Genomic DNA, 55,238 nt, shown 5'->3' with positions numbered 1-55,238 from the left:
CCCGAAAGTGAGCACTGAAATAGTTACCGGCCGGTAAATGCGGCAACCGGTCTCTTGATCCGCGCCGAACGGGATTTTCGCACCGTCGCAATACCACTGGAATACCGACGCGATACCGACGTCCGGTTTTGGCCTGTCCGGCGCCGTTAATCATGCGGCGGCGACTCAGCCGAACATCGCCTCCAGATCGACCGTATCGCGCATTCCGACAGCCTCGAAATCCGTCTCCAGGAACCGCTCTGCCGCCGCCCGTCCGGCCCGTTTCAGCCGGTCCAGCACCAGCGGGCTCGGCACCAGTTTTGTGGCCACCGACAGCTCTCGCATCAGGTCGTCATCGGCGATCATGTGCACCCTGACCCGCTTCATCGCACCCTCCGCGATGGTGCCGGCATCGATCAGGCCCTGCACGAAATGAACCGCCCGCAACTCCCGCAGAAGCGCGGCGTTAAAGCTGATCTCGTTGATCCGGTTCTGGATCTCCTGCGGCGATTTCGGCACCTCGTCGCGCACCAGCGGGTTGATGTTGACGACCACGATGTCGTCCGGCAACTCCTTGCGGTATAACGGAAATAGTGCAGGATTCCCGCTGTACCCCCCATCCCAGTAATGCGCGCCGTCAATCTCGACCGCCTGGAACAGCGTCGGCAGACAGGCCGAGGCCAGCAGGCTGTCTGACGTGATCGCATCGCCCTCGAACACCCGAATCTTGCCGGTATGCACGTTGGTGGCGCCGACAAAGAATTGCGGCTCGCAGATCTTGCAGACCCTGTCATAGGCGAACCTGTCCACCACCCGCCGCAAAGGGTTCACGTAGAACGGACCATAGGCATAGGGCGAGATGGCCCGGCTGGCCGCGTCGGCCAGCGTATAGGCCGGCGACAGTTCCAGCACGTCGCTGAACGTGCCGATCCCGGGCAACCGGCCCGCCATCCACGCGGGCAGGCGAAAATCCTCCACCGCGCCCATCTGCGCCCAAAGCCAATCAAGGTTCTCGCGCGCCCCCTCCCGGCCTCCGGCCAACAGGCCGGCCTTCAGGGCCGCCCCGTTCAGCGCTCCGGCTGACGTGCCGGAAATGCCTGCGATCTCAATCGCTTCCTCCTCCAGAAGTCGGTCCAGAACACCCCAGGTAAACGCCCCGTGGGCGCCCCCGCCCTGCAATGCCAGATTGATCCGTTTACCACCCAAGTCACACGCTCTTCTTCTGGCCATAAATATCCCGGGAAGCCCGAGGGGCTGGCCCCTCGGCCCGTCCTGTCACAGCGCCGTCCAGCCACCATCGACACTGATCGTCGTGCCGGTGATCTGCTCTGCGGAAGAGGAACACAGGAAGACCGTCGTCCCGCCCATCTGCTCCACCGTCGCCATCTGCTTGGACGGCTGGCGTTCCAGGATCACCTCGCGGATCACCTCGTCGCGGCCCATGCCGTATTTTTCCATCGTGTCCGGGATCTGCTTTTCCACCAGCGGCGTCATCACGTAGCCGGGGCAGATCGCGTTGCAGGTGATCGGCTCTTCCGCCGTCTCCAGCGCCGTCACTTTGGTCAGCCCCACGATCCCGTGCTTGGCCGCCACATAGGCCGATTTGAACGGGCTCGCGGTTAGGCCATGGGCGCTGGCGATGTTGATTATTCGGCCCCAACCCCGTTCGCGCATCACCGGCAGCGCGGCGGCGGTGGTGTGAAAGGCCGAGCTCAGGTTCACCGCGATGATCTGGTCCCATTTCTCGACCGGGAAGTCCGGGATGCCCGCCACGTGCTGCACGCCCGCATTGTTCACCAAGATGTCACAACCTCCGGCCTCCTCGATCAGCCTGCGGCAGGCCTCGGGGTCGCTCATGTCCGCGGCGATGAATTCCACCTCCGCCCCGGTGTCTTTACGAATTCTTTCCGCGATTTCGTAATTCTCGTCCCGCGCGGCCCGCCCGTTCAGCACGACACGCGCTCCTGCCTCGGCCAGAGAAGTGGCGATTCCAAGACCGATTCCCGAGGTCGATCCGGTGACGATTGCGGTTTTTCCGGCGAGAGACATGAGACAGCACCCTTTTGTTAACTTGCTCGTCAGACCTAGCGCGTTTCGCGGGCCGTTGAAAACCTGCCATACACGGGTTTTGGCGCATATGGGCGCATGTTGGTCATGTTGAGAAAAAACTGCCGATCGCATAAAAAAAACGCCGGCACAAGGCCGGCGTTAAGTTATTGAGGCAGGTTTCATACAGGCAAGAAACCTATCGAGCAGTGACACCTTTATACGCAATTCACCGTGATGATCCAAGCTAAAAGTTTGAAAAGACGTAAATCCGCCTTTAACCTCGTTGGTCAGACAAACAAGGCCCGAGCAGGATTGTTGCCCAAATGGGATTAGATTTTTTCCACCGCGCGCTGCACGCAGTCGCGATTCTTGGCGCCGGTTTAGCGGCCGCGCCCGGCATGGCCGAGCCGTCGCATGGCATAGCTATGTACGGCGACCCCGCCCTGCCACCAGATTTCGTGTCCCTACCCTACGCCAACCCCGATGCGCCCAAGGGCGGTCGGCTGGTCAGCGGCAATGTCGGCAGCTTCGACAGCCTCAATCCATTCGTCCAGAAAGGCGAACCGCCCTGGCAGTTGCGCCACCTCACGCACGAGTCGCTGATGGGCCGCTCCTATGACGAGCCGTTCTCGCTTTACGGCCTTCTGGCCGAATCGGTCGAAACGGGTCCCGACCGTGAATGGGTCGAATTCACCCTGCGCGAAGAGGTCGAATTTTCCGACGGCACCCCCGTCACGGTCGACGACGTGATCTGGTCCTACCAGACCATTGGCACCGAAGGTCACGGTCGCTATCGCGGCTTCTGGCAGAAGGTCGAAAAGATCGAGGCCACAGGCCCGCGCAGCGTCCGTCTGACCTTCAACACAGAGGACCGCGAATTGGCCCTCATTGCCGGTCTGCGGCCGATCCTTAAAAAGGCCCAGTGGGAAGGCAAGGATTTCTCCGAAGCCGCGCTGGCCGACGTGCCCATCGGCTCGGCGCCTTACGTGGTCGCGGACTATGAAGTCGGCCGGCATGTGACGCTGAAGCGCAACCCGGAGTACTGGGGCAATGACCTGCCTTTCCGGCGTGGCACCAACAATTTCGACGAGATCCGCATCGAGTTCTACGGCGACGATGCCGTTCTGAAAGAAGCGTTCAAGGCGCAAGCGATCTCTTACGTTCGCGAACTGAACGCCGAGAAATGGGCGACGCAATACGACTTTCCGGCCGTGCAGTCCGGGGATGTCACCTTGTCGGAAATCCCGCACGGCAAGCCCTCGGGCATGACCGGCTTCGTGTTCAACACCCGCCGCGCGCCGCTCGACGATTGGCGCGTGCGCGAGGCGCTGATCCTCGCCTTCAATTTCGAATATATCAACGACACGCTGACCCGCGGACGGCAGCCGCGCATCACTTCCTACTTTTCGGGCTCCGAACTGGGTATGCGCGACGGCCCCGCAACGGGCCGCGTGCGCGCGTTGCTGGAACCTTACGCCGATACGCTTCTGCCCGGGGCTTTGGAGGGCTACACGGTGCCCCACGGCGACGGCACCAAGCGCAACCGCGGCAATATCCGCAAGGCGATGAACCTGCTGAACGAAGCCGGGTGGACCGTCGAAGAGGGCGAATTGCGCAATGCCGAGGGCGCGCAATTGGAGCTGACCGTACTTTTGCGTCAGGACGGGCTGCTGCAGCAGGCCGTGACCTACATGGAGATCTACGCCCAGGCGCTGGAGCGTCTCGGCATCGACCTGACCGTTGAGACCACCGATCCCGCGCAGTACAACGAGCGCGAGCAGAATTTCGATTTCGACCTCACCTTCTTTCGCCGCGCGTTCTCGCTCAGCCCCGGCAACGAGCAGATATATTACTGGGGCGCCGAGTACGCCGACATCCCCGGCAGCCGCAACGTGATGGGCATGAAGTCCCCCGCCGCCGAGGCGATGATCGACACTATGCTGAACGCCACCAGCCGCGAAGACTTTGTCGCCGCTGTGCGCGCGCTGGACAGGGTGTTGATTTCAGGTCGCTATGTCATCCCGATCCACGAGTATGCCGTCGGCAGGATTGCGCATCTCAGCCACTTGAAATACCCTTCCGACCGACTGCCGGTCTACGGGGACGGGATCTGGTTCCTGCCCGAGGTCTGGTGGTCCGAGGCAAGTGAACAATAAAAAACGACAGTAACAATCGAGCAGGTATCATGAGGAAAATCGCTGTTTTCGCGCTGATCGCCGCAGCCCTGTCTGGCTGCGCCACGATCGAAGGTGTCGGCCGGGATATTTCCGGCGCGTCGCGCGGCGTTCAAAGCTGGTTCTGAGGCCGCGCTAAAGCTGCCAGGCAGAACCTTTTCACGTCTTCGGTCACGAAGGCGAATGCGTTTTTGCGCGCGCGTTCACGGTGCTCCGCGAAAAAAGGCCGACGCGAATGCGCCGGCCTTTTCCTTTTCTTTTCAATCGCTTCAGCTGACTTTCTGAGCCGCCCGGCTTTCGCGCAGGTCCGACAGTTCCTGCGCCACGAGGAAGGCCAGCTCAAGCGCCTGAGAGGCGTTCAGCCGCGGATCGCAGGCCGTGTGGTAACGGTCCGACAGGTCCTCTTCGGTCACCGCCCGCACGCCGCCGGTGCACTCGGTCACGTCCTGACCCGTCATCTCGAAATGCACGCCACCGGGGATGGTGCCCTCGGCCCGGTGCACGCCGAAAAATTCCTGCACTTCGCGCAGCACGCTGTCGAAGGGGCGCGTCTTGTAGCCCGAGGCCGACTTGATAGTATTGCCATGCATCGGGTCGCAGACCCAGGTCACGTTGGCCCCCTCTTCGCGAACAGTCTTGATAAGACGTGGCAGGTGTTCGCCCGCCTTGCCCGCACCGAAGCGTGCGATCAGCGTCAGACGCCCGGCCTCGTTTTCCGGGTTCAGCGTCGCCATCAGCTTTTTCAGGTCATCCGTTTCCATCGTCGGGCCGCATTTCAGGCCGATCGGGTTCAGCACGCCGCGCAGGAATTCAACATGTGCGCCGTCCGGCTGCCGCGTGCGGTCGCCGATCCAAAGCATGTGCCCCGACCCCGCCAGCCAGTTGCCCGAGGTCGAGTCCACGCGCGCCAGCGCCTCTTCGTATTCCAGCAGCAGGCTTTCGTGCGAGGTATAGAAATCGACCGAGTGCAGCGTCGGAGCGCTGGCGCTGTCGACGCCCGCCGCACGCATGAAGTCCAGCGTGTCGGAAATGCGCGACGCCATCTCGCGGTAGCGTTCCGCCTTTTCGCCGTCGGTAAAGCCCAGCGTCCAAGCATGCACCTGGTTCACGTCGGCATAACCCCCGGTTGAAAAAGCCCGCAGGAGGTTCAGCGTGGCGGCCGCCTGCGTGTAGGCCTGCAGCATCTTGTTCGGATCGGGGATCCGTGCCTCCGGCGTGAAGGCCAGCTCGTTGATGATGTCGCCGCGGTAGCTGGGCAATTCCATGCCATCGACCACCTCGGTCGGTGCCGAGCGCGGCTTGGCGAACTGACCGGCCATGCGCCCGACCTTGATCACCGGCACCTTGGCACCGTAAGTCAGCACCATTGCCATCTGCAGCATCACCTTGAACGTGTCGCGGATCGCGTCGGCCGAGAATTGGTCGAACGCTTCTGCACAATCACCGCCCTGCAACAGGAACGCTTCGCCCCGCGATGCTGCGCCGAGCTCTTTCTTCAGGCGTCGTGCTTCGCCGGCAAACACCAGAGGCGGATACTTGGACAGCTTCGACTCCACCGCTTGCAGCGCCGCTGCATCGGTGTAATCGGGCATTTGGATCCGCGGCTTGCTGCGCCAGTCCGATTTCTGCCAATCGCTCATCGTTCTTCTCCGCTCATCGAATTACGAGACCCGTCTATACTAAAGCAGGCCGGACGACACCATACGAGTTCGACAGAATATGTCGGAAATTGACCGCCGGTGCTCTTGCCAACCTCGCGGTTTTCGTGGAACAGCTATCCGATAGGCCATTGCGCAGGGAGTAGAGAACATGCGCACGGAAGCGACCAAAACAAGCGCTGGCCCCACGTCCGGGCCAAAACGTTTCGTTTTCGTATTGCTGGAGAATTTCTCGCTGCTGAGCTTTGCCTCGGCGCTTGATTGTTTGCGTATCGCCAATCGCATGGCCGGCGAGACCCTGTACGAATGGGTTATGGCGGGTGACTCCGACGACGAGGAGACCGTATCCTGCTCGGCAGGAACGCGGTTCAAGGTCGATATCGGGCTTGAGGAGTTGCGCCGCGAGGACGTCGTCCTTTTGTGTGGCGGTGCCAACATCCAGACAGCGGCTACCAAGAAAATGCTGAACTGGCTGCGCCGCGAAGCGCGCCGGGGCCCGCGGATCGGCGGGCTTTGCACGGCGTCCTATATCATGGCCAAGGCCGGGCTGCTGGATGGCAAGCGCGCGACGATCCACTGGGAAAACCACGACAGCTTTACCGAGGAATTCGACGAGGTGGAACTGACGAAGTCCGTCTTCGTGGTCGACGGAAACCGCATGTCGACGGCCGGTGGCACCTCGTCCATCGACCTGATGCTGAAACTCATCGCCGACGACCATGGCGAGCAGTTGGCCAACGCAGTGGCCGACCAGATGATCTATTCCTCGATCCGCACCGACCAGGACACGCAGCGGCTGTCCGTGCCCACGCGCATCGGGGTCCGGCATCCCAAGCTCAGCCAGGTCATCCAGATGATGGAGAGCAATATCGAGGAGCCGATCAGCCCCGCGATATTGGCCAAGCAGGTGGCCATGTCCACGCGGCAGCTGGAGCGGCTGTTCCGGCGTTACCTGAACCGTTCGCCGAAGCGCTACTACATGGAACTGCGCCTGCAAAAGGCCCGCAACCTGCTGATGCAGACCGACATGACGGTGATCAACGTGGCCCTTGCCTGTGGCTTTGCCTCGCCGTCGCATTTCTCGAAATGCTACCGTTCGCATTACAACACCACGCCCTACCGCGAGCGTGGCAGCCAGGCGGCAAGACTGTCTGTCTAGTTCCCGCGCCTCGGGTGTAACCGCCCTGCCCCGGTGGCTCAGAATTCGCCCAACAGAACAACGGGATCGGTGTTGAACTTGAAGTTGACGGCGACCACGGCGTCTGGCCGCGTGTGAAACAGCACCAAGGCGTAGATGTAATTGATTCCGCTGTAGTAGACGTACATCTCGCGCGTCCAATGATCGCCCAGCTTTTCGGATTTCATGACTTCGACCGTATCCAGCGGCTTGGGAAAGAGCGCTTTCACCTGTGCCTCGAGGCTTTGCAATTCGTCGGCCGTCATCTCGTCGGACGCACCGAACGCGCGCATCAGCATGACGATGTTCTGGTTCATCATGCCGTCATCCATGATGCTGCGCATGTGGTCATAATCCCGAAAGACAGACTCGGGGTTCTCTTGTGCAGCAGAGGGAGCCGCCAAGTTGATCGTCACGATGGCAAGCAGGGCGGCGAAATATCTGGACATGCTTCTAATCCCAATATTCCCAAAACGATATCGCAGTCAGGTTGCCATGAACGGTCCTGATTGCCTAGAGGTCGCGGTCCTACACGGCTGACGCCCTGCGCTAACGTCTTCTGTGCAGGCTCCCCGTCGAAACTGGGTCAAAATGAGGCGCGTGGGTTCAGATTTCTGCTCACTTTGGGCGCTTGCGTCGCGGTTCTTGTATCGTAGCTCGGCGCACCGGCCTTTTTTTCAAAGGCGCTACGCTTGATCAGGCAGACTGAGCATATCCGCTGACAACGCAAAATTTGCTAAAATTGATTCGTGCAATGTGACAATCAGATGGCATTTGCGTTGTCCGACCCGGTTTAACTGTTTCGCTCTACTCAACGGTTTTCGACATGCGGCTCCATTGAAATCTCGGCATCACAGAAAGGGGCATAAATTTGGCCCTAGAAAAGGTTAACATCCCGCTTTTGCCCAATTTGCCACATTTCCGCCCTATTTCAGACCCACCTTCATCCTCGTCGATGCGTGCCGAAGCTGCTTTCGAAACGCGGCAACTTCGAAAGACCGAGACAATACCAATGGCCCGAAGCCGGATGCTGGACCACCTGAGAAACTTTCTGACCGACGACACCGGCGTGGTGAGCGTTGACTGGATCGTTCTTGGCTTCAGCGTGATCTGCCTTGGATGCCTGACAGTCGGCACGGCCCGGGACGGAACCTTTGGCCTTGCCGACTCGATCAAGACGTCGGTCGAAACGAAGACAGTCGAGGGTGTTGACCCCTGAACCTTAACTTTCGCCGGCAACGCCAAGGGCACCGGCTCCGCAACCAACTAGGAAAGACACTGCCATGTTTTCCGCACTCCAGAAATTCATCGCCGAAGAAGACGGCGCCGTGACCGTGGACTGGGTCGTGATGGCGGCGGCCGTCACCTGGCTTTGCCTGGGCGCACTGCAAACCGCACAAGGCGGGGTTAACAATCTGGCGTCGGCGTTAGAGCAAGGCATCTCGGTCAAGTCCGTCGAAGATCAATGAGCCGGACGCGCCCGATGCTGCGGGCCATCCGTCGCGCCGATCCGGTGTAGCCCGCTCAGGCTCGTCTTCCCGCGATCTGGCCAATCCCAAGCACATCCAGCACCTTCGCCTCGATCTGCGCGGCATTGAGCCCGGCAACGGCGTACATGTCGGCCGGGCTCGCCTGATCAATGAAAATGTCCGGCAGCACCATCGAGCGGAACCGCAAGCCTTCGTCGAACACACCCTGCTCGGCCAGGTGGTGCGCCACGTGGCTGCCGAACCCGCCGATGGCGCCCTCCTCGATCGTGATCAGCGCCTCGTGATCCGCGGCCAGTCGGTCGATCAGGTCGGTGTCCAGAGGCTTTGAGAACCGCGCATCGGCCACGGTCGGCGTGATACCCCGCGCGCCCAGCCCCTCGCAGGCCTTCATCACCTCGCCAAGACGGGTGCCGAAGGACAGGATCGCAACGCGCGAGCCTTCGCGGATCATGCGGCCCTTGCCGATCTCCAGCACCTCGCCGGGTTCGGGCATCGTGACGCCCTCGCCCTCACCGCGGGGATAGCGGAACGCGATGGGCCCGCTGTCATGCGCCGCGGCGGTCGCGACCATGTGCACCAGCTCGGCCTCATCGGCGGCGGCCATGACGGTAAAGCCCGGCAGGTTCGAAAGAAAGGCCACGTCGAAGCTGCCCGCATGGGTGGCGCCGTCGGCCCCAACCAGCCCCGCGCGGTCGATCGCGAAGCGCACCGGAAGGCGTTGGATGGCGACATCGTGCACGACCTGGTCGAACCCGCGTTGCAGGAAGGTGGAGTAAATCGCACAGAACGGCCGCATTCCGCCCGCGGCCAGCCCGGCGGAGAAGGTGACGGCGTGCTGCTCGGCGATGCCGACGTCAAAACAGCGCGACGGGTAACGCTTCTCGAACAGGTCCAGCCCGGTGCCGTCCGGCATGGCGGCGGTGACGCCGCAGATCCGGTCATCCTCGGCGGCGTGTTTCAGCAGCGCCTCGGCAAAGACCTTGGTATAGCTGGGCGCGTTCGAAGGCGATTTCTTCTGCTCGCCCGTGACCACGTCGAATTTCGCGGTCGCGTGCCCCCCGTCGCGCCGACCTTCGGCGGGGGCATAGCCCTTGCCCTTCTTGGTGATCATGTGGATCAGGATCGGACCCTGCGCGCGGGCCTTGACCGTGCGCAGTACCGGCAACAACTGGTCCATGTCATGCCCGTCGATCGGACCGAGATAGCTGAACCCCAGCTGTTCGAACAGCGTCCCGCCCACGGCCATGCCCTTGAGCACCTCCTTGGCCCGTTTCGCGCCCATCTGGAACGGCTCTGGCAGCAGTGACACCGCACCTTTGGCGGCGGCCTTGAACTCCTGGAACGGTTCACCCGCATAGAGGCGCGAAAGGTAGGATGACAGCGCCCCCACGGGCGGGGCGATGGACATCTCGTTATCGTTCAGGATCACGATCAGGCGTTTGTTCAGGTGGCCCGCGTGGTTCATCGCCTCAAAGGCCATTCCCGCAGACATCGCCCCGTCGCCGATCACCGCGATGGCATCGCCATGGCCGGTGTCGCTGGCCCCGCCGAGGTCGCGCGCCGCGGCAAAACCCAGGGCGGCGGAGATCGACGTGGAGCTATGCGCGGCACCAAAAGGGTCGTAGGGGCTTTCAGAGCGCTTCGTGAAGCCGCTGAGCCCCCCCTCCTGCCGGATGGTGCGGATACGGTCACGGCGGCCGGTCAGGATCTTGTGCGGATAGCACTGGTGGCTCACGTCCCAGATGATCTTGTCCCGCGGCGCGTCGAAAACGTGGTGCAGCGCGACGGTCAGTTCAATCACGCCGAGGCCCGCGCCCAGATGCCCACCGGTCTCCGACACGGCCGAAATGGTTTCGGTGCGCAGTTCGTCGGCCAATTGACGCAGCTCCGCATCGGAGAAACGCTTGAGCTCGGCGGGGCTGGACACCGTGTCCAGCAAGGGGGTCTGGGGGCGTGTCACGCGTCGCCGCTCCTTGAATTTGGCTGCCGGCCTGGACCGGGCGGCTAGCTCTGCCGCGAGATAACGAAGCGGGCCAAGTCGCGCAAGCGGTCGGCCCCCTCTCCGTAAGCAGATAAGCTGTCACAGGCGGTGTCAACAAGGGCAGCGGCGCGCCGTCGCGCCCCTTCGAGACCGAGAAGCGACACGAACGTGGCCTTGCCGGCGGCGGCGTCCTTGCCCACCGCCTTGCCCACGGCGGCGGCATCCCCCGTCTCGTCAATGACGTCGTCCTGGATCTGGAACGCCAGGCCAAGCGCCTTGGCATAGGCGGCGAGCGGCGCAATGTCGGCGCGGGCCATGGCCGCGCCTGCGCAGGCAGCCCAGCCGAAAAGCGCGCCGGTCTTGCCATCCTGCAGCGCGATGATTTGGTCCAACGTCAATGGGTCCGGCGCTGTTTCCGCCGCGATATCAAGGGCCTGCCCCAAGACCATGCCGTCCTTTCCCGCTGCGCGCGCCAGCGTCAGCGCAAGCTCGGCGCGGGCCTCGGATGTGTCGGCGCCCTCGGGATGGGCCGCAAGTTCGAACGCCAGCGATTGCAGTGCGTCGCCCACAAGAACGGCTGTGCCTTCGTCCCATTTCACGTGCACCGTGGGCTGCCCCCGACGCAGATCGTCGTCATCCATGCAGGGCAGATCATCATGCACCAGGCTGTAGGCGTGCATCGCCTCGATTCCTGCCGCGGGAAAGACTGCCCGCGAAGGGTTAACATCGTGCAAACGGGCCGTTTCCATCACCAGAAAGCCGCGCAGGGCCTTGCCGCCGAAGAGCGCGTGGCGCATTGCTGCATGCAGGGGAAGATCGCCGGTGATTTGCGCCTCGAGGCAGCGTCGGATGGCCGTCGCGTCCGCCGCGAGCGCGGACTGAAGCATCAGAGCCCCTCGACCGGGGTGGTGCCCTTGGGGGTGCCCTCGCCGTCGAGCGTGATGGCCGCGACTTTCTCTTCGGCTTCTTTCAGCTTGGTTTCGCAGCGTTTTTTCAGCTTGGCCCCCTGCTCGTACAAGGCGATGGATTCGTCCAGCGGCACGTCGCCGCGCTCCAGCCGGGTGACGACGTCCTCGAGCGCCTTCATCGCCTGTTCGAAAGACATGGTGTTGATCGCGTCGTCGTCCATTTCAGGGGCCTCTTGCATGGGTTTTCAACAGGCACCATAGCGGTGCGCGGCGCGGGCTTCAATTCGGTTGACGCCCCGCAGGGCATGGGGAAGGATACCGGCCATGAAGCCCTTTTCCACGTCCGATGCCGCGCCCGTGGCCGACCCCGACTTGTCCAGTCTAGTCGCCCGGCGGCTGGATTCTGCGACGGCGGAAGATGCCGCGTTTTCAACAACTCAGGTGACGGAGCTCATCCGCGAGGTTTCGGGTAAGCGGGTCGTGCTGCGTGGCCGGATCGGGGGGCAGCGGGCGGTTTTCCGGCTCTATCTCGACCGGGTCGAGGACTGCACACGGGACTGGAACGAGCTGTGCCGTATCTGGCCAAAGATGCGTGAAGGCGAATTGCGGGTCTGCGCGCCACTGGGATTTGCACCCGAAGCCGGCCTTCTGGCGGTGTCGGAGGTCGAGGGCACGCCCTTGCTGCAATGGATCTACCGCGCGCCGGAGGCCGAGCGGGCGCGGTACCTGGAGCCCGCGGCGCGGTGGTTGCGGGCTTATACGGAATGCACCGAAACCGAGGCTGCCGCCCAGCCCGCGGGATGGGCCAAGCGGGCCGAGCGGGCGGCGAAGACGCAGGCGTTCACCCGGTTGAAACAAGTGGAAAAGCCGATCCTGCAGGAAATCCAGCGCCTGGTGCCGCTGATGGACAAAAGCCAGTGGCGGTTTGCCGTGTCGCATGGGGACTTTCACCCCAACAATTTGATCGTGAACGAAAATATGGTGACCGGAATTGACTGTGGCGGGTCGCGTCCGGCGCCCATATACAAGGATATGGCGCGGTTCCTGATGCATATGGGCCGTCGCGCGATGATCCCGTCGGGCGAGGCCTGCCTTGGTGTGGACCGGCAAGGCTTCATCGCCTTTTGCGACGCGTTCCGGCTGTCGGCGGAAGAGCGGGAAGTGACCCTGCCCTTCTTCATCGCGGTGGAAGCGCTGTTGCGGGCCGAGACCCGGAACCTCTCGCAAAGCCGGGTGCGGCGGGCCCGGCAAATGTCGGAGGCGCTGCTGGCCGACCTGGAACGGATCGGGCGCTAGGCGACTCGAAGGTTAACGGCAGCGGAGGCGCGAAAACCACGTCGGTAAAGCGTCGGTATTCCTACGGTATCGCGACGGTGCCAGGTTCCGGCGACCGAATTTAACAAACCGTGCGCCTTAGCTGTTAAACGTTGGTTAAAGCCAGTCGCATCCCGGACTTGATCCGGGAGCTCCTGAGGCTAAGGATCCGGCAGGCGCGCCTCGTGAAGTGCCCCGGACGGCGATGGCTACCTGCCCTTGAAGAGCCCGCCCAGAATGCCGCGCACGATCCGGCGCCCGGTGGTGCCGCCCAGTTCCTTGACCACGGCGTTCATCACGGCACCGCCGATACTGTCGCTTTCCCTGCGGCTGCGCGAGGACGAGCGATCGACCCGGGACCCGGAGTAGCGGCGGCCCGCGTTGAACTCGCGTTCGGCGGCGGATTTCTCCTCGGCGGCGGTCTCGGCCTTTTCGGCCTCTTGCGCGGCCGTCTCGGCGCGTTTTGCAAGGATCTCGTAGGCGGAGTCGCGGTCCAGGACGGTCTCGTACTTGCCCGCCACGGGCGACGCGGCAATCACGCCTTGGCGGGCGGCCGTGTCGATGGGACCCAGGCGCGAGGATGGCGGGCGGATGAGCGTGCGTTCGACGATGCCGGGCACGCCCTTGTCTTGCAGCATGGAGGTCACCGCCTCGCCGGTGCCCACATCGCGGATGGCGTCGGCGGTATCGAAGCGGTCATTGGGGCGATAGGTCTCGGCGGCACGTTCCAGCGCCTTGCGGTCGCGGGCGGTAAAGGCACGCAGCGCGTGCTGCACGCGGTTGCCAAGCTGGCCCAGGATATCCTCGGGCACGTCATCGGGGTTCTGGGTGATGAAATAGACGCCGACCCCCTTGGAACGGATCAGGCGGGCGACCTGCTCGACCTTGTCGATGAGCGCCTTGGGGGCGTCCTCGAACAGCAGGTGCGCCTCGTCGAAGAAGAAGACCAGCTTGGGCTTGTCGGGATCGCCGACCTCCGGGAGCGTCTCGAACAACTCGCTGAGAAGCCACAGAAGGAACGTGGCGTAGAGGCGCGGCGCGCCCATCAGCCTGTCGGCGGCGAGGATGTTGACCTGGCCCCGGCCATCGGGGGCGGTGGTCATCAGGTCGGACAACTCCAGCGCGGGTTCGGCAAAGAACTGGGCGCCGCCCTGATTTTCCAGCACGAGCAGCGAGCGCTGGATCGCCCCGACGGATTGGCGCGAGACGTTGCCGTAGCGCAGGGAAAGCTCGCTGCTGTTCTCGCCGACCCAGACCAGAAGGGCCTGTAGATCCTTGAGATCCAGCAGGGTCAGGCCCTGTTCGTCGGCGACGCGAAAGGCAATGTTCATCACCCCCTCCTGTGCCTCGGTCAGTTGCATCAGGCGGCTGAGCAGAAGCGGGCCCATTTCGGCCACGGTGGCGCGGACGGGGTGACCCTGTTCGCCGAAAAGGTCCCAGAAGGTCACCGGAAAGCTGTCATAGGCGTAGTCGGTAAAGCCGATGGTCTCGGCGCGGGTCATGAAGGCCTCATGCAGCTTGAAATCCGCCGATCCTGCGGCGGCGAGGCCGGAAAGGTCGCCCTTGACGTCCGACAGGAAGACCGGGACACCGGCGGCGGAGAAGCCCTCGGCCAGGATCTGCAGCGTGACGGTCTTGCCGGTGCCCGTAGCCCCGGCGATAAGACCGTGGCGGTTCGCGTATTTGAGGCTGAGCCCCTGTTTCTCGGCGTAATCGACGCCGCCACCGCCCAAGAAAACCTTGTTTTCCAAGCCCCTGCCCCCTCGTCCAAGTTTTTTCACGATGCGAACATACAAAATTAAGGATTGTCTGCCAGTGTTTATCTCGTCCCGGGCCTCGTGTCCTCTTGGTCCGGGGCGACTTCCTCCCTGTCAGACTGGCCGCGCCTTCGGGTGCGGCCCTTTTTCTGGACTTGTTGCGGCAAATTCCCGGCGGTTGGCGCGGGCACAACCTTAGCGGGCATGCTCTTGAAATGGCTCGATAAGTTTTTTTGATGATTGCCTGTTGACGGCTCGTCGGAACTGTCCTAGCGTCGGCTCAATAGATAAGTCGGCCAGTCCGGCAGGGAGAATTGGGAAAGAGACCTTTTGGGTCTCTTTTCCTTTTTCATGGGGAATGTTCTGCTGTTATTTCAAGAGGATAGCGCTGCCCGGCCCCGGTTCAGAGGCAGCGAAAATCCGCCTTGCACTGGCACGGGCGTTACGGTTTTATCCTGACACTTGCGATCACCCATGTTAGAGCGCACGCAGCTTGATTTCAGACTAGATAACGGGGTCCACATGACCAGACTTTTGCACACCCTTCCATTTCTCGTTCTGCTGGGCGTCGGCTCGGCGTTGAGCGCACAGGAAACGGAAGAGACCGAAGGCACTGCAGATGGTGCCACGGCGACCGAGACGGACGCCACTGGATCGGAGACTGAAACCGAAACGGAGACCGAAACCGAAGCGCAGGCGGAAACGGACGACGCTGCGGATACCGCCGGACAGACCGACCCGGCCAGCGGGCTGGACCTGGGCCGCGAGGAGCAGGCAGATCCATCCTATATCAAGGAGACCTTCGACGACTGGCAGCTTCAATGCTTCCGCAGTGAGGCAGGCGAAGACCCCTGCCAGATGTACCAGCTGTTGCGCGAGGAAGGCGGGAACCCCGTGGCCGAGTTCAGCCTGTTCAAGCTGCCCAGTGACGGCCAGGCCGTGGCGGGTGCCACGATCGCGGTGCCGCTGGGCACGCTGTTGCCGCAGGGGCTGAAGATCTCGGTCGATGGCGGCAAGGCCAAGAACTACAACTACTCGTTCTGCTCGATGGGTGGTTGTTTTGCCCGTATCGGGTTCACCCAGGCCGACATCGACGCGTTTCAGGCAGGTGCCGCTGCGCGCCTGACGCTGGTGCCGGCGCAGGCCCCCGACCAGGTGGTCGAAATCGAAGCCTCGCTGGCGGGCTTTACCGCGGCCTATAACGAGGTGTCGGTGCTGGACCAGTAAGCCGCATCACCACCTTGCGACTTGGAACGCCGTCCTTCGGGGCGGCGTTTTTCGTTTCTGTGGGGCGGACTGTCCGGTTTGAACCTTTGAAGAGGCTGGCAATCATCCATCGCGCGGACGTAAGGCCGCAGGCCAATCGTCAGGCGAAGCGCTTGAGCGCCAGCACCGCGTTGAGGCCGCCGAAGGCGAAGGCGTTCGAAAGCGCCACGTCGACCTTTGCCTCGCGCGCCTCGTTCGGAACCACGTCGAGCGCGCATTCGGGATCGGGCTCGTCATAGTTGATGGTGGGCGCGACAATGCCGTCGCGCAGGGCCATGATGCAGGCCAGCAGTTCGACCGCGCCGGTGCCGCCGATGAGGTGGCCGTGCATCGACTTGGTGGACGAGATCATCAGCCGGTCGGCATGGGCGCCGAAGACATCTGCCACCGCCGCGCTTTCGGTCTTGTCATTGGCGGCGGTGCCGGTGCCGTGGGCGTTGATATAGCCCACGTCGGTGGGGTTGATCTTGGCGTCCAGCATGGCGCCGGAAATGGCGCGCGAGGCGCCATTCTTGGACGGCATGACAATGTCGGCGGCGTCCGAGGACATGGCGAAGCCGGCGACCTCGGCGTGGATCTCGGCGCCGCGCGCCTTGGCGTGTTCCAGTTCCTCGAAGACGAAGATGCCCGCGCCCTCGCCCTGCACCATGCCATTGCGGTTGGCCGAGAACGGACGGCAGCCGTCCTTGGACATGACGCGCAGCCCTTCCCACGCCTTCACGCCGCCGAAGCAGAGCATGGATTCCGAACCGCCGGCGATCATCACCGGGGTGAGACCCCCGTGCACCATCTGGAACGCCTGCGCCATGGCGTGGTTCGAGGACGCGCAGGCGGTCGAGACGGTGAAGGACGGACCTTTGAGGTTGAATTCCATCGACACGTGGCTGGCCGCGGCGTTGTTCATCAGCTTGGGCACCACGAAGGGGTGAACGCGGTTCTTGCCCTCTTCGTAGACCGAGCGGTAATTTTCATCCAGCGTGGTCATGCCGCCGCCCGAATTGCCCAGCACCACGCCGGCCCGCGCGGCCAGTTCGCCCTCGAACTTAAGTCCGGCCTGCGCGATGGCTTCGCGGGCGGCGACGAGGGTGAATTGCGTGAACCTGTCGTAGAGCGCCAGTTGCTGACGGTTGAAGCGTTCCTCGGGCTCGTAGCCCTTGACCTGGCCGCCGATCTTGATGGCCAGCCGGTCGACGTCGCGGATATCCAGTTCGGAGATGCCTGAGCGGCCCTCGCGCATCGCCTCGAGCGTTTCGGGCACGCTGGCCCCGAGCGCGTTGATCGTGCCCGCGCCTGTTATGACGACCCGCTTCACGCTTTCTGTTCCGCCACCAGCTTCTCGATTCCCGCCACGATGGAGGCGACGGACGAAATGTCGAAATCGCTTTCCTGGGGGGCGTTGGCGTTGAAGGGCACCGAGATGTCGAAGGCTTCCTCGATGGCGAAAATGCTTTCCACGAGGCCGAGGCTGTCGATGCCCAGTTCCTCCAGCGTGCTGTCCATCGTGACGTCGGATGGTTCAAGCACGGCCTGTTCGGCGATGATTTCGATGACCTTGTCCTTGGTATCCATGGTGCACCCCGTTCTTTCCGCGAACCGCTTTAGTCACTCTGATCCGGTTTTGAAACAGCTTTCTTGAGGTCAGCCACGTCGGCAAAGAGCCGCTTGATCCGGCGCAGGTACTTATAGACCTCCATCTGGGTGTCCATCTTCATCGCCGGGTAGCCCAGCATGACGCGGCCCGCGGGCACGTTGGCGAGGATCTTGGTGCCGCCCCCCGCGATGACGTTGTCGCCGATGAAGATATTGTCACCGACCCCCACCTGCCCCGCCAGAACGACGCTGTTGCCGACCTTGACCGAGCCGGCCAGCCCGACCTGTCCGCAAAGCAGGCAGTCGGTGCCGATGACGCAATTGTGGCCGATCTGCACGAGATTGTCGATCTTGGTGCGGTCGCCGATCACCGTGTCGCGGATGGTGCCCCGGTCAAGCGAGGCATGGGCGCCGACCTCGACATCGTCGCCGATGCGGACCGCGCCGAGGCTGTGGATGCGGACATAGGATTGCGCGGCAATGTCGCCCTGGTCGCCCAGGGTCTGGCGGGCGCGTTCGACACCCGAGACGTCAGGGGTGACATAGGAAAACCCGTCCGAGCCCACGACCGCGTTGGGCTGTGCGATGAAACGGTCGCCGATCACCACGCGCGCGCCGATGCGGGCACCTTCGCGCAGGAAGGCCTGTTCGCCCAGAACCGCGTCGGTGCCGACAAAGCTTTGCGGGCCGATCACGCTGTTCGCGCCGATCCGGGCGCCGGCACAGATCACCGCCAGCGGACCGACCGTGACATTGTCCCCCAAAGTGGCGCTGTCGTGAATGACGGCCGAGGGATGAATCCCGTCATCCCAGCCTTGCCCGGGATCGAAAAGCGTGCTCAGCCCGGACATGACGTAGCGCGGGCGCGGCGCGACGATCGCCGCCTCCAGCCCCAGCGCCTGCCAGTCGGCCCCCTCCCAGACAAGCGCGGCGCGCGCACGCCCCTGCGAGAGGGTTTCGGCATATTCCGGCTTCATGGCCAGCGCGAGGTGGTCCGGCCCGGCGTCGGCGGGTTCGGACACGCCATCAATGGCGATGTCGGTCGCGCCCATGGCGTTGGCCCCGAGCGCGCGCGCGATCTGGTCTATGGTATAGGACATGTGGCAACCCCTTCGTTCGGGGCCGGTTTATCCGCGAACGCCGGGCAGCGAAACCCCTGCGCGTTCCAGCGCGGACCAAATCCGCGCATCGCGGCCATAGACATCGGGGCGGTAGTTCACATGACCCTTGGGAGAGGTCACCGCGGTGCGGTAGATGATGTGCACCGGCACGTGATTTTCCAGATCGACCTTGGTTTCACGCCCCGTGTTCAGGATGCCGTGGAACTTGCCCTTCGGGTCGGCCTCCTGCACGGCCAGCAGGGCGTAGGCGAAATCGAACGGCTGGTGCAGGCGGATGCAGCCGTGGCTGTAGGCACGGGTTTCATGGTCGAACAAGTGCTTCTGCGGGGTGTCGTGCAGGTAGATGTTGTACTTGTTGGGGAACATGAACTTCACCAAGCCAAGCGCATTGCGGCTGGAGGGCGGCTGCTTGATGGCAAACGGGAAATTGCGGGCGTTGTAGGCGCCGAAATTGATGCGGGAGCGGCTGACCGTGCGGCCGCGGCTGTCCACGAGGCGCAGGTGACCGGCGGCGTTGCGGTTGCGCTTCATCTTGGGCAGGTATTCCTTGACCGCGATCGAGCGTGGCACGTGCCAGGTCGGATTGATGATCATGTGTTCCATCTCGTCCGAGAACTCGGGGCTTTGACGGTCGGCGGCCTTGGCGCCGATCACGGCCCGCGTGCGGAAGGTCTCGATATCGTCATCGATGATGCGGGCGGAAAAGTCGGTGAGGTTCACGAGGATGTGGCGCTTGCCCCGGCCCTCAGGCAGGTTCAGCCAGCGCTCGCGCTCCATCGCCACGATCACCGACTGAAGGCGGTCCTCGGCGGTGGCGTTGACCTCGCGCAGGGTGCTTTCGCCGGCAACGCCGTCGGGTTCCAGCCCGTGGTCGCGCTGGAACTCCCGCACGGCTTTCTGGATGGTGGCGTCATAGCTTTGCGTGGCGGTGCGCCCGAGATAGCCCTTGGCCATAAGCCGATTGCGCAGCGCCGTCACGGCCGCACCGGACGCGCCCGGTTCGAGCTTGCCGCCCGGAACGGTCGGCCCCCAGCCGCCCTCGGCGACGAGAGTTTCGAGCCGCATCTTTTCCTTCATCAGGCGTTTGTACTCGTTGGTCGAGGGCGCCAGCTGGCGGATGAACTGGCGCGGCTCGTCGCTGGCGGCAAAGGCGGTCAGCGTGCGGGTGCGGTCATAATCGCGCAGCTCGCGCTTGATCGCGGGCACCACGCGGCGCGGGTCGAGCACGCCGGTGCGCATGTCATCGGCCAGGTTCAGAAACGCCTTGCTGAGCGCGACCTCGGCAAAGCCGATATCGCGGGGCGTGCGCGCGGCGCGCAGCGTCTGTTCCAGCGCGTCGATGTCGTAGCGCGATTGGGGCAGGCCGTGGGCCGACACCGTTTGCAGTGCGAGGAACAGTGCCTGTCGGCGGGCCTTGTGCGCGTCCTGGTCGGTCCAGATGCCGGTGAAACCGGTGCTGCGATAGAAGGCGGCGAGATCGCGGTCGTCCGAGGCGGCCTCGGCGACGGCCTGTTTGAAGGCGGTGACCTGCGCGGCGGCGGGTTGTGACGCGGACATCCAGAAAACAACGGCCATCAGGCCACTGACAATGGTGGTGAAAATGCTGGTGTGTCCAAAGGTGCGCAACGCGCTGCTCATGCCGTTCTCCAAATCAACGAATTCCCTGCCTGCGCAACAAGCGCACGCAATCATTTGTTCCTATCGCGAATGAGCTGTCCAATCACAATTGGTTTTAAAGGTAAAAACCGGCACATGTGGCCGCCAGGACGCAAAGCCAGCTGTGGTCTGGAAACACGGCTGCACGGAATTTGCGCAAATTCTTGCCGAAATCTCTTGTGCTATGGAACCTTCCGGCTTTCACCCCTTGGTAACCGATTCCTGATATGCCATAACAATCACACATCTGGGGATGAGATGAACAGAGCCGCTACTTAACGCGGCAACAGGCAAGCGACGGGACAGGCGCTAACAACATGACCGATCAAAGCTCGACGAGCGTAACGCGGCGTGCGTTACTGGGTGCATTTGCAGCTACGACAGTGGTCGCAGCACCAACGTTTTCCAACGCAGCAGGGTTCCTTCGAGGCGCAGGCGACATTCGTCGGCTGACCATGGCCTCGCCCCGCACCGGTGAAAAGATCGACACGATCTACTGGATCGAAGGCGAATACATCAGGGACGCGGTCCGCGAGATCAACCTCTTCATGCGCGACTGGCGTACCAACGACGTCCACAACATCGACATGCGCACGATGGACATCATGGCAGCGGCCCACAACCTGATGGATGTGAACGAGCCCTACCTGCTACTGTCCGGCTACCGCAGCCCGAAAACCAACGCGATGCTGCGCTCGCGCTCCAGCGGCGTGGCGAAGAATTCGCGCCACCTGCGCGGCCAGGCAGCCGACCTGCGGCTGAACTCGCGCTCGGTGAACCAGATCTACCGCGCGGCTTCGGCCTGTCGCGGCGGCGGTGTGGGCCGCTACTCCGGCTCCAACTTCGTGCACATGGATTGCGGCCCGGTCCGCAGCTGGGGGCGCTAAGGCCCCGCGCGACCTGACGCGAATATCACTGTTGAGCACCGGCCCCGCGAGGTCGGTGTTTTTGTTTGCCGAGATGAGATTCCGGATCACGTCCGGGATGGTCGGACGCGGCTTGTGTCCGGTACGATCCTGACGCAGACGTCATCCCGGGCTTGACCCGGGATCGCTTGCTGTTCTCGACGGGACGCGCCCCTATCCCAGCCTGGCCATCCGCGCATCGCGAAGCCGGGCAAAATCGTCACCCGCATGATAGGACGAGCGCGTTAGCGGCGTGGCCGAGACCATCAGGAAACCCTTGCCATAGGCGGCCTTTTCATAAGCCGCGAATTCGTCCGGATGCACAAAGCGATCCACGGCGTGGTGCTTGGGCGTGGGTTGCAGGTACTGGCCGATGGTCAGGAAATCGATATCGGCGGCGCGCATGTCGTCCATCACCTGGTGCACGGCTTGCCGGTCTTCGCCCAGGCCCACCATGATGCCCGACTTGGTGAAGATGCCCGGATCCAATTCCTTGACCCGTTGAAGCAGGCGCAGGGAATGGAAATAGCGCGCACCGGGGCGCACCTCGGGGTAAATCCCCGGCACGGTTTCGAGATTGTGGTTGAAGACGTCCGGCTGCGCCGCGACCACGACCTCGAGCACCGCAGGGTCGCAATGCAGGAAATCCGGCGTCAGGATCTCGATCGTGGTGCCGGGCGAACGGTGGCGGATCGCGCGGATCGTCTGGGCGAAATGCTCGGCCCCGCCATCGGTGACGTCGTCGCGATCCACCGAGGTGATGACCACGTGGTTCAGCCCCAGTTTCTGCACCGCGTCCGCCACGCGCCCGGGCTCGAACGGGTCGAGCTCCTCGGGCGGCTTGCCGGTGGCGATGTTGCAGAAGGAGCAGGCGCGGGTGCAGACCTCGCCCATGATCATCATGGTGGCGTGGCCCTGGTTCCAGCACTCGCCCGCGTTCGGACAGCCCGCTTCCTCGCAGACCGTGACCAGCTTGTGCTCGCGCATGATCCGGCGGGTTTCCAGATAGCCCTTGCCGACGGGCGCCTTGACGCGGATCCAGTCCGGCTTTTTCGGTTGGGCATTGTTGGGCCGGTGCGCCTTTTCAGGGTGGCGCTGGTCCGGGATCTTGAGATCGCGCACGAATTTTTCCCCGCAAATCCTTTGGTAAGACATCCTATTTATAAGTCACTGCGGTGGGAAGTTCCAGTGATGCAATCCCGTCATGCATGTGACGGATACGCCCGGTAACGAGTGCCCCACCTCTTTTTGCAGGGCCGTGCTTGGTATGCGCCCGTGCAGTGCGAGCGCGGGCTGTTGCGCCAGGCGTGGGCGGCTCTATGCTGGCGCTCGGGGCAGAAACCGAGGGCGCTATGGATTGGCGACGGCACCGGCGCGAGGCGCATCGACTGAGCCAGACGCAGGAACACCTGAAACAGATCGTCTATGGCGGCAATGACGGGATCGTGACCACCTTTGCCATCGTGGCGGGGTTCGCCGGTGCGCAGGCCGAGGGCGTGGCGCAGATCGGCGGGGTTGCTGTTCTGGTCTTCGGGTTGGCAAACCTTTTCGCCGACGCGATCAGCATGGGGCTGGGCGAATTCCTGTCGCTGCGATCACAGCACGACCTGTATCGCGCGCGGCGGACAAGCGAGCTGCGCGAGATTGCAGCCGACCCCGAACACGAGCGGATGGAGCTGTTCGAGATCCTGCGCCAGCGCGGCCTGCCCGCGGGCGAGGCCGACACGGCCGCGACGATCATGTCGCGCCATCCCGAGATCATGGCCGACCTGATGATGACCTACGAGTTTGGCATGCAGGACCCCGACGAGGACAGCCCCGTGCTGAGCGGGCTGTTCACCTTCGTGTCCTTCATCGTTTTCGGGGCGATACCTCTCTTTCCCTATTTCATACTCGACGCCACGCAATCGACCTTCGTGCTCTCGGTCGCGGCGACGGCGGTGGCGCTTATCGCGCTCGGCCTGTTGCGCTGGAACGCGACAGGCGAACGGATGGGCCGCTGCGTCGGCGAGACGCTGCTGGTGGGCACGATCTGCGCCGTGGCGGCGTTCGGCGTGGGCTGGCTGGTGGGCGGCTGACGCGCGCGCCCTACCCCATCAGTCCGGCGCTGTCGCCCAATTCGGCGTAGTGCCGCTTGAGCCGTTGCAGCGCGATGCGCAGCACGATCTTGCCCGAGCGCGCTGACCATCCGAGCTTTTTCTCGGTGCTTTCCAACCCCTCGAGGAAGCAGCAGCAGCGCAGCGCCACGTCCGCAAGCCCCGGTCCCAGGTCGCGCAGGGCCCCGAGCACGCGGGCCTGGGCGGCCCGGGCGGTGACGTTCTGCCAGTCGGCGGGCGTAGGCCGGGCCGCGCCGGTCAGGATGTCGGTCCAGTCGTCGCGCGGCGTGTCGCCCAGACGCGCCATCTCGAAATCCTCACGCAGGCGCTCCCCGGCGCGGACGAGATCGGGACCGAGAAAGCGGCTGCCGTCGCGGTCGCGGCGGCGCGAGAGCAGGATCAGGGGCGACTCGGCGATGCCATAGCGGATGCGGCATCGGGCCTGTCGCTCTTCGCCATCTTCTTGGTCCATCGCGGCATCCTGGCCCAGGAAGGCGGCTTGCGACTCGACGAATCCCCGGGCCCTGTTTTCAGCCTGGGCCATCAGTTGTCCGAGCGCGGTCCGCCCCGCCGACGTGATCGCATAGCGCGACACCCGGCCCGGCGCGTCGCAACTGATCCAGCATTTCAGCGCCATCGCCTCGGCGATGTCGCGATCGACGACCGCGGTGCGGTTCTGCCCGGCCTCGGTTTCGCGCACCACCACGGCCTTGTCCATCTCGGCGGCCACGGCCAGCACGGCCCCTTTTTCACACAGGCGGCGCAGCACGCGCAGGGCTTCGCGGTTGAGGCGGGTTTCGGTCAGTGTCGGTTGGACGTTCTGGTATTCGGGCAGCGCGGTCATGCGTTTCTCCTTGATGCACGAACCGGCGTCCGGATGGGACATCACCCGCGGGCCAAGGCGGCGCAGCGCTTCGTCGACAAGGTGGTCGTCGCGCAAGGCTTCGAGCGCACGGACCTGTCGAGAAACGGTGGAGGCGTGACAGCCGAGTCGCCGGGCCAGCGCCCGGATCGACGTGCCGCCCTCGGTATGGGCCAGATAGGTGATGGCTGCCATCGGCACCCAGGACAGATCTTTCGAGGCGGGTGCCCCCGCCAAGCCAGCTTTGCTCATCCGTTTCCCTCCTTGGCCTGATCTCTTGCAAGAGGATCAGTTGCCCCAATTTGCCCACAGATTTATCCACAAGCGGGATGCAACCTAGGGGCGACTTGGTTACCAGTTCGTTAATTTACAGCCAGTCTGGAAACAATGGTTTCGATTGTGTGAACAATTGGAAACGGTTCCGTTCGGTTGAACAGCGACTCACGCAACGCCCCGGCCGGGTGTGGCACTCATCGGGCTCCCGAATGAAGGAGACCTGACATGACCGATCTGCTTTGCGTTCTCGACACGCTCAAACGCCCGCGGCTTCTGATCCGCGCGGCCCGGCTGGGCGCCGGGCAGTACCGCCGCGAGTTGCATTTGCCGCGGCACCTGGACACGAGCGCCCTGCCCGACAGCGGCGCGGCACTGGCGGAGTTGCTCGCGCTCGAGGCGGAGCTTGACACGGCCCGGCGCGGACGGCGCGCGGAGTACGCGGTGGCCCGGCACGTGGACGTGATGATTGCGATCATGGGAGAGGCGCGGCTGATCCGGGCCACGTTGGCGCCCAAACCGGAGGCACCGGCGCAAGGCTTGCAGCCCGCGCCGGTGCCGTGAAGGATCAGGCGAAGGCGTCTGGCATCGAAGCCTTCTTCTCGGCAACATAGGCGTTGAGCGCTTCGAGCACGCCGGGGTCGAGCGCGGGCTGCTGGTAATTGGCCAGCTGCTTTTCGACCCGGGTGGCGGCCAACGCCATCGTGTCCTGCTCGCCCTCGTCGGCCCATTGCTCGAACGGTTTGTAGTCGAGCATTTCGGACCGCCAGAAGGCGGTCTTGAAATTGGCCTGGGTGTGGGCGCAACCAAGGTAGTGCCCGCCCGGGCCGACCTCGCGGATGGCATCCATCGCCTGGCCGTTCTCGTCCGTGTAGATGCCCTTGGCGAGGTGGTGGTAGACGCCCAGCTGGTCGGCATCCATCACGAACTTCTCGAACGAGGACACCAGCCCGCCTTCGAGCCAGCCGCAGGAGTGCAGCATGAAGTTGACGCCTGCCAGAAGCCCCATGTTGAGGCTGTTGGCGGTCTCGTAGGCGGCCTGCGCATCGGGCAGCTTGGAGCCGTTGAACGACCCGGCGGAGCGGTAGGGCAGCCCCAGGCGGCGGGCCAGCTGTCCCGCGCCATAGGTGATGTGCGCGGCCTCTGGCGTCCCGAAGGTGGGCGCGCCGGAGTTCATGTCGATCGAGGTCACGAAAGCCCCCATGATGACGGGCGCGCCGGGATTGCAGAGCTGGTTGAAGGCGACGCCGGCCAGCGCCTCGGCCATGACCTGCGTCAGGGTGCCCGCCACGGTCACCGGGGCCATGGCGCCGCCGACGATGAAGGGCGACACGATGCAGGCCTGGTTGTTCTTGGCGTAGACCTCCATCGCGCCCATCATCACCTCGTCGAAGGTCAGCGGCGAGTTGATGTTGATCAGCGAGGTCATCACGGTGTTCTGCTGCACGAACTCCTCACCGAAGAGGATGCCGCACATGTCGACGCTGTCCTGCGCGCGGCTGGGCTCGGTCACGGAGCCCATGAAGGGCTTGTCCGACAGCACCATGTGCGCGCGCAGCATGTCGAGGTGACGCTTGTTCACGGGGATGTCGGTGGGTTCGCACACCGTGCCGCCCGAGTGGTGCAGCCACTTGGACATGTAGCCGAGTTTCACGAATTTCTCGAAGTCGGCCATCGTCGCGTAACGCCGTCCGCCCGCGTTGTCGCGCACGAAGGGCGGGCCATAGACCGGGGCGAAGACCAGGTTGTTGCCGCCCACGACGACGCTGCGCTCGGGGTTTCGGGCGTGCTGGGTGTATTGCGACGGCGCGGTCTTGATCAGCTCACGCGCGAGGCCGCGGGGGATGTGCACCCGCTCGCCCTGCAAGTCGGCGCCGGCGTCTTTCCACATCTGGAGCGCCTTGGGGTTCTCGACGAAGTTGACGCCGATCTCTTCCAGAACGGTTTCGGCGTTGTGCTCGATCATCTCGAGCGCCTCTTCGTTGAGGATCTCGAAATTCGGGATGTTACGCTCGATATATTTGGCGGTTTCGACGCTGACGGCGGTACGTTCTGCGCGGCGGGCTGCGCCGCCTCCGCCCCGGGCCCGTCTGCGGGCTGCTGCTTCGGCCATATTCTGGTTCCCCAACGTGGACTTGCACCCTGATGAGAGTGCGACTGTCCCCTTAATTATCCGCTAATGCGGGCGAGTCGGGGGAGATTTGCGCCGTTTCACGGTCTATAACGACATTCGGGGGGATGATGAGGATGCGGCGGGCAAATGCGCGTGGGCTCTCGCCCACCTTACGAGATGTGGTAGCACGTCATGTCCGTGCGCTGCTTGGTCAGGCACGCTCAAACCTGTTGCATCGCGCACGGGCTTTTCATATGGGCTTTGCATGACCCAGCATGACCGCCTTCTTATCATCGACTTTGGCAGCCAGGTGACGCAGCTGATCGCGCGCCGCCTGCGCGAGCTGAGCGTCTATTGCGAAATTCACCCGTTCCAGAATGTCACGGACGAATTCCTGAAGGACTTTGCGCCCAAGGCCGTGATCTTTTCGGGCGGCCCCGACACGGTGACCCGCGACGGCGCACCCCGCCCGCCGCAATCGGTTTATGACCTCGGGGTGCCGATCCTTGGCATCTGCTATGGCCAGCAGGTCATGATGCAGGACCTGGGTGGGCGCGTCGAAGGCGGCAAGATCTCTGGCGGCGGCGGCACGGCGGAGTTCGGCCGCGCCTGGGTGTCGCCCACGGAAGAGCGCATCGAACTTCTGGCGGGCTGGTTCCTTGGCGAGCGCGAGCAGGTGTGGATGAGCCATGGCGACCATGTGGCCGAACTGGCGCCCGGGTTCGCGGTCTACGGCACCTCGCCGCACGCGCCCTTTGCCATCACCGCCGATCTGGAGCGGGATTTCTACGCGGTGCAGTTCCATCCGGAAGTGCATCACACGCCCAATGGCCGCACGCTTTACGAGAATTTCGTCAAGCGCGCCGGGTTCAAGGGCGACTGGACCATGGCCGCCTACCGCGAGGAGATGGTCGAGGCGATCCGCGAGCAGGTGGGCGACTCGAAAGTCATCTGCGCGCTGTCGGGCGGGGTGGACAGTTCCGTGGCGGCGGCCCTGATCCACGAGGCGATTGGCGAGAACCTCACCTGCGTCTTTGTCGATCATGGCCTGTTGCGCCTGAACGAGGGCGAGGAAGTCGTGGGCATGTTCCGAGACCACATGAACCTACGGGTCATTCACGCGCAGGAGCAGGATCTGTTCCTTGGCGAGTTGGACGGCGTCTCGGACCCCGAGACCAAGCGCAAGATCATCGGCAAGCTGTTCATCGACGTGTTCCAGAAATACGCCGACGAGATCGAGGGCGCGGCCTTCCTCGCGCAAGGCACGCTTTACCCGGATGTCATTGAATCCGTCAGCTTTTCCGGCGGACCCAGCGTGACGATCAAGAGCCACCACAATGTCGGCGGCCTGCCCGAGAAGATGGGGCTGAAGCTGGTCGAGCCGCTGCGCGAATTGTTCAAGGACGAGGTGCGCGCACTTGGCCGCGAATTGGGCCTGCCCGACAGCTTTATCGGGCGCCACCCCTTCCCCGGCCCCGGCCTTGCCATCCGCTGCCCCGGCGAGATCACCCGCGACAAGCTGGAGATCCTGCGAAAGGCGGATGCCGTCTATATCGACCAGATCCGCAAGCACGGCCTTTACGATGAGATCTGGCAGGCTTTCGTTGCGATCCTGCCGGTGCGCACCGTGGGCGTGATGGGCGACGGGCGGACCTATGATTATGCCTGCGCGCTGCGCGCGGTGACGAGTGTCGACGGGATGACCGCCGATTACTACCCGTTCAGCCATGATTTCCTGGGCGAGACCGCGACGCGGATCATCAACGAGGTCGAGGGTATCAACCGCGTGACCTATGACATCACCAGCAAGCCGCCGGGCACCATCGAGTGGGAGTAGGCGCGTGCCCTCGGGCCCCCCGCCCCCAATAACGCCACGTTGAAATTCATGACGCCCCCGCATCATACCGGCTATCGGAGAGAGATCGACGGTCTTCGGGCCTTCGCGGTCCTGTCCGTCGTCGCGTTTCATGCCTTCCCGGACGCGGTGCCGGGCGGGTTCGTCGGGGTCGACGTATTCTTCGTCATCAGCGGCTTTCTGATCACCAGCCATATCTTCGAGAAGCTGGACCAAGGCGCGTTCAGCTTTGCCGACTTCTTTCAACGGCGTATCCGGCGGATCTTTCCCGCGCTGCTGGTGGTGATGTCGCTCAGCCTGCTGTTTGGCTGGCTGGTCCTTTTGTCGGACGAGTTCAACCAGCTTGGCCTGCACGTCGCCAGCGGGGCGGCGTTCATCAGCAACTTCGTCTTTGCCGCCGAGGCTGGCTATTTCGACGCCGCGGCCGAGGTGAAGCCGATGCTGCACCTGTGGAGCCTCGCGGTCGAGGAACAGTTCTATATCCTGTGGCCGCTGGCGCTTTGGGTGGCGTGGAAGCTGCGGGCCGGCCTGCTGATCCTGACCCTGATCGTTTTCGCGGCCTCCTTCGTCGTGAATGTCGTCTATGCCACCACGCATCCGGTCGAGACGTTCTTCTGGCCGTTCGGGCGCTTCTGGGAGTTGCTGAGCGGGAGCATTCTGGCGTGGATTACGGTGCACCGGGACGGGCCGCTGGCCGGTGCAACGGTTCGCAAACTGGCGGGAGGACTGGGGCTGCTGCTTCTGGTCGTGTCGGTGGCGGTGATCGACCGGACGGTCGCCTTTCCGTCCTGGTGGGCGATCCTGCCCGTTCTGGGAGCGGTGCTCGTGATCCTCGGCGGGGCGACGGCTTGGGGGGTGGCCCCCCTCTTCACCAATCGCGTCGCGGTCTGGTTCGGGCTTATAAGTTATCCGCTCTACCTTTGGCATTGGCCGGTCCTGTCATTCCTGCACATTGCAGAGGACGACGTGCCGCACCGGGATGCGCGGGTTGCGGGCGTGCTTCTGGCCATCCTGCTGGCATGGCTGACCTATCGCTTGATCGAGCGGCCGATCCGCTTTGGAAAATTCCGCGAACCGGCGCGTGCGCTGAGCCTCGCCGCGGTCATGGTGGCAGTCGGATTGGCAGGCTTCGCGATCAGCCGGACCGATTTCAGCGACAGCCACACCGCCCGGACGGTGTACCTGCGGGACGGTCTGGAACACAGGATCGGCCCCTCCAGCCGGTGGTTCGAGGGGCGTGACGACTGGTTGTTCCTCGGCAACAGCTATGACCGGACGGTGGCCAAGCTCCGATCCGAGAGCCCGCCCCCGCCCGACGAGGTGGAAGACATGCGTGCGCTGTTCGCAAACATCGCCGAGACGGCGGCAAAATCCGGAACGCGTGTTGCCCTGCTTGTCGGTCCCAACAAGTCGTCGGTCTATCCCGAGTTCCTTCCGGCCGAGCTGACGCCCGCGGATAGCCGGTATTTCGACGCTTTCGCGCAAGCCCTGGGCCCGATCCCGAACCTGACATTCCACGACCCCACAGCCGGATTTCTGCGGGGCAAGGGGGCCGAGGGCATACTCTATTACCGCACGGACACCCATTGGAACAGCAAGGGCGCGTTTCTTGCCTGGGCGGGGCTGATGCAGGCGCTCGGATTGCCGGTGCCCGAGGTGGCGTTTTCACCTGGGCCCGAATACGAGGGCGACATCATCAAGGGACTCGCCGGAATGGAAAGCTATCCGCTGCATTCCGGGGACAACTGGCTGTTCGAGTTCAGGCGGGATTTCGAGGTGCAGCGGCGCGGCATTCCCGATGCGACCGTGTCTGATTCGTTCGGCACGCGCGAGGTGGTGACCAACTCGAACCCGCCGTCGGACATGACGGTGTGGGTTGTCGGCGATTCCTTCGCCCATGCGGTGAAGCCGTTCATTGAAGCGTCGTTTCGCGAAATTCACCACAAGGGGCACTGGCGTGAACGCCTGCCGCGTCTGGCGCAGGATCTTGAGGCCGCCCACGACAAACCGGATCTGATCGTCGTCATCCGGGTCGAAAGAACCTTCTGAACCGCGCGTGACCGAAGCTTGGACCATCGGGCACTCAGGCCTTGGAAAGCCCGTTGCGCCTCTTTAGAGATCATGTGACTTACAGAGCGTGGGTGGCCCGCTCTGCGCTATGGCCCATTGGCTGACCCGAGGACTAGATGACCGACAACCTGCAAGACCCGGCGCGGGACACCGCGGTGCCCGTTCTTCGCGCGGGGGTGTTCATGATGGGCGCGGTGGCGTCCTTCACCCTGATGGCCGTGGCCGGGCGGCAAGTGAGCTTCGAGCTGGATACCTTTGAAATCATGATGTTTCGCAGCATCGTGGGCCTCGTCGTGGTGATGGGGTTCGTACTGGCGCAGGGGCGTCTGCACGAGCTGCCGACGCAAAAGACCGGCACGCATCTGTTGCGCAACGTCTTTCACTTCACCGGTCAGAACCTGTGGTTCTTCGCGATCACCATGATCCCGCTGGCGCAGGTCTTCGCATTGGAATTCACCACGCCCTTGTGGGTGCTGATCCTGTCGCCCCTGATGCTGGGCGAGCGGATGACGCGGATGCGGGTGATTGCCGCCGTGCTGGGGTTCATTGGCATCCTGATCGTGGCGCGGCCCACGCCCGACACGCTGAATATCGGTACCGCGGCGGCGGCGGCCTGTGCCATCGGCTTTGCCGGGACGTATATCTTTGCCAAGCGTCTGACGCGGACGGAATCTCTGACCTGCATCCTGTTCTGGATGACCGTGATGCAGGCGGTGTTCGGCCTGGTCTGTGCAGGCTTTGACGGGGATATCGCCCTGCCCTCGCTCGTCAGCCTGCCGTGGCTGGTGGCCATCGGCATCTGCGGTCTGACGGCGCATTTCTGCATCACGTCGGCCTTGGCGCTGGCGCCGGCCACGCTGGTCAGTCCGATCGATTTCATGCGGCTGCCGGTGATCGCGATCGTGGGTCTGCTGGTCTATGACGAGGCGGTGAGCGTCTTTGTCTTCGTCGGCGCGGCCCTGATTTTCGGCGCGAATTACCTCAACCTCTGGTCCGAGACCCGCAAGAGGTGAACCGAACGGTTCGGAATGGCCTCGGGCTGTGACATTCTTGCACGCACGCCCCCTGCTCCTCGCTTCATGACGTCGCGTAAAAATTGACCGATTTTCACACGCAACAGTAGTGTGACTTAGTGTTCTGGAGGAGAGTAACTCATGAAAAAACTGGCACTGGCCGCCACCACTCTCGGCCTTGCGGCAGGCACCGCCCATGCGGGCGGACTGGACCGTAGCTATACCCCGATCGATCCCTTGTTCGAGCAAGGCAACTATGCCGAGCTGTCGTTCGGTTTCACCATGCCGGATGTGACCGGCTCTGACTTGGCTGGCAACTCGATCAGCAACGTGGCCGGGGATTACTCCACCGTCGGCTTCGCGTTCAAGGTCGATTTCAATGAAAAGCTGTCGCTGGCGATGATCTATGATCAGCCCTATGGCGCCGATACGGCCTATGGCGGCAACCCGGCGACCACCCTGCTGGGCGGCACGAGCGCCGATGCCGAAACCCACGCGCTGACCGCGCTGGTGCGCTGGAAATTCACCGACCGGATTTCGGCCTATATCGGTCCGCGCTTCCTGAATGCCGAGGGCGACATCACGATTGCGGGCTTGGCCTATGGTCCGGCCAACGGCGCCAACTTCCGCTTCGCAAACACGACCGGCGCGGGATACGTCGTGGGCGCAGCCTATGAAGTGCCGGAAATCGCGCTGCGTGCGTCGCTGACCTATCACTCGCCGGTCGACCTGCGCTTCCGCACCACCGAAACCATTCCCGGCGCGGGCACGTTCACGACCTTCACGAACTCGGAGACGCCCGAGACGATCGAACTGTCGGTTCAATCGGGTATCAACCAAAGCACACTGATTTTCGGTTCGATCCGTCACGCCAAGTGGTCGGACTTCACCCTGACGCCGACGATCTTCGGTAACAACCTGGCCAGCTTTGACGACATCACCACCTACGAGATCGGTGTCGGCAAGCGCTTTACCGAGAAATTCTCGGGCAGCATCGCGATCAGCTACGAAGACACCAGCGGTGACGATCTGGTTTCGCCCCTCGGGCCGACCAACGGCCAGACGGGCATCACCGTCGGTGGCGAGTACAAGGTCAGCGACAGCCTCGATGTGTCGGGTGGCGTGCGCTACACGATGCTGGGCAACGGCGTGCCGCAGACCGGGGGCACCCCGCGCGGCAACTTCCGCAACAATGACGCGATCAGCGTGGGCATGAAGCTGGGCTACCACTTCTGACCCCTGCTGCACTCAAGATCGGAAAACCCCGCCGTCCACTCCGGCGGGGTTTTTCTTTGGCTGCAACGGATAGAGGTTTGACGCCCTCCGCGTCGCTGTCTACCAAAGCGGCGCAAAGGGAGCTTGGACAATGATCTACCAGACCGCGCAGGATTGGCGGGATGCGCCGCACAAACGGGTGCTGCTTTACGGCATGTCGGGGCTGGGCAAGACCCACCTGTCGAACATACTGCGCGAGGCGGGCGACTGGTTTCACTATTCCATAGATTACCGGATCGGCACCCGCTACATGGGCGAGTTGATCGCCGACAACGCCAAGGCGCACGCGATGAAGGTGCCGTTTCTGCGGGACCTGCTGAAGACGGATTCGATCTATATCGGCTCGAACATCACCTTCGACAACCTGTCCCCGGTGTCCACCTACCTAGGCAAACCGGGCGACCCCGACAAGGGCGGGTTGCCGATCGACGAATATCGCACGAGGCAGGATCAGTTCCGGAACGCGGAGATCAACGCGCTGATGGATACCGGTCATTTCATCGAACGCGCGGGGCGGCTCTATTGCTATCCGAATTTTGTCTGCGATACCGGCGGGTCGATCTGTGAATGGGTCGATGGCGACGATCCGGACGATCCGATCCTGACGGAACTGTCGTCTCACTGTCTTTTGATCGGGCTGAAAGGCGACGAGGCGCACCGGCAGGAACTGATCCGCCGCTTCGACCGCGCGCCCAAGCCGATGTGCTATCAGCCCGAGTTCCTGGCGGCTGCCTGGGCGGAATACCTGCACGAAAACAATGTTGAAGAAGGCGACGTTGAACCCGATCACTTCATTCGCTGGACCTATGCCCGCGCGCTGGCACACCGCGCGCCACGCTATGCGGCGATGGAGAAGTGGGGCATCACGCTGACCGCCGACGAGGTGGCGCAGGTCACAACCACCGAGAGTTTCGAGGCGCTGGTGGCCGGAGCCCTTGAGCGTACGGAATAAACCTTTATCTAGGCCTGATCCCCGACACAGGTTCCGACATGCCCATCAAGATCCCCGCCAGCCTGCCCGCCTTTGACGTCCTCACCCGCGAGGGGGTGATGGTGATGGACGAGGACCAGGCGTCGCGGCAGGATATCCGGCCCTTGCGGATCGGGTTGCTGAACCTGATGCCCAAGAAGATCCAAACCGAGAACCAGTTCGCCCGGCTGATCGGCGCGACGCCGTTGCAGATCGACCTGAGCCTGATCCGCATGTCAGAGCATCGCACCAAGAACACCGCCGCCGACCACATGGAAAGCTTTTACCGGCCCTTCTCCGAAGTCGAGGCGACGGGAGAGAAATTCGACGGGCTGATCATCACCGGCGCGCCGATCGAGCATCTGGAGTTTTCCGACGTCACCTATTGGGACGAACTGGTGCGCGTCTTCGAGTGGACAACCACCCACGTGCATTCGACCTTCGGCGTCTGCTGGGGCGGGATGGCGATGATCAACCATTTCCACGGGGTCAAGAAGCACCTGCTCGACGCCAAGGCGTTCGGATGTTTCCGGCACCGCAACATGGCGCCCGCCTCACCCTTCCTGCGCGGGTTTTCCGACGATTGCGTGATCCCGGTCAGCCGCTGGACCGAGGTGCGCCGTGCCGAGATCGAGATGGTCGACGGGCTGGAGGTCCTGCTGGACAGCGACGAGGTTGGCCCCTGCCTGGTGCAGGACAACGCGGCGCGGGCGCTGTATATCTTCAACCACCTGGAATACGACAGCGACACGCTGAAACAGGAATATGACCGCGACGTTGCGCAAGGCACGCCGATCAACGTGCCCTGCAACTACTACCCCGACGATGACCCCTCCTGCCTGCCGCAGAACCGGTGGCGCAGCCATGCGCATCTGCTTTACGGCAACTGGATCAACGAGATCTACCAGACAACGGCCTTTGATATGGACACGATCGGGCTAGGTTCCGGCTGGTAACGATTTCGGGCGGATCCCGGTGAAAGGTGGACATATGAAACGCAACTTGGTCTGGGCGGCGCTTGGCGCCGTCGCGCTGTTGTCGAGCTGTGCGGGGTTGGCCGGGGTCAAGGAACGCACCGCCGAGCAAACCCACCCGCCGCTGGGCCGGTTTGTCGAGGTGGACGGCACCCGCGTGCATGTCTGGGTCGAGGGGTCGGGCCCGGACCTGGTGCTGATCCACGGCGCGGGCGGCAACCTGCGGGACTTCACGTTTGACCTGGCCAAACGGCTGACGTCCCGCTACCGGGTCATCGCATTCGACCGGCCGGGACTGGGCTATACCGAGCGCCTGCCGGGCTATGGCGGCGTCGGCAGCACCGAGGGCGAAAGCCCGCGCGAACAGGCCGCGTTATTGCAAAAGGCCGCGGCACAGGTCGGCGTGCGGCGGCCCGTGGTGGTCGGCCACAGTTTCGGCGGCGCCGTGGCGCTGGCCTGGGGGCTGAACGCGCCACGGGATACGTCGGCGCTGGTCCTGCTGGCGGGCGTGTCGAACCCCTGGCCCGGCGATCTGGGCACCTTCTACAACGTCACCGGCACCGCCCTCGGCGGGGCCACGGCAGTGCCTGTGATTACCGCGCTGGCCTCGGAGGAGCGGATCGAGCGCAGCATCGAGGGCACTTTCGCGCCGCAAAGCGCGCCCGATGGCTATTCCGAGTATCTCGGCCCCGGGCTGACCCTGCGGCGCGAGACGTTGCGGGCAAACGGTCAGCAGGTGCTGGGCCTGCGCCCGCATATCGTGGAAATGTCGAAGCAGTATCGCGATACGCTGCGGATGCCGGTCGAGATCGTGCATGGCGATGCCGATAGCACCGTGCCGCTGGACGTGCATTCGATCCCGCTGTCGAAACAACTGCGGCGCGGCAACCTGACGGTGCTGGATGGCGTGGGCCACATGCCCCACCATGTGCGCCCCGAGGCGACCGTCGCGGCAATCGACCGCGCGGCCTCTCGCGCCGGATTGCGTTAAGCCGCTTAACATTCCATAATCGCCCCAAAATCAAGGGAGTGGCTGCATGGACCTGCCATTTGACGGCGCGATCGGCACCTATTTCAAAAGCGAGGCCCCCGAGGAGGTTCGCAACGCCATCCGGCGGGCCGACAAGGGCGATATCCTGTCGTCCGACTACCCCCATTCCGACCGGATGCCGCGCAAGGCCTATGAGCGGGATCTGCACCGCCTGCAGATCGAAATGGTCAAGCTTCAGGCCTGGGTCAAGGAAAGCGGCGCGCGGGTCGTCTGCGTCTTCGAGGGGCGCGACGCGGCCGGCAAGGGCGGCACGATCAAACGCTTCCGCGAGAACCTGAACCCGCGTGGTGCGCGCGTCGTGGCCTTGCCGAAACCGTCCGAGACGGAAGCCACCCAATGGTATTTCCAGCGCTATATCGACCACCTGCCTGCGGGCGGCGAGATCGTGTTCTTCGACCGCTCATGGTACAATCGCGGCGTCGTCGAAAAGGTTTTCGGCTTTTGCACTGACGCGCAGCGCGAGCATTTCTTTCACCAGGTCGGCGATTTCGAGAGGATGCTGGCCGACGAGGGCATTCACCTCTTCAAGTTCTGGCTGAACGTGGGGCGCGCCGAACAGCTGCGCCGTTTCATGAAGCGAGAGACCGATCCGCTGAAGCAATGGAAGCTCAGCTGGATCGACGTCGAGGGGCTGAAGAAATGGGACGCCTATTCCGAGGCCATTTCCGAGACGCTGGCGCGGTCGCACGGCACCCACGCGCCCTGGACGGTCGTACGCTCGGACGACAAGCGGCGGGCGCGGGTCGAGACGATCCGGCATGTGCTGCTCAATATCGACTACGACCACAAGCTGCCGAAATCGCTGGGCGTCCCCGATGCGTCAGTCTGCGACGGGCCCGAGATCTGGGATGCCTAAGCGCGGCTATCACCACGGCAACCTGCGCCAGGCTCTGGTCGACGCAGCGCTGACCTTGATCGAGGAGAAAGGCCCGACCGGTTTCACCCTGTCGGAGGCCGCCAAGCAGGCCGGCGTGACCCCGGCGGCGGTCTATCGCCATTTCGGCGGACGCGAGGACCTGATCGCCGAGGCGGCGCGGCAAGGCTACGAGATCTTCGCCGACGTGATCGAATACGCCTATGGCACCGGGCAGACGGCGCTGAGCGCCTTCGCGGCGACGGGCCGTGCCTACCTGGCGTTCGCGCGGAAATACCCGGGCCACTACATCGCGATGTTCGAAAGCGGCATCTCGGTCAACCGCAATGCGGACCTCGCCGCCGTGTCGGGCCGCGCACGCGCCGTGCTGGAACGCGCCGCAGAGGGCTTGTCAGCCCATATCCCCCCGGACAAGCGCCCGCCGACGGCGATGGTGTCGGCGCATGTCTGGGCGCTCAGCCACGGCGTGGTCGAGCTTTTCGCCCGCAACTCGCCCGGCACCCAAAGCCCCTTCCCGCCCGAGGACTTGCTGGAATCCGGTATCGGGATCTACCTGCGAGGATTGGGATTGTTGCCGCCGGACAGCTGACGGCACTTGTTGCGAGTACGGCCCTCGCGCCCGCGTCACCTGCGCCCGTCGCCGAACAGCGCCTTGTCCAGCAAGGGCGCCACGGCGTGAGCAGCCGGGGCCGAGATGTGATCCGCGTCCTTGTAGAGCAACACGCGGTTGAGCAACCAGGCATACCGTCCATCTCGCTCGAAGAACGCGTTGACCGAGATCAGTTCAGCGCCGAGGTCGTCTGCGACGTCCACCAGGATCGTGCGGGCGCCGCGCATCCGCTCGTCATGCACCCGGGTGTCGATGAAACTGCGGGCGATATCGGCCTCGAACTCGGCTTCCGGCAGGTCGCGCAGGATCGCCTGCCCGAGCACGTTGATCGGCAAGACCACCTGCTGCGGCACCTGGTCCAGGACTACGACACGAATGCCGGCATCCCTGTAGTGGGAAATCGTCTCGCGCAGGCCGGTCTCGAAGCTGGCGAACCACTCCGCGTCGCTTTGCCTGCGGTTGTCGGGATCGGTCGAGATCATGAACCGCCGCGGCTTGCTCGGGACATCGCCCTTGACGTAAAGGCTCCACCTTGCGGCGAGGAATACCATGTCGACCCCGCGTGCGACGGCTTCTTCCGCATGGGCCCGGACGCGGTCATGGCACTCCTGCGCCGACTGGCCGCCGTTGACGAGGTAAACGCCCAACAAGGGCGGGCAGGCCGGGTGGATGCCGTGCAAAACGCCGATGTGCCGCATGGCCGCGATTTCGTCGAAGGCCGGCAGGATCGCGCCCGCATGACTGTCGCCCATTACCGCGATTGTCGTGCTGGCCTCCTCGCTGTCGCGCATCAGGCACAGATCGCCGGGGCTTTCGGGCGCGCCACCGGGACATGAACCACCAAGGTTCTCGGTCTCGTCCTTCGTGAAAAGATCGAGATACGCCTCAGGTCCCTTGCCGTCCAAGCGTTGCGGCACGCCGTTTAATGCCAGAACCGTAGAGCCCATGGCGCCGAAGGCGACGATCCCCCCGAGGCTGGCGCCGAACACGGCGCTGCGCGACGGCAGCCAACCCGAGCGGCGAAACGGCCGCTCGACAAACGCCCAGGACAGCACCGCCAGAGCGAAGGACAAAGCGATCAGAGCCCAGATCAGACCAGGCACCGCCATGCTCCAGCCGCGGATGCGGGCGAAGGCAAAGATCGGTTGATGCCAGAGGTAGAGCGAATAGCTGATCAGACCGATACCGACCATCGGGCGCCACGACAGGGCCCGCGCCGTCAGAGTCTCGCGCGCTGCGAAGAGGATGACCAGCATCGCACCGACGATCGGCACCAGCGTGTAGCCCGAGGGCGATGGATCTTCGGGGCCAAGCCAGAAAACGCTGCCCACGATCAGCGCAAGGCCGAGTGCGGCCAGCGCCTCGCTCCGCATTTGCGGGCGGTTCAGCAGGACCGCGGCACAGATCGATCCGGCCAGCAACTCCCACAGGCGCGACGGGGTGAAGAAGAAGTTTTCGCCCGGCATGTTCCACGCGCCCCATATGGCCATCGCGATGGACGCAGCGGCGCAAAGGGCGAAGACCGCGACATGCCGACCGCGCCGGAAGCGGCCCAGGGCCCACAGCAGCGCCGGAAACAGGATATAGAACTGTTCCTCGACCGCGAGGCTCCAGGTGTGCAGCAGCGGACGCAGGTCGGCCGAGACGTCGAAATAGCCCGAATGTTCGAGGAAATGGACGTTCGAAATGAAGAGAACGGTAAAGCCCAGGCTGCGCGCGAAATCCTCCAGCGGATCGGGTGGAATCCACATCCACGCGAAGGGCACGCAACAGGCCAGGACAAGGAAAAGCGCTGGCAGGATGCGCCGCGCGCGACGCTCGTAGAACCGCCACAGACTGTAGGTGCCGGCCTCGCGGTCGGAAATCAGGATCGTGGTGATCAGGTAGCCGGAAATGACGAAGAAGATGTCGACGCCGATATAGCCGCCGCCGAATGCGGTAAAGCCCGCGTGAAAAAGGATGACCGGCAGCACGGCAACCGCCCTGAGACCGTCGATTTCACGCCTGTATTTCAAACCGGACTGCCCTGTAAGTTCGCGGTATCCGTGAACCCGATACAGGGCTGCGTTGCAAGAAAAAAGCGCGGCACCCGCGGGGTCGGCGCTGTCGCATGGCGTGGTGGAGCTGTTCGCCCGCAACTCGCCCGGGCCCCAAAGCCCCTTCCCGCCCGAGGATCTGCTGGAATCAGGGATAGGCATCTACCTGCGGGGCCTGGGCCTGTTGCCGCCGGACCAGTAGGCACCGCGCTGCTCTTCCTCTGGCTCTAAATATCCCGGGGGTTTGGGGGCTGGCCCCCAATTCAACCTGTGTTTGGGGGCTGGTCCCCAATCGACGCTGAGTTTGGGGCTGGCCCCCAATCGGATCGCTGGTTGCGTCCATTCAAAGAAATTGTCTAACGACGATGAAAACAAGCAGGGCGCCTGACAAGGCACCATAAGTTCCCCAGTTAAGAATCCTGATCTCCTGTTTGGTCAGCTTATGGTGATCGGCAGTTAGTTTCGTATAGAGAATGAAACGCGGGTTGAGGACAACACCTCGTTTCTCGGCCTGACGCGTGACGTAGGTGGCCGAGCCGATCCAAGCGAAAAGGTAGAAGATCAACAGGCTGGTGACAAACATGGTCGCATCGCTTTTCCTCAGCGTACTGGCATAGGCCTCCAAAGAAAAGGGCCGCCCAACCGGACGGCCCTCTCCGAAACTCTGAACCCAAAGCTTAACGCTTGGAGAACTGGAAGCTCTTGCGGGCCTTGGCGCGACCGTATTTCTTGCGCTCCACCACGCGGCTGTCGCGGGTCAGGAAGCCTGCCGCCTTCAGCGCGCCGCGCAGCGACGGATCATAAAGCTGCAGAGCTTTCGAGATGCCGTGCTTGACCGCACCGGCCTGCCCCGAAAGGCCGCCGCCCTTGACGGTGGCCTGAACGTCGAACTGGTCTTCGACACCGGCCACCGTGAACGGTTGGCGCAGGATCATCTGCAGCACCGGGCGGGCGAAGTACTTGTTCATTTCCTTGCCGTTGACCGAGACCTTGCCCGAGCCGGGCTTGATCCAGACGCGGGCGACCGCGTCCTTGCGCTTGCCGGTGGCGTAGGAACGGCCCAGGTCGTCGCGGACAGGCTCGCGCGGCGCTTCCTCGGGCGTGCCCTGGACACCGCCGATATCATCGGTGACGGCTGCTTCGAGACCGTCGAGTGTTTTGATTTCGTCAGCCATGTCTCTTACACCCGCGTGTTTTTCTTGTTCATGGATTTCACATCCAGCGCTTCGGGGCTTTGCGCCTCGTGCGGATGTTCGGTGCCGGCGTAGACGCGCAGATTGGTCATCTGGCGGCGTGCAAGGCGGTTCGAAGGCAGCATGCGCTTGACGGCCTGCATGACGACGCGCTCGGGGTGGGCGCCCTCCAGGATTTCCGCCGTGGTGCGCGACTTGATCCCGCCCGGGTGGCCGGTGTGCCAGTAGTTGGGTTTCTCGCGCTTCTTGCCGGTCAGCTGCACCTTGTCGGCATTGATGACGATGACGTTGTCACCCATGTCCTGGCTCGGTGTAAAGCTGGGCTTGTGCTTGCCACGCAGGCGCGTGGCGACGATCGAGGCAAGGCGGCCCAGAACGATGCCGTCGGCATCGATCACGATCCACTTCTTGTCGATATCTGCCGGTTTTGCAGAAAAGGTTTTCATGGTCTTGTCCCCAAGGGTCAGAGGGTCATAATTCGGATTGCGGGGTTATATAGGCTCAGAAGAACAGTTCAAGCGGGAAATGTGCGTTATTTTTGTTCATAAACAAAGACTTGTTATTTAGGTATCATTTTACCCCATATGGAAAGCCTGATTCACAACCCCGGCCCGCCACTTGCCGCGCTGCTGCTGCTGGCGCTGTCCACGGCGCTTGGCATGGCGCAGGTGGCCAAGATCATCAAGGTCTACGAGGCCAAGCATGAACTGAAGCACGGCTCGGCCGGTTTCATCCGCGGTATCGCGGGCTGGTCGCTGGTGGCTTTCTGGGCCATGGCGGTCTGGTTCGTGGCCACGGTGATCGGCGACTGGTGGGCGACCGAGGACCTGGCCGGCGCGACGGACCGCGCCTGGCTGCGGCTGCGCATCCTGCTGGAGATCGCGGCGGCGATCGCGGATTCGGACTGATGGCAGGCCCGGTTCCCGGCGCACAGGCGATACAGGCCGCGCTGCAATGTCCCGACTGCGCCGGACAGTGCCGCTATAGTGCCGAGGCCACGGGGCTGCGCTGCGACAGTTGCGGTAATGTGCGATCGCTCGATACGCCCGACGACCACCTGGCCCAGACCGAGTTCGGCTATGACCCGGACGTGCCCGCCGAAGAGCCGAAAAGCCGCCCCGACCTGATGGAGCATGGCTGCCAGACATGCGGCGGGCACGTGATCTTCACCGGCCCGGCCCTGTCCGAGCGGTGTCCCTATTGCGACGGGCCGGTGGTTCTGGCCGACCCCGACATGGGGTTCGACACGATGGCGCTGATCCCCTTTCGCGTCACGCTGGAGACGGCCAAGGCCAATGCGCGGGACTGGGTGCGTGCGCGGATCGCGGCGCCGTCGGACCTGTGGACGCAGGTCGAAGACGGCCATTTCAGCGGGCTTTACGCGCCCTTCTGGACCTTCGACAGCAAGGAGGCCGTTCAATACTGGGCCAAGTACACCACCGGGTCCGGCAAGAACCGGCGCACGCATTCCACGGGTGGAGCGATGAACGTCGACTTCGATGACCTGCTGGTGCCGGCCTCGACCCATGTGAAACCGCTGATCCGCGACGGCATCCTGCACGAATTCTATCCCGACCGCCTGCGCCCCTATCGCGCGGGCTACCTGGCCGGGTTCGCGGCCGAGCGCCATCATCAGACCGTGGCGCAGGGGTTGGACGCCAACGCCAGCGACAAGCGGCTGCTGATCCGCAACCGGATCAAGCGGCATATCAACAAGCGCGGCGTGCATGATATCCGCTATCGGACCGACACGACGGGCATCCATTACCGGCGCATCCTGCTGCCGGTCTGGATCCTGCATTACGTCTATGAGGGCAAGGCGCAGAAGGTCGTCGTCTCGGGGATCGACGGGCGCACCTTCGGCGAACGGCCCTTATGTAAATTGAAGCTGATGGGCTATGCCGCCGCCCTTAGCGCGCTGGTGATCGGCTTCGGCCTCGCGTGGGGCGCGGGTGGGTTGTTGTAGCCCGCGCTCAGACGCCGATGCCTTCGGGCGGGTTGTCCAACAGCCGGCGCAGACGCTGCATCGCGGCCTCGTAACTGGCAAGGCTGACGCCCGCGTTCACGGCTAGTCGCACGGCATGAGGCGAGGCCGCGTCGCGGCTGGCAAAATCCTCGGCCGAGCGGACCTGCACGCCCTGCTCCGCCGCCGCCTGGCAAAAGGCGGATGTGCGCCATCCCGGCGGCAGGGTCAGCCACAGGAACGGCACGTCGCGGCGCCATTTCACGTCGTACCCGCCCAGCACGTTCAGCGCGGCCTGGATGTAGTCGCCCGACTGGATGCGCACCTTGTCCATCAGCTCGTCCAGACCGGGATGTGACAACAGCGCCGCCACGAGGTCCGAGATCGGCGTGGCAAGCCCGAAGAACGAGGATTCCGCCGCGCGGCGCAGCGCCATGGACTGATCCCCGGGCGCCAGCGCAAAGCCCACGCGCAAGGCGGGCGTCACCGATTTCGACAGCGAGGCCACGTACCAGCCGCGCTCGGGGGCCAGCATCCGGTAGGCCGGGGCCTGTGACGGGCCTATGCGGTAGCAATCATCCTCCAGAATCTGCAGGTCGCACCGGCGAGCGGCCTCGACGATCTCGGCGCGGCGCTCGGCGGGGGTAAAAAGGCATGTGGGGTTATGCACCTCGGCGGAGGTGAACAGCATCTGGGCCTGGTGCTTTTGCGCCGCCGCCTCCAGCGCGTCGGGGCGCAATCCGTGGGCGTCCATCGCCACCGGGATCACCTCGGCCCGCAACAGGTCGGCGGCCCGCCGGAACCCCGGATAGCACAGCTCCTCGACCAGCACCGTGGGGCGCCGCCCGCAAAGGACGGTCTGCATGATCAGGATGATGGCGTTCTGCCCGCCATGGGCCAGCACCACGTCCTCTTCCGTGAACCGCCCCAGAGGCGCCTGGGACAGGAACCGCGCCGCCGCGGCACGGGCGGGCTGCATGTTCTGGCGGCTGGGGTAATGCATCACGCCAGAGGGCGGGTCCTCGGCAATCTGCGCCAGAAGCTGCCGGACAAGCCCGGCCTGCCCCACGCTGGGCAGGTGCGGCGAGATCATGTTGACGGCATAGCTGTCGCCGCCGGCGTTGTGTTCGACACTGTCGGCCTCGATCGGGAAGTAATCCGGGGGGATCGGCTTGGGCTCGGCCACGAAGGTGCCACGCCCGACCTCGGCCACCAGCGTGCCATCGTCCGTCAGCCCGGAATAGGCCCGCGCGACGGTGCCCGGCGTGATGCCCAGCCGCCAGGCAAGATCGCGCACGGGCGGCAGCTTGTCGCCCGGGGCAAGGCTGTGGTTGTCGATACCACTGCGGATCGCCTGCATCAGCGCCTTGTACTTGGGCGCGGCGGTGTCGGTCAGCTTGGGCTGCCAATTTGTACCCATGACAATATTTCCGTGGATTCGGACAATTGGACAATGTATCCCTCAATTGTGGCAATCGCACAATATTGTGTCAATACAATTTATCAGGAAAGGATACGCCATGACCAGTTTCACCCGCACCGACCGCACGGCACTCGAGGGGCTTTCCGCACGCACCACCCTGCCCGCCCTGTCGCTGATCGCGGTACAGCTGGCATGGGCCTATGTCCTGTGGACGCAACGCCAAAAGACACGGGCCCACCTGTCGCGGCTGGACGACCACATGCTGCGCGATATCGGCCTGACCCCGCGCGAGGCCGACATGGAAGCGCGCAAACCCTTTTGGAGACCGTAATCGTCCCCGATACGGATCTCTTCAAACTGGGCCGGGTGCATTCCCGGCCCTTTTTTCATGCCTTGGGGGGAATCGAGTAGGTCAGGCTGGCCCGCGCCACCGGCTGATCAAATCCGTCCGAGAAGATCAGCACGTCGCCCACGGCCAGAACACGGCCCAGTTTCAGCAGGCGGCAGTCGGCGATAAGGTCCGTATTGGCGGCAGGCTTGCGCATGAAGTCGATGGAACAACTCGTCGTGACCGCCAGCGCCTCGCGGCCGGTCATCGACAGGACCGCCATGTAGACCGCCACGTCCGCCAGCGCAAAGATCGACGGGCCCGATACCGTGCCGCCGGGGCGCAGGTGGCGTTCCTCGACGTTCAGGCGCACGCGCAGCGCCATTTCCTCCAGGCTGTCGATGGTGAAGTCGCCCTTCACCTGCGGGAAGACCTCGTCGATATAGGCCATCAGATCGGTTGCATTCAGTTTCAGGGGCATGCTTTCCTCCGTGCGCGTGCCGGCGTAAGAAGGCACAAGCCCCAAGGAGGATCAAGATGACAATCCTGGAACGCCAAGACGACGGGGCCATCGCCCGTCTGACGATGAACCAGCCCGAGAAACTGAACGCGTTGAGCGACGGCATGCTGGAGGCGCTTCAGACCACGCTGGGCGAGATCGCGGCGGACAATTCGATTCGCGTGGTGACGCTGGCCGGCGAAGGCAAGGCGTTCTGCGCGGGGCATGACCTTAAGGAAATGACCCAGGGGCGGCAGGCCGAGGATGGCGGCAAGGCGTACTTCGCCGATCTCTTCTCGCGCTGCAGCAAGCTGATGCGCACGATCCGCGACCTGCCCCAGCCGGTCATCGCCCTGCCCCATGGCATCGCCACCGCGGCGGGCTGTCAATTGGTGGCGACCTGCGACCTGGCCGTGGCGGCCACGGGCACGCGGTTTGGCGTCAACGGGGTGAATATCGGGCTCTTTTGTTCCACACCCATGGTCGCGCTCAGCCGCAACATTCCGCGCAAGCAGGCGTTCGAGATGCTGACCACGGGCGAGTTCATCGAAACCGACCGCGCGATCGAGCTGGGCCTGATCAACCGCGCTGTGCCGTATGACGCGCTGCAAGCCGCCGGAGACGATCTGGCCCATACCATCGCGGCCAAGCTGGGCGCGGCGGTGAAGATCGGCAAGCAGGCCTTCTACAAGCAACTGGAAATGGGGCTGGACGACGCCTATGCCTTCACCGGCGAGGTCATGGTCGAGAACATGATGTGGCGCGAAACCGAGGAAGGCATCAGCGCTTTTATCGAGAAGCGACCGCCGGAGTGGGATCAGTGACGCGGCAATAGACACGCCCAAGTTGATCTCCATTGATTTCGTGCCCACCTATAGGAGAGCTTTCCGCCCAAGAGCGTTGTCGTTGAACGCGGCGCGCGCGCTCTGGAGCGATCTCTCCCCGCAAATCAATATATTAGCGGATTGTTAACGAATCGCGTCTGGTGTGTTCCTCAAAGGCCGGTTTATCGCGGCCCCAATTTGGTCATGATTGGACAGAGGTTGGTGCGACACAAAGCAGGATCACGCGATCCGTTTTTTAGCATCTCGGTTTTTCATACTCGTCGCACCAACCTCACGAAACATAAGTCCCCGCGCACGGGTGCAACGATGTCCAGCAGTGTTTCCAAAACCGTGCCACACTATTTCCACATTTGCCGTTTTGTCGCCACATTCGCTCCGGTACACCCGTAATCGGGGGCATCGTGTGGGGTTTGCACGACGCTATGATCACGACGCTATGACATATCGGGTGGCGGTCTTCGGCATCTGGTCCCTCTTGGCCAGCCTCTCTCTGGCCATTCCATCGGAGGCCACTGACCTGCCCGACCCGGCAAACCGCGCGGAGTTCCCCACACCGGGGGCCACGTCGGTTCTGCTGGGCCGTGATCTGTTCTTCGACCCGATCCTGTCGGGCAATCGCAACATCGCCTGCGCCACCTGCCACCATCCCGACATGGGCAGCGGCGACGGCGTGTCGCTCAGCCTGGGCGAAGGTGGCCGCGGGCTTGGACCGGCACGGACCCGGGCCACGGACAACCCGCCCAAACGCCTGCCCCGCAACGCGCCGCCGCTGTTCAACCTGGGCGCGGCGGAGTTTACTGCCTTGACCCATGACGGTCGCGTCACCGCCAGCCAGACCGAACGCTACGGTATCTCTCTACCGGAGGATATTTTACTGGAACGCCCGGTCAGCCTGCTGGCCGCGCAGGCGTTGCTGCCGCTGGTGACGGTGGATGGAATGGCGGGCCACCCGGGCGAGAACATCATCGCGGATGCCGTGGCACAGGGCCGGATCGCGGGCTATGACGGTGCCTGGCAGAAGATCACCGAGCGGGTCTGGGACATCCCCGAGTATCGCCGCCGGTTCGAGTGGCTGATCGGCCCTGGCGAGCCTTTGCATATTACCCATATCACCGCCGCACTGGCTGATTTCGTGGCCTACGAGTTCCGCGCCACCGACAGTCCGTTCGACACCTTCCTGTCGGGCCAGGACGAGGCATTGAGCAACGACCAGCTGCGCGGCATGGCGCTGTTTTACGGCAAGGCAGGCTGTGCGGGCTGCCATTCGGGCACCTTCCAGACCGACCACGACTTTCACGCAATCGGCCTGCCCCAGATCGGGCCGGGAAAGGGGCACGGGGCGAACGGCAATTCCGATATCGGCCTCGGGGCGATCACCGGCGATCCGGCGGACGCCTACAAGTTCCGCACGCCGTCCTTGCGCAACGTGGCACTTACCGCGCCCTATGGCCATAACGGCGCCTATCGCGATCTTGGTGCGATGATCCGGCATCATGCCGACCCCGGCGCGGGGCTGGCGCAGTATCCCGGCCTGACGGCGGCCTATCTGCCAGACATCGGCGCGGACGAGACCGGCTTGGAGGCGGCGATGCGCGACGAGGCCGAGGTGCTGAGCATCTATGCCGCCGCGACCCTGCCCCGCACGCCGCTGACTGACATGGAGATCACCGCGCTTGTCGATTTCCTCGACGCGCTGACCGATCCGGTCTCGCGCACGGGTCGCCTCGGCGTGCCGGATGCCGTGCCCTCGGGCCTGCCGGTGGCCGGGCTGCCGGGTGACAGCTGACCCTTTCCAAACCGCCCTCGACCCCTTAAATGCGGGGCCATGACAGAGACACTTCATATCGTCGGCGGCGGCATGGCCGGGTCCGAGGCCGCGTGGCAGGCCGCGAACATGGGCGTGCGCGTGGTCATCCACGAGATGCGCCCCAAGGTCGGCACCTTCGCGCACCAGACCGGCGACCTGGCCGAGATGGTCTGCTCCAACTCCTTCCGCTCGGACGATGACGAGCAGAACGCCGTGGGCCTCCTGCACTGGGAAATGCGCCAGGCGGGAGGGCTGATCATGGAAATGGCCGAGACCCACCGCCTGCCCGCCGGCGGCGCACTGGCCGTGGACCGCGAGGCGTTCAGCCAGGGTGTCACCGCCCGGTTGCGGGCCCATCCCAACGTGACGGTCGAGGAAGCCGAGGTATCCACCCTGCCCGAGAGCGGGCGCTGGATCTTCGCCACCGGCCCGCTGACCTCGCAAGGGCTGGGCGCGGCCATCGCCGCCGAGACCGGCACCGACCGGCTGGCCTTTTTCGACGCCATCGCGCCGATTGTTTACCATGACACGATCGACATGAGCCAAGCGTGGATGCAGTCGCGCTATGACAAGGGCGAAACCGAGGAAGAGCGCACCGCCTATCTCAACTGCCCGATGTCGAAGGACCAGTACGAGGCGTTCATCGACGCGCTGCTGGCCGCCGACAAGACCGAGTTCCACGAAGGCGAGACAGCGACCTATTTCGACGGCTGCCTGCCCATCGAGGTGATGGCCGAACGCGGCCGCGAGACGCTGCGGCATGGCCCGATGAAGCCCGTGGGCCTGACCAATCCGCATCAGCCCGACGTGAAGCCCTGGGCGGTGGTGCAACTGCGCCGGGACAACGCGCTCGGGACGCTCTACAACATCGTCGGCTTCCAGACCAAGATGAAGTACGGCGCGCAAACAGATGTTTTCAAAATGATTCCCGGACTGGAGAATGCCAGTTTCGCGCGTCTTGGAGGCATCCACCGCAACACGTTCCTGAACTCGCCGACGTTGCTGGATGAACAGATGCGCCTGCGGGCCAAGCCGCATATCCGCTTCGCCGGGCAGATCACCGGCGTCGAGGGCTATGTCGAATCCGCCGCGATGGGCCTCTTGGCCGGGCGATTAGCGGCGGGCGAGATCCTGGACCGCCCCCTGCCCGCACCGCCGCAGGACACGGCAATGGGTGCACTTATCCATCACATCACCGGCGGGGCCGAGGCCAAGACATTCCAGCCGATGAACGTCAATTTCGGCCTGTTCCGCCCTGTCGACGGGCTCAAGGGCGGACGCCGGGGCCGGCGCGACCGTTACAAAGCCTATACCGACCGGGCCAAGACGGCCTGGACCGGCTGGCTGGGCGAAACAGCCGTGGACGCCGCCGAAACCGTGTGATTTTCTGCTCTCATGCAGGACAGCTTTTTCGACAAGGCCTATGCCATGGCCGATCCCGACGAGACCCGTGCGCTTTATGACGCCTGGGCGGCCAGCTATGACGCCGAGATCGCCGCGAATGGCTATGCCACGCCGGGCCGCGTGGCCGATGCGATGTTCCGCTTCGCCAAGTCGCCCGAGGCGCCGCTGCTGGATTACGGCTGCGGCACGGGCCTGTCCGGGCTGGCGCTGAAACTCGCCGGTTTCACCACGATCGACGGCATGGACCCCAGTCACGAGATGCTGGACGGCGCAAGGCGCAAGGCCGTCTACCGGACCCTGACGCCGATCGACCTGTCGGCCTCCGATCCGATCCCGGAAGGCGCTTACGAGGCGATCACCTGCATCGGCGTGATCGGCACGGGCGCGGCCCCGGCCTCGACCCTCGACCTGGTGATGCACGCGCTGCCCAAGGGCGGCTTGCTGGGCTTCAGCCTGAACGACCACGCGCTGGCCGACCCGCAATACGAAGGCGCGCTGAATGGCTGGCTGGATCGCGGCGCGGCCAATGTCCTCTTTCGCGAGCACGGCCCCCACCTGCCCGGTCAGAACATCAATTCCACCGTATACGTCATTGAAAAAGAGTGACTTTCAGAACTCGATTTGCTCCGTCTCCGACGGGCCCGCTGCATCTGGGTCACGCCTTCTCGGCGCTCTTGGGGCATGACATGGCGCGGGCGCGGGGCGGTGCGTTTCTGCTACGGATGGAAGACACCGACCTGCAACGCAGCAAACCGGAATGGGATGCGCAGATCCTCGACGACCTGACCTGGCTGGGGGTGTCATGGGACGAACCTGTCTTGCGGCAGTCCGAACACCTCGACAGCTATGATCCCGCGCTGCACCAGCTGGAGGCGATGGGCCTGCTCTACCCCTGTTCGTGCAGCCGCAGCCAGATCCAGGCCGCGCTCGCCGCCCCGCAGGAGGGCGTCACCCACGAGGTCTATCCCGGCACCTGCAAGCACCGGAGCATGGCAAGCCGCCAGCCCGGCGACGCCCTGCGCCTGCATCTGGACAGGGCGTTGGAGCATTTCGGTGGCCTCTATCCCGACTTCGAGGATACCGGCCCGTTGCACGCCGGCACGCACCGGATCGACCCGGACCAGGCGCTGGCCGAGATCGGCGACGTGGTTCTCAGCCGCAAGGGCGAAGACATCGTCGCCTATTTCCTCGCCTCCGCGCTCGATGACATCCGGCAGGACATTACCGACGTGGTGCGGGGCGAAGACCTGTTCGGCTTCGTGCCGATCCAAGTCATCCTGCTCAGCCTGCTGGGCCACGCGATCCCGCGCTACCACCACCATCGCCTGATCCGCGACGAGGATGGCAAGCGCCTGGCCAAGCGCGACGACGCCCGCAGCATCGCGACCTACCGCGAGGCGGGAAAGAGCCCGGCGGATATCCGCGCCATGGTTGGGTTGTGATGCGCCCGTCTCTTCACTGATCCAAAAATACTCACGACGCGACAGGCGCCATTAGCTCGACCTCGAGTCCCTCTTGCACGCCGGTGTAAAAACAGCTGCGCCGGTTGGTGTGGCAGGCCGGCCCGGTCTGGTCGACCAACACCAGCAGGCAGTCACGGTCGCAATCCACCCGGAACTCCACCAGCTTCTGCACGTGACCCGAGCTTTCGCCCTTGATCCAGAACGCCTGACGCGAGCGGCTCCAATAGGTGACGCGGCCCGTCTCGAGCGTTCGGGCCACGGCCTCGGCATTCATCCATGCCATCATCAGCACCTCGCCGCTGGCCGCATCCTGCGCGATGGCCGGGACCAGACCCTGGTCGTTGAAGCGCAAGCTGGAAACATCGAATTCCATGTCAGAAAACCTTTTGCCTTGGCGGTGTCAGCCCTTATCTATGGGTTCAACCAAGAAAGGGAAAGCCATGAGCGGCGAGACCGACCTGATCAAGCTTTACTCCGCGCGGATTCTGGAACTTGCCGCCGACATCCCGCATCACGGGCGGCTCGATGCGCCGGATGTGACGGTCAAGCGCCGTGCACCGCTTTGCGGATCGACCGTGACGGTGGACCTGAAAACCGACGGCGACCGCATCACCGACTACGCCGCCGAGGTGAAGGCCTGTGCCCTGGGCCAGGCGGCGGCGAGCGTCGTGGGCGGTGGCATCATCGGCTGCAGCTACGATCAGGTGGTGGCGGCGCGCGATGCGCTGAAAGCCATGCTGAAATCTGACGGGCCCACGCCTCCTGCGCCTTTTGACGGCTTGGAAGTGTTGCGCCCCGCGCAGGATTACAAGAACCGCCACGCGTCCATCATGCTGACGCTCGAGGCCGCCACCGAGGCCATGGAAGAGGCCCGCGCCACCGCCTGAGCGTCTTCGTGCGAAGACTCATGTCAGCGCACCACTTCGATCGTCGCGTGATCCACGCCGTAGTCTTCGCGCAGCCTGTCACGCACCGCCTGCTTGACCGTCTCGGCATCATGCCCATCGGCGACCGACAGATCCAGCGTCGCCATTGGGCGTTCCTGCGTGACCTGCCAGGCATGAACGTGGCTGACCTCGGCCACGCCCGGCACGTCCCGGGTCAGAGCCTCGGCCACCTCACGCCGGTCAAAGCCTCCTGGCGCCCCCTCCAGCAGGATATGTCCGCTCTCGCGCACCACTTTCAGCGCCGAGCGCAGGATGATCACCGCCACCAGCATTGACAGGATCGGGTCGATCGGCATCCAGCCGGTCCAGAGGATCACCAGCGAGGCGACAATGGCTGCAACCGAGCCCAGCAGGTCCCCCGCCACATGGAGCGCGGCCGCACGGATGTTCAGGTTGTCACTGTCCTCGCGTGTCAACACCCAGAAGGCCGCGATGTTCACCACCAGCCCGGCCAGCGCCACCCAGAGCATCAGCCCGCCCAAGACCTCGACCGGTTGCGCCAGCCGCCGTATCGCCTCGATCACGATCCAGAGCGCGATGGCAAAGAGCGTCACCCCGTTGACGAAGGCCGCGAGGACCGAGAACCGATCGTAGCCATAGGTCCGCTTCCAGTCGGCCGGCCGCCGCGCGATGCGGAACGCGAACCAGGCTAGCATCAGCGATGCGAAATCGGTCAGCATATGCCCCGCATCGGCCAGCAGAGCCAGCGATCCCGAGAGGATCCCGCCGACAAGTTCGGCCAGCATGAAGCCTCCCGTCAGGGCGGCGGCGATGGCGATGGTGCGTTCCTTCTTCGGAACGTGGCTGTGCCCGTGGGCGTGGGAATGGTCGTGCATGGTCCTGTCCTTGCGCACTCAGCCTGTCACGGGGCGCGCACGGCTGCAATCGAGCGCGTCCAAGATTCTTCGTACGAAGACTCTTGGGCGGGACGTGCGCAAAAAAAACCGCCGCACGCTGGAACAGCGGCGGCGGAAGGAATGCGTGATCCGCTTTGGCGCGTCGTGTCCGGGGAAGAGGCAACAACCCCGGGACAAGGGGACAGTATCGGGCCGCGTCAAGGGGACAGGAGACGCAAGCGCGACGCGCGCGGGATATACGCAGGCAGAAACGGTTACATCAGTCCCGGCAGGTAGAGACCTCCGACCAGCGTGACGACCAGCGCCGCACCACCGATGAAATCACCGAGCAGAGTGTCAGCGGAGCGTCTTGCGGCGGTCTTGATCTGGGTCAGCATCGGAAGGGTCCTCATTGCCGTTAACTTCTGTTGCCTCTTTGTTCTCATTTTGGAAACCCTTTGTAAAGAACTTTATGAGAACATTTGCGAACTTTTGCAGACATTCCACCTCAACCCCCTGATGCAGAAGCAAATTTCAGATTCAAATTTTCTTTGAACCGCTGACCGATCCGCTCCGACTACCGGTTACCAATCTTAATTCAGAAGGGAGCGAAACCATGTCGGACAAGGATCACAAGAAGTGGATCGACATCCTTTCCATGGGCACGTCGGCGCAGCGAGAAGATGGCAGCGACGTGTTCGACCCACCCGAGAGCTTTCTGCTCTTGCCAGCCGTGCAGATTGCGCCCGAGGACCCGGCCACCGACGCATTCGACTTCAAAACCTCGGACAGCGGCGACGAAGCGGCTTTCGATGTCGCGGACGTGCCGGTGACCAGCATCCAGACCGGCGGATCGGGCAGCGACGATCGGGACGTGCTCCCCGAGCCCGAGCCGGTCCCGGATTTCGGCATGACCGATCACTTCGATTTCATTTAAGTGTCGCGGCCCGATCTATCCGACGGACAAGAGCCGGATCGCCTCGTCCTGGCCCATCAACCACAAGAGAACGCGGGCGGCCTGCCCGCGCTCTGACTGCAATTCCGGGTCATCCCCAAGCAGCTTGCGCGCGTCGGACTGCGCCGTGGCCATCAGCCCTGCCTGCGCTTCCATATCCGCCACGCGAAAGCGCGGCAGGCCGGATTGCGCCGTGCCGATCAGGTCGCCGACGCCGCGCATCTCGAGGTCCACCTCGGCGATGCGAAACCCGTCCTCGGTCTCGCGCATCGTATCCATCCGGCGCTGGCCGCCTTCGGACAAGGGCGCCTGGTACATCAACAGGCAGGTCGATCGGGCCTCGCCCCGGCCCACGCGGCCGCGCAGCTGGTGCAGCTGTGCCAGACCGAAATGCTCGGCTCGTTCGATCACCATGATCGAGGCGTTGGGCACGTCCACCCCCACCTCGATGACCGTGGTCGAGACCAGGACGCTCGTCTCGCCCCGTTGAAAAGCGGCCATCGCGGCGTCCTTCTCGGCGGGCGGCATCTGGCCGTGCACCAGCCCGACGCGCCCCTCGCCCAAGGCCGCGCGCAGATGCTTGAACCGCTCCTCGGCGCTGGTCAGATCCATCACCTCGGAGTCCTCGACCAGCGGGCAGACCCAGTAGGCCTGCCGTCCCTCGGTGATGGCGCTCTTCAGGTGCTCGACCACTTCCTGCATCCGCGCCATGTTGGTCAGCGCGGTCTTGATCGGCTTCCGCCCGGGCGGTTTCTCGTCGAGGATACTGACATCCATGTCGCCGTATTGCGCCAAGGCCAGGCTGCGCGGGATCGGCGTGGCGGTCATCACCAGAACGTCCACCGCAGTGCCCTTGCGCCCCAGCTCCAGCCGTTGCCGCACGCCGAAACGGTGCTGTTCGTCCACCACGGCAAGGCGCAGGTCGTTGAACTCCACATCCTTCTGAAAGACGGCATGGGTGCCCACCAGGATCTGGATATCGCCGCGCTTCAGCGCCTCCAGCTTGGCCCGCCGCTCCGCGCCCTTGTCGCGGCCCGTCAGCAGTTCCAGCACCACGCCGGCGGACTCGGCCAGCGGCCGCAACCCTTGCAGGTGCTGCCGGGCGAGGATCTCGGTGGGGGCCATCATCACCCCCTGCCCGCCCGCCTCGACCGCGACCAAAAGCGCCATGAGTGCCACCAACGTCTTGCCCGCGCCCACGTCGCCTTGCAGCAAACGGTTCATGCGCAAGGGCGCGGCCATGTCGGCACTGATCTCGGCAATCGCCCGGGTCTGGGCACCGGTGGCGGTATAGGGCAGCGCCGCACTGACCCTGGATTGCAACGTGCCGGTCGCCTCGCTCACCCGTCCCTTGCCGCGCCGCATCTTGGCGCGCGCCAGCGCAAGGGTCAGCTGATGCGCCATGAACTCGTCATAGGCCAGCCGCGTGCGCGCCGGATCCGTCGCGGCGAGGTCGCCCATGTTCGCGGGGCTGTGGGCGTGGTCCAGCGCCGCATGCCAGTCGGGCCAGTCATCTTGGGCCTTTTGCGACGGGTCGATCCACTCGGCCAGATCCGGCGCGCGGGCCAGCGCAGATCGCACGGCCTTGGCCATGGTCTTTTGCGTCACGCCGGCGGTCAGCGGGTAGACAGGCTCGAAATCGGGGATCTCGCCCGCCTCTTCCACGGGCAGGATGTGATCGGGATGCACCATCTGCGCCATCCCGTCGAAGAGTTCCACCTTGCCCGAAACCACCCGCCGCGCGCCTGTCGGCAAAACGCGATTGAGGTAATCGTCGCGGCCGTTGAAGAACACCAGTTGAAAGGCGACCTGGGTATCCTCGACCTGTATACGATAGGGCCGCCCGCGCGATCGGGGCGGGTCATGCCGGCCCACCAAGACCTCGACCGTCACGGTACCCGGGAGGTCCGCGCCCTGCACCGTGTCACGCTTGCGCCGGTCGATGCCGGAATGCGGCAGCGTGAACAGAAGATCGCGGGGGCGCGAAATATGCAGCGCCTCCAATGTCTTGGCGGTCTTGGGCCCGACACCTTCCAGCGTCTCGAGGTCCGCGAAAAGCGGAAAGAGGATTTCCGGCCGGGTCGTCATGCGTCGCCGATCAGCTCCAGCCAGCCGTCTTCGTCGAGTGTCTCGATGCCCAACTCCGAGGCTTTCTTGGCCTTGCTGCCCGCCCCCGGCCCGGCCACCAGCAGGTCGGTCTTGGCCGACACCGAGCCCGAGACCTTGGCGCCCAACGCCTCGGCCCGGGCCTTGGCTTCGGCGCGGGTCATCTTTTCCAGCGTGCCGGTAAAGACGACCGTCTTGCCCGCGACGGGGCTGCCATCCGTCGCGGGGGCCGCGGCCTCTTCAATGGTCAGATGTGCCGTCAGCCTGTCGATGCTGTCCCGCTCATGATCCTGCGCGAACGCGGTCACCAAGCTGCGTGCCATGACCTCGCCCACCCCGTCGATGGCCAGAAGGTTGTCCCATTCCGGGCCT

The 55,238-nt window shown here is 64.0% G+C and carries 56 protein-coding genes and 1 pseudogene (2 of these 57 cut by a window edge); 31 read left to right on the top strand and 26 right to left on the bottom strand.

The window, feature by feature from the left end:
• Positions 1-18: the end of a DUF502 domain-containing protein gene (locus tag RBB18_RS00845; RefSeq protein ID WP_306110492.1), read on the top strand. Its footprint begins 726 nt before the window's first position; 18 of the gene's 744 nt are visible here — the last part of the coding sequence; its start codon lies beyond the left edge, outside the window; the stop codon is at positions 16-18.
• Between the two features lie 147 nt (positions 19-165).
• Here the strand turns inward: RBB18_RS00845 and RBB18_RS00840 are convergent, their stop codons facing one another.
• Both RBB18_RS00840 and RBB18_RS00835 read right to left on the bottom strand, forming a co-directional pair.
• On the bottom strand, positions 166-1,209 hold the full coding sequence (locus RBB18_RS00840) for a patatin-like phospholipase family protein (protein WP_306110491.1): 1,044 nt from the start codon (positions 1,207-1,209) through the stop codon (positions 166-168).
• A gap of 45 nt (positions 1,210-1,254) precedes the next feature.
• Entirely contained in the window at positions 1,255-2,028 is a 774-nt protein-coding gene (locus tag RBB18_RS00835) for a 3-hydroxybutyrate dehydrogenase (protein ID WP_103761232.1), read from the bottom strand.
• A gap of 323 nt (positions 2,029-2,351) precedes the next feature.
• Between RBB18_RS00835 and RBB18_RS00830 the strand changes: the two genes are divergently transcribed.
• On the top strand, positions 2,352-4,184 hold the full coding sequence (locus tag RBB18_RS00830; protein WP_371931564.1) for an extracellular solute-binding protein: 1,833 nt from the start codon (positions 2,352-2,354) through the stop codon (positions 4,182-4,184).
• Positions 4,185-4,213: 29 nt separating this feature from the next.
• Entirely contained in the window at positions 4,214-4,330 is a 117-nt protein-coding gene (locus tag RBB18_RS00825; protein ID WP_057789274.1) for a lipoprotein, read from the top strand.
• Positions 4,331-4,471: 141 nt separating this feature from the next.
• On the opposite strand, the gene RBB18_RS00820 is transcribed toward RBB18_RS00825, so the two are convergent.
• Positions 4,472-5,842 (bottom strand): class II 3-deoxy-7-phosphoheptulonate synthase, encoded by a 1,371-nt coding sequence (locus RBB18_RS00820; RefSeq protein WP_306110490.1) that lies wholly within the window; start codon positions 5,840-5,842, stop codon positions 4,472-4,474.
• A 169-nt stretch (positions 5,843-6,011) separates the two neighbouring features.
• Here RBB18_RS00820 and RBB18_RS00815 point away from each other — a divergent pair, with 169 nt between their 5' ends.
• A complete protein-coding gene (locus tag RBB18_RS00815) occupies positions 6,012-7,019 on the top strand; it encodes a GlxA family transcriptional regulator (RefSeq protein ID WP_103761235.1) in 1,008 nt (335 codons plus the stop codon).
• Between the two features lie 38 nt (positions 7,020-7,057).
• Here RBB18_RS00815 and RBB18_RS00810 read toward each other — a convergent pair whose 3' ends face one another.
• Positions 7,058-7,486 carry a hypothetical protein gene (locus RBB18_RS00810; protein WP_306110489.1) on the bottom strand — a complete coding sequence of 143 codons (429 nt, stop codon included), beginning with the start codon at positions 7,484-7,486 and terminating at the stop codon, positions 7,058-7,060.
• 563 nt (positions 7,487-8,049) lie between these two features.
• Here RBB18_RS00810 and RBB18_RS00805 point away from each other — a divergent pair.
• Entirely contained in the window at positions 8,050-8,256 is a 207-nt protein-coding gene (locus tag RBB18_RS00805; RefSeq protein ID WP_146049943.1) for a hypothetical protein, read from the top strand.
• A gap of 64 nt (positions 8,257-8,320) precedes the next feature.
• Positions 8,321-8,506, top strand: coding sequence for a Flp family type IVb pilin (locus RBB18_RS00800; protein WP_103761238.1), 186 nt, complete (start codon positions 8,321-8,323; stop codon positions 8,504-8,506).
• Positions 8,507-8,561: 55 nt separating this feature from the next.
• Here the strand turns inward: RBB18_RS00800 and dxs are convergent, their stop codons facing one another.
• Genes dxs through RBB18_RS00785 form a run of 3 tightly spaced genes read right to left on the bottom strand, consistent with a single transcriptional unit; the run spans position 8,562 to position 11,637 of the window.
• Complete coding sequence (gene dxs / locus RBB18_RS00795) at positions 8,562-10,487, bottom strand: 1-deoxy-D-xylulose-5-phosphate synthase (RefSeq protein WP_306110488.1); 1,926 nt, start codon at positions 10,485-10,487, stop codon at positions 8,562-8,564.
• Between the two features lie 44 nt (positions 10,488-10,531).
• Positions 10,532-11,395 (bottom strand): polyprenyl synthetase family protein, encoded by an 864-nt coding sequence (locus RBB18_RS00790; protein WP_306110487.1) that lies wholly within the window; start codon positions 11,393-11,395, stop codon positions 10,532-10,534.
• On the bottom strand, positions 11,395-11,637 hold the full coding sequence (locus tag RBB18_RS00785) for an exodeoxyribonuclease VII small subunit (RefSeq protein ID WP_103761844.1): 243 nt from the start codon (positions 11,635-11,637) through the stop codon (positions 11,395-11,397). Before RBB18_RS00785 ends, RBB18_RS00790 begins: the two co-directional genes overlap by 1 nt.
• Positions 11,638-11,740: 103 nt before the next feature.
• Here RBB18_RS00785 and RBB18_RS00780 point away from each other — a divergent pair, with 103 nt between their 5' ends.
• Complete coding sequence (locus RBB18_RS00780; RefSeq protein ID WP_306110486.1) at positions 11,741-12,712, top strand: phosphotransferase; 972 nt, start codon at positions 11,741-11,743, stop codon at positions 12,710-12,712.
• 227 nt (positions 12,713-12,939) lie between these two features.
• Here the strand turns inward: RBB18_RS00780 and RBB18_RS00775 are convergent, their stop codons facing one another.
• Positions 12,940-14,481, bottom strand: coding sequence for a helicase HerA-like domain-containing protein (locus tag RBB18_RS00775; protein ID WP_306110485.1), 1,542 nt, complete (start codon positions 14,479-14,481; stop codon positions 12,940-12,942).
• A gap of 528 nt (positions 14,482-15,009) precedes the next feature.
• Between RBB18_RS00775 and RBB18_RS00770 the strand changes: the two genes are divergently transcribed.
• Positions 15,010-15,714, top strand: coding sequence for an invasion associated locus B family protein (locus RBB18_RS00770; protein WP_306110484.1), 705 nt, complete (start codon positions 15,010-15,012; stop codon positions 15,712-15,714).
• A gap of 139 nt (positions 15,715-15,853) precedes the next feature.
• Here the strand turns inward: RBB18_RS00770 and RBB18_RS00765 are convergent, their stop codons facing one another.
• The 4 genes from RBB18_RS00765 to RBB18_RS00750 are packed head-to-tail and all read right to left on the bottom strand — an operon-like array spanning position 15,854 to position 20,102.
• Positions 15,854-17,065, bottom strand: coding sequence for a beta-ketoacyl synthase (locus tag RBB18_RS00765; protein ID WP_306110483.1), 1,212 nt, complete (start codon positions 17,063-17,065; stop codon positions 15,854-15,856).
• On the bottom strand, positions 17,062-17,322 hold the full coding sequence (locus RBB18_RS00760) for an acyl carrier protein (protein WP_103761245.1): 261 nt from the start codon (positions 17,320-17,322) through the stop codon (positions 17,062-17,064). The genes RBB18_RS00765 and RBB18_RS00760 overlap by 4 nt, the downstream gene beginning before the upstream one ends.
• 29 nt (positions 17,323-17,351) lie before the next feature.
• A complete protein-coding gene (gene lpxD / locus RBB18_RS00755; RefSeq protein WP_306110482.1) occupies positions 17,352-18,443 on the bottom strand; it encodes a UDP-3-O-(3-hydroxymyristoyl)glucosamine N-acyltransferase in 1,092 nt (363 codons plus the stop codon).
• Positions 18,444-18,470: 27 nt separating this feature from the next.
• A complete protein-coding gene (locus RBB18_RS00750) occupies positions 18,471-20,102 on the bottom strand; it encodes a murein L,D-transpeptidase (RefSeq protein WP_103761247.1) in 1,632 nt (543 codons plus the stop codon).
• A 335-nt stretch (positions 20,103-20,437) separates the two neighbouring features.
• On the opposite strand from RBB18_RS00750, the gene RBB18_RS00745 reads away from it, so the two are divergent.
• Positions 20,438-21,007 carry a DUF882 domain-containing protein gene (locus RBB18_RS00745; RefSeq protein WP_306110481.1) on the top strand — a complete coding sequence of 190 codons (570 nt, stop codon included), beginning with the start codon at positions 20,438-20,440 and terminating at the stop codon, positions 21,005-21,007.
• A 192-nt stretch (positions 21,008-21,199) separates the two neighbouring features.
• Here the strand turns inward: RBB18_RS00745 and lipA are convergent, their stop codons facing one another.
• Positions 21,200-22,147 carry a lipoyl synthase gene (gene lipA / locus RBB18_RS00740; RefSeq protein ID WP_103761845.1) on the bottom strand — a complete coding sequence of 316 codons (948 nt, stop codon included), beginning with the start codon at positions 22,145-22,147 and terminating at the stop codon, positions 21,200-21,202.
• Positions 22,148-22,377: 230 nt separating this feature from the next.
• Here lipA and RBB18_RS00735 point away from each other — a divergent pair, with 230 nt between their 5' ends.
• On the top strand, positions 22,378-23,103 hold the full coding sequence (locus RBB18_RS00735) for a VIT1/CCC1 transporter family protein (protein ID WP_306110480.1): 726 nt from the start codon (positions 22,378-22,380) through the stop codon (positions 23,101-23,103).
• A gap of 10 nt (positions 23,104-23,113) precedes the next feature.
• Here RBB18_RS00735 and RBB18_RS00730 read toward each other — a convergent pair whose 3' ends face one another.
• Complete coding sequence (locus RBB18_RS00730) at positions 23,114-24,235, bottom strand: DUF6456 domain-containing protein (RefSeq protein ID WP_306110479.1); 1,122 nt, start codon at positions 24,233-24,235, stop codon at positions 23,114-23,116.
• A gap of 249 nt (positions 24,236-24,484) precedes the next feature.
• Here RBB18_RS00730 and RBB18_RS00725 point away from each other — a divergent pair, with 249 nt between their 5' ends.
• On the top strand, positions 24,485-24,820 hold the full coding sequence (locus RBB18_RS00725) for a DUF6477 family protein (protein WP_306110478.1): 336 nt from the start codon (positions 24,485-24,487) through the stop codon (positions 24,818-24,820).
• 4 nt (positions 24,821-24,824) lie between these two features.
• Here RBB18_RS00725 and RBB18_RS00720 read toward each other — a convergent pair whose 3' ends face one another.
• Positions 24,825-26,369, bottom strand: coding sequence for a trimethylamine methyltransferase family protein (locus tag RBB18_RS00720; protein WP_306110477.1), 1,545 nt, complete (start codon positions 26,367-26,369; stop codon positions 24,825-24,827).
• 265 nt (positions 26,370-26,634) lie between these two features.
• Here RBB18_RS00720 and guaA point away from each other — a divergent pair, with 265 nt between their 5' ends.
• The 9 genes from guaA to RBB18_RS00675 all read left to right on the top strand — a co-directional run bounded on the left by guaA (position 26,635) and on the right by RBB18_RS00675 (position 37,040).
• The gene (guaA, locus tag RBB18_RS00715) at positions 26,635-28,206 is read left to right on the top strand and encodes a glutamine-hydrolyzing GMP synthase (protein WP_274591866.1); all 1,572 of its coding nucleotides are present in this window, start codon (positions 26,635-26,637) and stop codon (positions 28,204-28,206) included.
• 48 nt (positions 28,207-28,254) lie between these two features.
• Positions 28,255-30,273 carry an acyltransferase family protein gene (locus RBB18_RS00710; protein WP_306110476.1) on the top strand — a complete coding sequence of 673 codons (2,019 nt, stop codon included), beginning with the start codon at positions 28,255-28,257 and terminating at the stop codon, positions 30,271-30,273.
• 137 nt (positions 30,274-30,410) lie between these two features.
• Positions 30,411-31,307: a DMT family transporter gene (locus RBB18_RS00705; protein ID WP_245890361.1), complete on the top strand. Its 897-nt coding sequence runs from the start codon at positions 30,411-30,413 to the stop codon at positions 31,305-31,307.
• A gap of 141 nt (positions 31,308-31,448) precedes the next feature.
• On the top strand, positions 31,449-32,543 hold the full coding sequence (locus tag RBB18_RS00700) for an OmpP1/FadL family transporter (protein WP_103761253.1): 1,095 nt from the start codon (positions 31,449-31,451) through the stop codon (positions 32,541-32,543).
• Between the two features lie 130 nt (positions 32,544-32,673).
• On the top strand, positions 32,674-33,534 hold the full coding sequence (locus tag RBB18_RS00695; protein ID WP_103761254.1) for an ATPase: 861 nt from the start codon (positions 32,674-32,676) through the stop codon (positions 33,532-33,534).
• A 38-nt stretch (positions 33,535-33,572) separates the two neighbouring features.
• Positions 33,573-34,508: a homoserine O-succinyltransferase gene (metA, locus tag RBB18_RS00690; RefSeq protein ID WP_306110475.1), complete on the top strand. Its 936-nt coding sequence runs from the start codon at positions 33,573-33,575 to the stop codon at positions 34,506-34,508.
• 34 nt (positions 34,509-34,542) lie between these two features.
• Positions 34,543-35,517, top strand: a complete 975-nt coding sequence (locus RBB18_RS00685) for an alpha/beta fold hydrolase (protein WP_306110474.1) — start codon at positions 34,543-34,545, stop codon at positions 35,515-35,517.
• Positions 35,518-35,563: 46 nt separating this feature from the next.
• Positions 35,564-36,433, top strand: a complete 870-nt coding sequence (ppk2, locus tag RBB18_RS00680) for a polyphosphate kinase 2 (RefSeq protein WP_306110473.1) — start codon at positions 35,564-35,566, stop codon at positions 36,431-36,433.
• On the top strand, positions 36,426-37,040 hold the full coding sequence (locus RBB18_RS00675; RefSeq protein WP_103761258.1) for a TetR/AcrR family transcriptional regulator: 615 nt from the start codon (positions 36,426-36,428) through the stop codon (positions 37,038-37,040). The genes ppk2 and RBB18_RS00675 overlap by 8 nt, the downstream gene beginning before the upstream one ends.
• Positions 37,041-37,075: 35 nt before the next feature.
• On the opposite strand, the gene RBB18_RS00670 is transcribed toward RBB18_RS00675, so the two are convergent.
• On the bottom strand, positions 37,076-39,076 hold the full coding sequence (locus RBB18_RS00670) for an acyltransferase family protein (RefSeq protein ID WP_306110472.1): 2,001 nt from the start codon (positions 39,074-39,076) through the stop codon (positions 37,076-37,078).
• 85 nt (positions 39,077-39,161) lie between these two features.
• Between RBB18_RS00670 and RBB18_RS00665 the strand changes: the two are divergent.
• A pseudogene (locus tag RBB18_RS00665) lies at positions 39,162-39,299 on the top strand (TetR/AcrR family transcriptional regulator); the annotation flags it as partial.
• Between the two features lie 141 nt (positions 39,300-39,440).
• Here RBB18_RS00665 and RBB18_RS00660 read toward each other — a convergent pair.
• From RBB18_RS00660 to rplM, 3 genes are all read right to left on the bottom strand, one after another.
• On the bottom strand, positions 39,441-39,680 hold the full coding sequence (locus RBB18_RS00660) for a hypothetical protein (RefSeq protein WP_274591875.1): 240 nt from the start codon (positions 39,678-39,680) through the stop codon (positions 39,441-39,443).
• A gap of 94 nt (positions 39,681-39,774) precedes the next feature.
• Positions 39,775-40,272: a 30S ribosomal protein S9 gene (gene rpsI / locus RBB18_RS00655; protein ID WP_057789222.1), complete on the bottom strand. Its 498-nt coding sequence runs from the start codon at positions 40,270-40,272 to the stop codon at positions 39,775-39,777.
• A 5-nt stretch (positions 40,273-40,277) separates the two neighbouring features.
• Positions 40,278-40,736, bottom strand: a complete 459-nt coding sequence (gene rplM, locus RBB18_RS00650) for a 50S ribosomal protein L13 (protein ID WP_103761261.1) — start codon at positions 40,734-40,736, stop codon at positions 40,278-40,280.
• Positions 40,737-40,874: 138 nt separating this feature from the next.
• On the opposite strand from rplM, the gene RBB18_RS00645 reads away from it, so the two are divergent.
• Together RBB18_RS00645 and RBB18_RS00640 are read left to right on the top strand one after the other, a co-directional pair.
• Complete coding sequence (locus tag RBB18_RS00645; protein ID WP_103761262.1) at positions 40,875-41,198, top strand: hypothetical protein; 324 nt, start codon at positions 40,875-40,877, stop codon at positions 41,196-41,198.
• A complete protein-coding gene (locus tag RBB18_RS00640) occupies positions 41,198-42,256 on the top strand; it encodes a hypothetical protein (protein ID WP_306110471.1) in 1,059 nt (352 codons plus the stop codon). The genes RBB18_RS00645 and RBB18_RS00640 overlap by 1 nt, the downstream gene beginning before the upstream one ends.
• Positions 42,257-42,263: 7 nt before the next feature.
• Here the strand turns inward: RBB18_RS00640 and RBB18_RS00635 are convergent, their stop codons facing one another.
• Positions 42,264-43,673 (bottom strand): PLP-dependent aminotransferase family protein, encoded by a 1,410-nt coding sequence (locus RBB18_RS00635; RefSeq protein WP_103761264.1) that lies wholly within the window; start codon positions 43,671-43,673, stop codon positions 42,264-42,266.
• Positions 43,674-43,773: 100 nt separating this feature from the next.
• On the opposite strand from RBB18_RS00635, the gene RBB18_RS00630 reads away from it, so the two are divergent.
• Positions 43,774-44,007 (top strand): DUF1127 domain-containing protein, encoded by a 234-nt coding sequence (locus tag RBB18_RS00630; RefSeq protein ID WP_306110470.1) that lies wholly within the window; start codon positions 43,774-43,776, stop codon positions 44,005-44,007.
• Positions 44,008-44,062: 55 nt separating this feature from the next.
• Here RBB18_RS00630 and RBB18_RS00625 read toward each other — a convergent pair whose 3' ends face one another.
• On the bottom strand, positions 44,063-44,485 hold the full coding sequence (locus RBB18_RS00625) for a PaaI family thioesterase (RefSeq protein WP_103761849.1): 423 nt from the start codon (positions 44,483-44,485) through the stop codon (positions 44,063-44,065).
• A gap of 56 nt (positions 44,486-44,541) precedes the next feature.
• Between RBB18_RS00625 and RBB18_RS00620 the strand changes: the two genes are divergently transcribed.
• The 5 genes from RBB18_RS00620 (at position 44,542) to gluQRS (ending at position 50,001) form a co-directional block, all read left to right on the top strand.
• On the top strand, positions 44,542-45,327 hold the full coding sequence (locus RBB18_RS00620; protein ID WP_306110469.1) for an enoyl-CoA hydratase: 786 nt from the start codon (positions 44,542-44,544) through the stop codon (positions 45,325-45,327).
• A gap of 457 nt (positions 45,328-45,784) precedes the next feature.
• Complete coding sequence (locus RBB18_RS00615; RefSeq protein ID WP_306110468.1) at positions 45,785-47,134, top strand: cytochrome-c peroxidase; 1,350 nt, start codon at positions 45,785-45,787, stop codon at positions 47,132-47,134.
• Between the two features lie 39 nt (positions 47,135-47,173).
• Complete coding sequence (trmFO, locus tag RBB18_RS00610; RefSeq protein ID WP_306110467.1) at positions 47,174-48,538, top strand: methylenetetrahydrofolate--tRNA-(uracil(54)-C(5))-methyltransferase (FADH(2)-oxidizing) TrmFO; 1,365 nt, start codon at positions 47,174-47,176, stop codon at positions 48,536-48,538.
• Between the two features lie 12 nt (positions 48,539-48,550).
• Positions 48,551-49,165, top strand: coding sequence for a class I SAM-dependent methyltransferase (locus RBB18_RS00605; RefSeq protein ID WP_103761269.1), 615 nt, complete (start codon positions 48,551-48,553; stop codon positions 49,163-49,165).
• Positions 49,162-50,001 (top strand): tRNA glutamyl-Q(34) synthetase GluQRS, encoded by an 840-nt coding sequence (gene gluQRS, locus RBB18_RS00600; RefSeq protein WP_306110466.1) that lies wholly within the window; start codon positions 49,162-49,164, stop codon positions 49,999-50,001. The genes RBB18_RS00605 and gluQRS overlap by 4 nt, the downstream gene beginning before the upstream one ends.
• Positions 50,002-50,032: 31 nt before the next feature.
• On the opposite strand, the gene hisI is transcribed toward gluQRS, so the two are convergent.
• Positions 50,033-50,395 carry a phosphoribosyl-AMP cyclohydrolase gene (hisI, locus tag RBB18_RS00595; RefSeq protein ID WP_306110465.1) on the bottom strand — a complete coding sequence of 121 codons (363 nt, stop codon included), beginning with the start codon at positions 50,393-50,395 and terminating at the stop codon, positions 50,033-50,035.
• A 67-nt stretch (positions 50,396-50,462) separates the two neighbouring features.
• Between hisI and RBB18_RS00590 the strand changes: the two genes are divergently transcribed.
• On the top strand, positions 50,463-50,909 hold the full coding sequence (locus tag RBB18_RS00590; protein ID WP_103761272.1) for an iron-sulfur cluster assembly scaffold protein: 447 nt from the start codon (positions 50,463-50,465) through the stop codon (positions 50,907-50,909).
• A 23-nt stretch (positions 50,910-50,932) separates the two neighbouring features.
• Here the strand turns inward: RBB18_RS00590 and RBB18_RS00585 are convergent, their stop codons facing one another.
• Positions 50,933-51,805 (bottom strand): cation diffusion facilitator family transporter, encoded by an 873-nt coding sequence (locus tag RBB18_RS00585; protein WP_306110464.1) that lies wholly within the window; start codon positions 51,803-51,805, stop codon positions 50,933-50,935.
• A 275-nt stretch (positions 51,806-52,080) separates the two neighbouring features.
• Positions 52,081-52,218: a hypothetical protein gene (locus tag RBB18_RS00580; protein ID WP_170067078.1), complete on the bottom strand. Its 138-nt coding sequence runs from the start codon at positions 52,216-52,218 to the stop codon at positions 52,081-52,083.
• 203 nt (positions 52,219-52,421) lie between these two features.
• On the opposite strand from RBB18_RS00580, the gene RBB18_RS00575 reads away from it, so the two are divergent.
• On the top strand, positions 52,422-52,742 hold the full coding sequence (locus RBB18_RS00575; RefSeq protein ID WP_274591883.1) for a hypothetical protein: 321 nt from the start codon (positions 52,422-52,424) through the stop codon (positions 52,740-52,742).
• A 15-nt stretch (positions 52,743-52,757) separates the two neighbouring features.
• Here the strand turns inward: RBB18_RS00575 and recG are convergent, their stop codons facing one another.
• Both recG and ligA read right to left on the bottom strand, forming a co-directional pair.
• Positions 52,758-54,848 (bottom strand): ATP-dependent DNA helicase RecG, encoded by a 2,091-nt coding sequence (gene recG / locus RBB18_RS00570; protein WP_306110463.1) that lies wholly within the window; start codon positions 54,846-54,848, stop codon positions 52,758-52,760.
• Positions 54,845-55,238, bottom strand: the 3' portion of a protein-coding gene (ligA, locus tag RBB18_RS00565) for an NAD-dependent DNA ligase LigA (RefSeq protein WP_306110462.1). It continues 1,727 nt past the right edge of the window; only the last 394 of its 2,121 coding nucleotides appear in the window; its start codon lies off the right edge, out of view; the stop codon is at positions 54,845-54,847. Before ligA ends, recG begins: the two co-directional genes overlap by 4 nt.

Source organism: Roseovarius sp. MMSF_3298 (genome assembly GCF_030733705.1).
Lineage (GTDB): Bacteria > Pseudomonadota > Alphaproteobacteria > Rhodobacterales > Rhodobacteraceae > Roseovarius > Roseovarius confluentis.
The sequence above is the reverse complement of the archived record's forward strand: the minus strand, read 5'-3'. Positions and strand labels throughout refer to the sequence as shown.

Excerpts from the sequence above, each read along its gene's own strand:
- rplM (WP_103761261.1), bottom strand. The coding sequence starts at position 40,736 with ATGAAAACCTTTTCTGCAAAACCGGCAGATATCGACAAGAAGTGGATC.
- RBB18_RS00840 (WP_306110491.1), bottom strand. The coding sequence starts at position 1,209 with ATGGCCAGAAGAAGAGCGTGTGACTTGGGTGGTAAACGGATCAATCTG.
- RBB18_RS00660 (WP_274591875.1), bottom strand. The coding sequence starts at position 39,680 with ATGTTTGTCACCAGCCTGTTGATCTTCTACCTTTTCGCTTGGATCGGC.
- RBB18_RS00585 (WP_306110464.1), bottom strand. The coding sequence starts at position 51,805 with ATGCACGACCATTCCCACGCCCACGGGCACAGCCACGTTCCGAAGAAG.
- RBB18_RS00730 (WP_306110479.1), bottom strand. The coding sequence starts at position 24,235 with ATGAGCAAAGCTGGCTTGGCGGGGGCACCCGCCTCGAAAGATCTGTCC.
- RBB18_RS00770 (WP_306110484.1), top strand. The coding sequence starts at position 15,010 with ATGACCAGACTTTTGCACACCCTTCCATTTCTCGTTCTGCTGGGCGTC.
- rpsI (WP_057789222.1), bottom strand. The coding sequence starts at position 40,272 with ATGGCTGACGAAATCAAAACACTCGACGGTCTCGAAGCAGCCGTCACC.
- RBB18_RS00835 (WP_103761232.1), bottom strand. The coding sequence starts at position 2,028 with ATGTCTCTCGCCGGAAAAACCGCAATCGTCACCGGATCGACCTCGGGA.
- RBB18_RS00580 (WP_170067078.1), bottom strand. The coding sequence starts at position 52,218 with ATGAGGACCCTTCCGATGCTGACCCAGATCAAGACCGCCGCAAGACGC.
- RBB18_RS00605 (WP_103761269.1), top strand. The coding sequence starts at position 48,551 with ATGCAGGACAGCTTTTTCGACAAGGCCTATGCCATGGCCGATCCCGAC.
- RBB18_RS00725 (WP_306110478.1), top strand. The coding sequence starts at position 24,485 with ATGACCGATCTGCTTTGCGTTCTCGACACGCTCAAACGCCCGCGGCTT.
- RBB18_RS00590 (WP_103761272.1), top strand. The coding sequence starts at position 50,463 with ATGAGCGGCGAGACCGACCTGATCAAGCTTTACTCCGCGCGGATTCTG.
- RBB18_RS00760 (WP_103761245.1), bottom strand. The coding sequence starts at position 17,322 with ATGGATACCAAGGACAAGGTCATCGAAATCATCGCCGAACAGGCCGTG.
- RBB18_RS00695 (WP_103761254.1), top strand. The coding sequence starts at position 32,674 with ATGATCTACCAGACCGCGCAGGATTGGCGGGATGCGCCGCACAAACGG.
- RBB18_RS00710 (WP_306110476.1), top strand. The coding sequence starts at position 28,255 with ATGACGCCCCCGCATCATACCGGCTATCGGAGAGAGATCGACGGTCTT.
- RBB18_RS00620 (WP_306110469.1), top strand. The coding sequence starts at position 44,542 with ATGACAATCCTGGAACGCCAAGACGACGGGGCCATCGCCCGTCTGACG.
- RBB18_RS00810 (WP_306110489.1), bottom strand. The coding sequence starts at position 7,486 with ATGTCCAGATATTTCGCCGCCCTGCTTGCCATCGTGACGATCAACTTG.
- RBB18_RS00750 (WP_103761247.1), bottom strand. The coding sequence starts at position 20,102 with ATGAGCAGCGCGTTGCGCACCTTTGGACACACCAGCATTTTCACCACC.
- RBB18_RS00630 (WP_306110470.1), top strand. The coding sequence starts at position 43,774 with ATGACCAGTTTCACCCGCACCGACCGCACGGCACTCGAGGGGCTTTCC.
- RBB18_RS00635 (WP_103761264.1), bottom strand. The coding sequence starts at position 43,673 with ATGGGTACAAATTGGCAGCCCAAGCTGACCGACACCGCCGCGCCCAAG.
- RBB18_RS00815 (WP_103761235.1), top strand. The coding sequence starts at position 6,012 with ATGCGCACGGAAGCGACCAAAACAAGCGCTGGCCCCACGTCCGGGCCA.
- RBB18_RS00785 (WP_103761844.1), bottom strand. The coding sequence starts at position 11,637 with ATGGACGACGACGCGATCAACACCATGTCTTTCGAACAGGCGATGAAG.
- RBB18_RS00745 (WP_306110481.1), top strand. The coding sequence starts at position 20,438 with ATGACCGATCAAAGCTCGACGAGCGTAACGCGGCGTGCGTTACTGGGT.
- lpxD (WP_306110482.1), bottom strand. The coding sequence starts at position 18,443 with ATGTCCTATACCATAGACCAGATCGCGCGCGCGCTCGGGGCCAACGCC.
- RBB18_RS00780 (WP_306110486.1), top strand. The coding sequence starts at position 11,741 with ATGAAGCCCTTTTCCACGTCCGATGCCGCGCCCGTGGCCGACCCCGAC.
- RBB18_RS00825 (WP_057789274.1), top strand. The coding sequence starts at position 4,214 with ATGAGGAAAATCGCTGTTTTCGCGCTGATCGCCGCAGCCCTGTCTGGC.
- trmFO (WP_306110467.1), top strand. The coding sequence starts at position 47,174 with ATGACAGAGACACTTCATATCGTCGGCGGCGGCATGGCCGGGTCCGAG.
- RBB18_RS00805 (WP_146049943.1), top strand. The coding sequence starts at position 8,050 with ATGGCCCGAAGCCGGATGCTGGACCACCTGAGAAACTTTCTGACCGAC.
- RBB18_RS00640 (WP_306110471.1), top strand. The coding sequence starts at position 41,198 with ATGGCAGGCCCGGTTCCCGGCGCACAGGCGATACAGGCCGCGCTGCAA.
- RBB18_RS00790 (WP_306110487.1), bottom strand. The coding sequence starts at position 11,395 with ATGCTTCAGTCCGCGCTCGCGGCGGACGCGACGGCCATCCGACGCTGC.
- RBB18_RS00800 (WP_103761238.1), top strand. The coding sequence starts at position 8,321 with ATGTTTTCCGCACTCCAGAAATTCATCGCCGAAGAAGACGGCGCCGTG.
- hisI (WP_306110465.1), bottom strand. The coding sequence starts at position 50,395 with ATGGAATTCGATGTTTCCAGCTTGCGCTTCAACGACCAGGGTCTGGTC.
- RBB18_RS00625 (WP_103761849.1), bottom strand. The coding sequence starts at position 44,485 with ATGCCCCTGAAACTGAATGCAACCGATCTGATGGCCTATATCGACGAG.
- ppk2 (WP_306110473.1), top strand. The coding sequence starts at position 35,564 with ATGGACCTGCCATTTGACGGCGCGATCGGCACCTATTTCAAAAGCGAG.
- RBB18_RS00820 (WP_306110490.1), bottom strand. The coding sequence starts at position 5,842 with ATGAGCGATTGGCAGAAATCGGACTGGCGCAGCAAGCCGCGGATCCAA.
- RBB18_RS00675 (WP_103761258.1), top strand. The coding sequence starts at position 36,426 with ATGCCTAAGCGCGGCTATCACCACGGCAACCTGCGCCAGGCTCTGGTC.
- RBB18_RS00575 (WP_274591883.1), top strand. The coding sequence starts at position 52,422 with ATGTCGGACAAGGATCACAAGAAGTGGATCGACATCCTTTCCATGGGC.
- RBB18_RS00705 (WP_245890361.1), top strand. The coding sequence starts at position 30,411 with ATGACCGACAACCTGCAAGACCCGGCGCGGGACACCGCGGTGCCCGTT.
- RBB18_RS00830 (WP_371931564.1), top strand. The coding sequence starts at position 2,352 with ATGGGATTAGATTTTTTCCACCGCGCGCTGCACGCAGTCGCGATTCTT.
- RBB18_RS00700 (WP_103761253.1), top strand. The coding sequence starts at position 31,449 with ATGAAAAAACTGGCACTGGCCGCCACCACTCTCGGCCTTGCGGCAGGC.
- RBB18_RS00645 (WP_103761262.1), top strand. The coding sequence starts at position 40,875 with ATGGAAAGCCTGATTCACAACCCCGGCCCGCCACTTGCCGCGCTGCTG.
- guaA (WP_274591866.1), top strand. The coding sequence starts at position 26,635 with ATGACCCAGCATGACCGCCTTCTTATCATCGACTTTGGCAGCCAGGTG.
- RBB18_RS00720 (WP_306110477.1), bottom strand. The coding sequence starts at position 26,369 with ATGGCCGAAGCAGCAGCCCGCAGACGGGCCCGGGGCGGAGGCGGCGCA.
- RBB18_RS00615 (WP_306110468.1), top strand. The coding sequence starts at position 45,785 with ATGACATATCGGGTGGCGGTCTTCGGCATCTGGTCCCTCTTGGCCAGC.
- RBB18_RS00735 (WP_306110480.1), top strand. The coding sequence starts at position 22,378 with ATGGATTGGCGACGGCACCGGCGCGAGGCGCATCGACTGAGCCAGACG.
- recG (WP_306110463.1), bottom strand. The coding sequence starts at position 54,848 with ATGACGACCCGGCCGGAAATCCTCTTTCCGCTTTTCGCGGACCTCGAG.
- RBB18_RS00685 (WP_306110474.1), top strand. The coding sequence starts at position 34,543 with ATGAAACGCAACTTGGTCTGGGCGGCGCTTGGCGCCGTCGCGCTGTTG.
- metA (WP_306110475.1), top strand. The coding sequence starts at position 33,573 with ATGCCCATCAAGATCCCCGCCAGCCTGCCCGCCTTTGACGTCCTCACC.